Origin of the sequence: Halomonas ramblicola (assembly GCF_030409215.1) — a bacterium.
GTDB lineage: Bacteria > Pseudomonadota > Gammaproteobacteria > Pseudomonadales > Halomonadaceae > Halomonas > Halomonas ramblicola.
This window is the reverse complement of record NZ_JAUFPL010000032.1, coordinates 315,638-370,757: the sequence shown is the minus strand read 5'-3', so window position 1 is coordinate 370,757 and position 55,120 is coordinate 315,638. Positions and strand designations below refer to the sequence as shown.

Annotated in this window: 55 protein-coding genes (1 of these 55 only partly in view); 29 read left to right on the top strand and 26 right to left on the bottom strand. The window is 67.1% G+C overall.

Features of this window, described 5'->3' with window-relative positions; all coding sequences use genetic code 11:
- On the bottom strand, window positions 1-169 hold the beginning of the coding sequence (locus tag QWY80_RS15780; RefSeq protein ID WP_290233504.1) for a host attachment protein. Its footprint begins 260 nt before the window's first position; the window shows 169 of its 429 coding nt (coding positions 1-169); it begins with the start codon at window positions 167-169; its stop codon lies beyond the left edge, outside the window.
- 210 nt (window positions 170-379) lie between these two features.
- Between QWY80_RS15780 and QWY80_RS15775 the strand changes: the two genes are divergently transcribed.
- Window positions 380-874, top strand: coding sequence for a hypothetical protein (locus tag QWY80_RS15775; RefSeq protein WP_290233501.1), 495 nt, complete (start codon window positions 380-382; stop codon window positions 872-874).
- A 7-nt stretch (window positions 875-881) separates the two neighbouring features.
- On the opposite strand, the gene QWY80_RS15770 is transcribed toward QWY80_RS15775, so the two are convergent.
- Window positions 882-1,250 (bottom strand): VanZ family protein, encoded by a 369-nt coding sequence (locus QWY80_RS15770; protein WP_290233498.1) that lies wholly within the window; start codon window positions 1,248-1,250, stop codon window positions 882-884.
- Window positions 1,243-2,319 (bottom strand): uroporphyrinogen decarboxylase, encoded by a 1,077-nt coding sequence (gene hemE, locus QWY80_RS15765; RefSeq protein ID WP_290233495.1) that lies wholly within the window; start codon window positions 2,317-2,319, stop codon window positions 1,243-1,245. The genes QWY80_RS15770 and hemE overlap by 8 nt, the downstream gene beginning before the upstream one ends.
- 134 nt (window positions 2,320-2,453) lie before the next feature.
- Between hemE and ribA the strand changes: the two genes are divergently transcribed.
- Together ribA and trhA are read left to right on the top strand one after the other, a co-directional pair.
- The gene (gene ribA, locus QWY80_RS15760) at window positions 2,454-3,089 is read left to right on the top strand and encodes a GTP cyclohydrolase II (protein ID WP_290233492.1); all 636 of its coding nucleotides are present in this window, start codon (window positions 2,454-2,456) and stop codon (window positions 3,087-3,089) included.
- A gap of 46 nt (window positions 3,090-3,135) precedes the next feature.
- Window positions 3,136-3,807 carry a PAQR family membrane homeostasis protein TrhA gene (gene trhA, locus QWY80_RS15755; protein ID WP_290233489.1) on the top strand — a complete coding sequence of 224 codons (672 nt, stop codon included), beginning with the start codon at window positions 3,136-3,138 and terminating at the stop codon, window positions 3,805-3,807.
- A gap of 69 nt (window positions 3,808-3,876) precedes the next feature.
- Here the strand turns inward: trhA and djlA are convergent, their stop codons facing one another.
- The 4 genes from djlA to QWY80_RS15735 are packed head-to-tail and all read right to left on the bottom strand — an operon-like array spanning window position 3,877 to window position 7,777.
- On the bottom strand, window positions 3,877-4,638 hold the full coding sequence (gene djlA, locus QWY80_RS15750) for a co-chaperone DjlA (RefSeq protein WP_290233487.1): 762 nt from the start codon (window positions 4,636-4,638) through the stop codon (window positions 3,877-3,879).
- The gene (dxs, locus tag QWY80_RS15745) at window positions 4,632-6,608 is read right to left on the bottom strand and encodes a 1-deoxy-D-xylulose-5-phosphate synthase (RefSeq protein ID WP_290233485.1); all 1,977 of its coding nucleotides are present in this window, start codon (window positions 6,606-6,608) and stop codon (window positions 4,632-4,634) included. The genes djlA and dxs overlap by 7 nt, the downstream gene beginning before the upstream one ends.
- A gap of 16 nt (window positions 6,609-6,624) precedes the next feature.
- Window positions 6,625-7,509, bottom strand: a complete 885-nt coding sequence (locus QWY80_RS15740) for a farnesyl diphosphate synthase (RefSeq protein ID WP_290233483.1) — start codon at window positions 7,507-7,509, stop codon at window positions 6,625-6,627.
- The gene (locus QWY80_RS15735; RefSeq protein WP_290233480.1) at window positions 7,499-7,777 is read right to left on the bottom strand and encodes an exodeoxyribonuclease VII small subunit; all 279 of its coding nucleotides are present in this window, start codon (window positions 7,775-7,777) and stop codon (window positions 7,499-7,501) included. Before QWY80_RS15735 ends, QWY80_RS15740 begins: the two co-directional genes overlap by 11 nt.
- 223 nt (window positions 7,778-8,000) lie before the next feature.
- Between QWY80_RS15735 and serA the strand changes: the two genes are divergently transcribed.
- From serA to QWY80_RS15715, 4 genes are all read left to right on the top strand, one after another.
- The gene (gene serA, locus QWY80_RS15730; protein WP_290233478.1) at window positions 8,001-9,251 is read left to right on the top strand and encodes a phosphoglycerate dehydrogenase; all 1,251 of its coding nucleotides are present in this window, start codon (window positions 8,001-8,003) and stop codon (window positions 9,249-9,251) included.
- 270 nt (window positions 9,252-9,521) lie between these two features.
- Window positions 9,522-10,877, top strand: a complete 1,356-nt coding sequence (locus QWY80_RS15725; protein WP_290233475.1) for an 8-oxoguanine deaminase — start codon at window positions 9,522-9,524, stop codon at window positions 10,875-10,877.
- Between the two features lie 53 nt (window positions 10,878-10,930).
- Window positions 10,931-12,274 (top strand): uracil-xanthine permease family protein, encoded by a 1,344-nt coding sequence (locus tag QWY80_RS15720; protein WP_290233473.1) that lies wholly within the window; start codon window positions 10,931-10,933, stop codon window positions 12,272-12,274.
- A gap of 164 nt (window positions 12,275-12,438) precedes the next feature.
- On the top strand, window positions 12,439-13,266 hold the full coding sequence (locus QWY80_RS15715) for an IclR family transcriptional regulator (protein WP_290233470.1): 828 nt from the start codon (window positions 12,439-12,441) through the stop codon (window positions 13,264-13,266).
- Between the two features lie 60 nt (window positions 13,267-13,326).
- Here QWY80_RS15715 and QWY80_RS15710 read toward each other — a convergent pair whose 3' ends face one another.
- From QWY80_RS15710 to QWY80_RS15695, 4 genes are read right to left on the bottom strand one after another with little or no spacing between them, the layout of a single operon-like run.
- A complete protein-coding gene (locus QWY80_RS15710; RefSeq protein WP_290233467.1) occupies window positions 13,327-13,830 on the bottom strand; it encodes a MarR family winged helix-turn-helix transcriptional regulator in 504 nt (167 codons plus the stop codon).
- A 9-nt stretch (window positions 13,831-13,839) separates the two neighbouring features.
- On the bottom strand, window positions 13,840-15,135 hold the full coding sequence (locus QWY80_RS15705) for a TRAP transporter large permease (protein ID WP_290233464.1): 1,296 nt from the start codon (window positions 15,133-15,135) through the stop codon (window positions 13,840-13,842).
- Window positions 15,132-15,671, bottom strand: coding sequence for a TRAP transporter small permease (locus QWY80_RS15700; protein ID WP_290233461.1), 540 nt, complete (start codon window positions 15,669-15,671; stop codon window positions 15,132-15,134). Before QWY80_RS15700 ends, QWY80_RS15705 begins: the two co-directional genes overlap by 4 nt.
- 24 nt (window positions 15,672-15,695) lie before the next feature.
- Window positions 15,696-16,745: a TRAP transporter substrate-binding protein gene (locus QWY80_RS15695; RefSeq protein WP_290233459.1), complete on the bottom strand. Its 1,050-nt coding sequence runs from the start codon at window positions 16,743-16,745 to the stop codon at window positions 15,696-15,698.
- A 349-nt stretch (window positions 16,746-17,094) separates the two neighbouring features.
- Between QWY80_RS15695 and QWY80_RS15690 the strand changes: the two genes are divergently transcribed.
- From QWY80_RS15690 to QWY80_RS15660, 7 genes are all read left to right on the top strand, one after another.
- Entirely contained in the window at window positions 17,095-18,063 is a 969-nt protein-coding gene (locus QWY80_RS15690; protein ID WP_290233456.1) for an MBL fold metallo-hydrolase, read from the top strand.
- Between the two features lie 69 nt (window positions 18,064-18,132).
- Window positions 18,133-19,857, top strand: coding sequence for an FAD-dependent oxidoreductase (locus QWY80_RS15685; protein WP_290233453.1), 1,725 nt, complete (start codon window positions 18,133-18,135; stop codon window positions 19,855-19,857).
- Complete coding sequence (locus QWY80_RS15680) at window positions 19,844-20,071, top strand: DUF2783 domain-containing protein (RefSeq protein ID WP_290233450.1); 228 nt, start codon at window positions 19,844-19,846, stop codon at window positions 20,069-20,071. Before QWY80_RS15685 ends, QWY80_RS15680 begins: the two co-directional genes overlap by 14 nt.
- Window positions 20,072-20,094: 23 nt before the next feature.
- On the top strand, window positions 20,095-21,402 hold the full coding sequence (gene hmgA, locus QWY80_RS15675) for a homogentisate 1,2-dioxygenase (RefSeq protein WP_290233446.1): 1,308 nt from the start codon (window positions 20,095-20,097) through the stop codon (window positions 21,400-21,402).
- 71 nt (window positions 21,403-21,473) lie between these two features.
- The gene (locus QWY80_RS15670) at window positions 21,474-22,493 is read left to right on the top strand and encodes a fumarylacetoacetate hydrolase family protein (RefSeq protein ID WP_290233442.1); all 1,020 of its coding nucleotides are present in this window, start codon (window positions 21,474-21,476) and stop codon (window positions 22,491-22,493) included.
- Between the two features lie 31 nt (window positions 22,494-22,524).
- Entirely contained in the window at window positions 22,525-23,169 is a 645-nt protein-coding gene (gene maiA / locus QWY80_RS15665; protein ID WP_290233439.1) for a maleylacetoacetate isomerase, read from the top strand.
- A 123-nt stretch (window positions 23,170-23,292) separates the two neighbouring features.
- On the top strand, window positions 23,293-24,510 hold the full coding sequence (locus tag QWY80_RS15660) for a multidrug effflux MFS transporter (protein ID WP_290233436.1): 1,218 nt from the start codon (window positions 23,293-23,295) through the stop codon (window positions 24,508-24,510).
- Window positions 24,511-24,612: 102 nt separating this feature from the next.
- On the opposite strand, the gene QWY80_RS15655 is transcribed toward QWY80_RS15660, so the two are convergent.
- Both QWY80_RS15655 and QWY80_RS15650 read right to left on the bottom strand, forming a co-directional pair.
- Window positions 24,613-24,819 (bottom strand): DUF2783 domain-containing protein, encoded by a 207-nt coding sequence (locus QWY80_RS15655; RefSeq protein WP_290233432.1) that lies wholly within the window; start codon window positions 24,817-24,819, stop codon window positions 24,613-24,615.
- Window positions 24,816-26,513 carry an FAD-dependent monooxygenase gene (locus QWY80_RS15650; RefSeq protein ID WP_290233429.1) on the bottom strand — a complete coding sequence of 566 codons (1,698 nt, stop codon included), beginning with the start codon at window positions 26,511-26,513 and terminating at the stop codon, window positions 24,816-24,818. The genes QWY80_RS15655 and QWY80_RS15650 overlap by 4 nt, the downstream gene beginning before the upstream one ends.
- Window positions 26,514-26,634: 121 nt before the next feature.
- Between QWY80_RS15650 and QWY80_RS15645 the strand changes: the two genes are divergently transcribed.
- From QWY80_RS15645 to QWY80_RS15625, 5 genes are all read left to right on the top strand, one after another.
- Window positions 26,635-27,429 (top strand): helix-turn-helix transcriptional regulator, encoded by a 795-nt coding sequence (locus QWY80_RS15645; RefSeq protein ID WP_290233426.1) that lies wholly within the window; start codon window positions 26,635-26,637, stop codon window positions 27,427-27,429.
- Window positions 27,430-27,737: 308 nt separating this feature from the next.
- Window positions 27,738-29,168 carry a flavin monoamine oxidase family protein gene (locus tag QWY80_RS15640; protein WP_290233423.1) on the top strand — a complete coding sequence of 477 codons (1,431 nt, stop codon included), beginning with the start codon at window positions 27,738-27,740 and terminating at the stop codon, window positions 29,166-29,168.
- Window positions 29,165-29,566: a c-type cytochrome gene (locus tag QWY80_RS15635; RefSeq protein ID WP_290233421.1), complete on the top strand. Its 402-nt coding sequence runs from the start codon at window positions 29,165-29,167 to the stop codon at window positions 29,564-29,566. Before QWY80_RS15640 ends, QWY80_RS15635 begins: the two co-directional genes overlap by 4 nt.
- Before the next feature lie 15 nt (window positions 29,567-29,581).
- The gene (locus QWY80_RS15630) at window positions 29,582-30,034 is read left to right on the top strand and encodes a hypothetical protein (protein WP_290233418.1); all 453 of its coding nucleotides are present in this window, start codon (window positions 29,582-29,584) and stop codon (window positions 30,032-30,034) included.
- Window positions 30,035-30,056: 22 nt separating this feature from the next.
- Complete coding sequence (locus QWY80_RS15625) at window positions 30,057-30,422, top strand: cupin domain-containing protein (protein ID WP_290233416.1); 366 nt, start codon at window positions 30,057-30,059, stop codon at window positions 30,420-30,422.
- Window positions 30,423-30,539: 117 nt separating this feature from the next.
- Here QWY80_RS15625 and feaR (QWY80_RS15620) read toward each other — a convergent pair whose 3' ends face one another.
- A complete protein-coding gene (gene feaR / locus QWY80_RS15620) occupies window positions 30,540-31,463 on the bottom strand; it encodes a transcriptional regulator FeaR (protein WP_290233413.1) in 924 nt (307 codons plus the stop codon).
- A 533-nt stretch (window positions 31,464-31,996) separates the two neighbouring features.
- Between feaR (QWY80_RS15620) and QWY80_RS15615 the strand changes: the two genes are divergently transcribed.
- Both QWY80_RS15615 and QWY80_RS15610 read left to right on the top strand, forming a co-directional pair.
- Window positions 31,997-33,244 (top strand): hypothetical protein, encoded by a 1,248-nt coding sequence (locus tag QWY80_RS15615; RefSeq protein ID WP_290233411.1) that lies wholly within the window; start codon window positions 31,997-31,999, stop codon window positions 33,242-33,244.
- Between the two features lie 177 nt (window positions 33,245-33,421).
- Window positions 33,422-34,915: an aldehyde dehydrogenase family protein gene (locus tag QWY80_RS15610; RefSeq protein ID WP_290233408.1), complete on the top strand. Its 1,494-nt coding sequence runs from the start codon at window positions 33,422-33,424 to the stop codon at window positions 34,913-34,915.
- Between the two features lie 65 nt (window positions 34,916-34,980).
- Here QWY80_RS15610 and feaR (QWY80_RS15605) read toward each other — a convergent pair whose 3' ends face one another.
- Complete coding sequence (feaR, locus tag QWY80_RS15605) at window positions 34,981-35,922, bottom strand: transcriptional regulator FeaR (protein WP_290233405.1); 942 nt, start codon at window positions 35,920-35,922, stop codon at window positions 34,981-34,983.
- Between the two features lie 239 nt (window positions 35,923-36,161).
- Between feaR (QWY80_RS15605) and QWY80_RS15600 the strand changes: the two genes are divergently transcribed.
- The 5 genes from QWY80_RS15600 (at window position 36,162) to QWY80_RS15580 (ending at window position 42,158) form a co-directional block, all read left to right on the top strand.
- A complete protein-coding gene (locus tag QWY80_RS15600; RefSeq protein WP_290233402.1) occupies window positions 36,162-37,196 on the top strand; it encodes an MBL fold metallo-hydrolase in 1,035 nt (344 codons plus the stop codon).
- 392 nt (window positions 37,197-37,588) lie between these two features.
- Window positions 37,589-38,995 (top strand): APC family permease, encoded by a 1,407-nt coding sequence (locus QWY80_RS15595; protein ID WP_290233399.1) that lies wholly within the window; start codon window positions 37,589-37,591, stop codon window positions 38,993-38,995.
- Window positions 38,996-39,017: 22 nt separating this feature from the next.
- The gene (locus QWY80_RS15590) at window positions 39,018-39,884 is read left to right on the top strand and encodes a helix-turn-helix transcriptional regulator (protein ID WP_290233396.1); all 867 of its coding nucleotides are present in this window, start codon (window positions 39,018-39,020) and stop codon (window positions 39,882-39,884) included.
- 38 nt (window positions 39,885-39,922) lie between these two features.
- Entirely contained in the window at window positions 39,923-41,191 is a 1,269-nt protein-coding gene (tyrS, locus tag QWY80_RS15585) for a tyrosine--tRNA ligase (RefSeq protein ID WP_353960458.1), read from the top strand.
- A gap of 55 nt (window positions 41,192-41,246) precedes the next feature.
- Entirely contained in the window at window positions 41,247-42,158 is a 912-nt protein-coding gene (locus QWY80_RS15580) for a helix-turn-helix domain-containing protein (RefSeq protein WP_290233393.1), read from the top strand.
- A gap of 45 nt (window positions 42,159-42,203) precedes the next feature.
- Here QWY80_RS15580 and QWY80_RS15575 read toward each other — a convergent pair whose 3' ends face one another.
- The 5 genes from QWY80_RS15575 to QWY80_RS15555 all read right to left on the bottom strand — a co-directional run bounded on the left by QWY80_RS15575 (window position 42,204) and on the right by QWY80_RS15555 (window position 47,011).
- Window positions 42,204-43,496, bottom strand: coding sequence for an NAD(P)/FAD-dependent oxidoreductase (locus QWY80_RS15575; RefSeq protein WP_290233390.1), 1,293 nt, complete (start codon window positions 43,494-43,496; stop codon window positions 42,204-42,206).
- A 91-nt stretch (window positions 43,497-43,587) separates the two neighbouring features.
- Window positions 43,588-44,013: a Rid family hydrolase gene (locus QWY80_RS15570; RefSeq protein ID WP_290233388.1), complete on the bottom strand. Its 426-nt coding sequence runs from the start codon at window positions 44,011-44,013 to the stop codon at window positions 43,588-43,590.
- Window positions 44,014-44,089: 76 nt separating this feature from the next.
- The gene (locus tag QWY80_RS15565) at window positions 44,090-45,229 is read right to left on the bottom strand and encodes an ornithine cyclodeaminase family protein (RefSeq protein ID WP_290233386.1); all 1,140 of its coding nucleotides are present in this window, start codon (window positions 45,227-45,229) and stop codon (window positions 44,090-44,092) included.
- Window positions 45,230-45,625: 396 nt separating this feature from the next.
- Complete coding sequence (locus tag QWY80_RS15560; RefSeq protein ID WP_290233384.1) at window positions 45,626-46,078, bottom strand: hypothetical protein; 453 nt, start codon at window positions 46,076-46,078, stop codon at window positions 45,626-45,628.
- Window positions 46,079-46,174: 96 nt separating this feature from the next.
- On the bottom strand, window positions 46,175-47,011 hold the full coding sequence (locus QWY80_RS15555; RefSeq protein ID WP_290233380.1) for a LysR family transcriptional regulator: 837 nt from the start codon (window positions 47,009-47,011) through the stop codon (window positions 46,175-46,177).
- 108 nt (window positions 47,012-47,119) lie between these two features.
- Between QWY80_RS15555 and QWY80_RS15550 the strand changes: the two genes are divergently transcribed.
- From QWY80_RS15550 to QWY80_RS15540, 3 genes are all read left to right on the top strand, one after another.
- Complete coding sequence (locus QWY80_RS15550) at window positions 47,120-48,886, top strand: SulP family inorganic anion transporter (RefSeq protein ID WP_290233378.1); 1,767 nt, start codon at window positions 47,120-47,122, stop codon at window positions 48,884-48,886.
- Window positions 48,887-48,974: 88 nt separating this feature from the next.
- Window positions 48,975-50,003, top strand: coding sequence for an aspartate carbamoyltransferase (locus QWY80_RS15545; protein WP_290233376.1), 1,029 nt, complete (start codon window positions 48,975-48,977; stop codon window positions 50,001-50,003).
- A 75-nt stretch (window positions 50,004-50,078) separates the two neighbouring features.
- The gene (locus QWY80_RS15540; protein WP_290233374.1) at window positions 50,079-50,708 is read left to right on the top strand and encodes a hypothetical protein; all 630 of its coding nucleotides are present in this window, start codon (window positions 50,079-50,081) and stop codon (window positions 50,706-50,708) included.
- A gap of 12 nt (window positions 50,709-50,720) precedes the next feature.
- Here the strand turns inward: QWY80_RS15540 and ruvX are convergent, their stop codons facing one another.
- From ruvX to QWY80_RS15510, 6 genes are all read right to left on the bottom strand, one after another.
- Window positions 50,721-51,167, bottom strand: a complete 447-nt coding sequence (gene ruvX, locus QWY80_RS15535; protein WP_290233371.1) for a Holliday junction resolvase RuvX — start codon at window positions 51,165-51,167, stop codon at window positions 50,721-50,723.
- Between the two features lie 16 nt (window positions 51,168-51,183).
- The gene (locus QWY80_RS15530; RefSeq protein ID WP_290233368.1) at window positions 51,184-51,747 is read right to left on the bottom strand and encodes a YqgE/AlgH family protein; all 564 of its coding nucleotides are present in this window, start codon (window positions 51,745-51,747) and stop codon (window positions 51,184-51,186) included.
- Window positions 51,748-51,764: 17 nt separating this feature from the next.
- On the bottom strand, window positions 51,765-52,691 hold the full coding sequence (locus QWY80_RS15525) for an energy transducer TonB (protein WP_290233365.1): 927 nt from the start codon (window positions 52,689-52,691) through the stop codon (window positions 51,765-51,767).
- Window positions 52,692-52,704: 13 nt separating this feature from the next.
- A complete protein-coding gene (gene gshB / locus QWY80_RS15520; RefSeq protein ID WP_290233362.1) occupies window positions 52,705-53,673 on the bottom strand; it encodes a glutathione synthase in 969 nt (322 codons plus the stop codon).
- A gap of 137 nt (window positions 53,674-53,810) precedes the next feature.
- Window positions 53,811-54,533, bottom strand: coding sequence for a CvfB family protein (locus QWY80_RS15515; RefSeq protein WP_290233359.1), 723 nt, complete (start codon window positions 54,531-54,533; stop codon window positions 53,811-53,813).
- A 12-nt stretch (window positions 54,534-54,545) separates the two neighbouring features.
- Window positions 54,546-55,120: 16S rRNA (uracil(1498)-N(3))-methyltransferase (locus QWY80_RS15510; protein ID WP_290233357.1), on the bottom strand; the 575-nt coding region annotated here is incomplete at its 5' end.

Here is a 55,120-nt window from a genome sequence, read left to right as displayed (position 1 = left end):
CCGTCGTCGACGTCGATTCATTGACGTCGGCCCCGCGATCGGTCACCAGATCTCCCTCGTGCAGCCGGTTGGCGGCATGCACCAGACTATCCTGCTCGACCAGCTTGAGCGCGTCGCGGGTGAAGATCCTCGCCCGCGCCGCATCCGCCACCACGATATAGGTTGTCATAGCCTCTCCTCGCTGACGGTGGACTGGCGGCCGCCTGCCGCGACGACCGCCTCTGAATCAACCTTGGCAAGCGGCCTGACGCAGGTCAACCTGCACCGCGAAGGCCACGCATGACTGCATCATCCGCGGATCTGGGGTAGCATCCACCGAGACGTCGGCAAGGACGCCGACAGGCCTCATCGCCTCGATGTGCTGACCGGGAGGACCCCGATGCGCCAGTTCCTGTTTCCCCGCCACCCGCTGTCCCGCGGGACCCTGCTCACCTGCCACCTGCTCCTGCAGTTCGGCCTGCTGGCCGGCGCGGCGCTGTGGCTTGCCCCGCGGACACCCTGGCTGATTCCCACCACCTGGCAGGCGGCCTGGCCGTCCCTCGCCCTGGGCGGCGGCCTTTGGCTGCTGGCCGCCGTCGGCCTGCGGCTACTCGTCGAGCTCTGGCTGCTGCCCCATCACCTGGCCCACCAACGTGGCGGCTTCCCCGCCGAGACAATGGTCACCCGCTCCTTCGAGCGCCGCCCGGCGGTGCACGACCCGGCGGCCCGCTGGACCAGCGAGGCCCGCCCGCTGGTCGGGGAAGATGACGCCGTGGGCGACGCCCGTGTCAAGCGTCCCGCCGAGCAACCGCAGCGCCGGGCCAGCGAACCGACCCTCGACCTCGACCAGCCGAGCAGGACCGAACCGGCTCCCGGCCGGGAGCCCCACCTCTAGCGGCGAATCAGCGGGCGGGAAGCCAGCGCCGGATCACGGCCAGCATCAGGACCGCGCAGGCGGCGCCCAGGGCATTGGCCAGGATATCGGCCCCGTCGCCGCCGCTGCGTCCGGGCACGGCGAGCTGGCCGACCTCGATGGCGATGCCGTAGCCGGCGGCGATCAGGAAGGCCCGGGGCAGGCGCACGCCGGCCAGGCCGACGAGCCCGGCCAGCCCCGCATAGCCGACGAAGTGGTTGAACTTGTCCCAGGGCAGGCCGCTGGGCATTTCGCTGCCCGGCGTCAGGCTGCCCAGGGCGATGACCAGGGCGGCGGCCACGGCCAGTGCTGTCCACAGGCGTCGCCGGTCGTGCAGCCGCCGCAGCCACTCAGCCATTGGCGAGGCGCCGATGGTAGGCCGGGCTCAGGTCGTGGAGCGCCTCCATGAAGGCGGTGACGCGGTCCGGATCGGTGAACTGGCTGATGCCGTGGCCCAGGTTGAAGACGTGGCCCGGCCCCGCCCCGTAGCTGTCGAGGATTCGCGCGACCTCGGCGCGGATCGCCGACGGGCGGGCGAACAGCACATTGGGATCGAGGTTGCCCTGCAGGGCCACCCGATGGCCGACCCGCGACCGGGCGTCGGCGAGCTCCGTGGTCCAGTCCAGGCCCACGGCATCGGGGCCGGCATCGGCGATCTCCTCCAGCCACTGGCCGCCGTTCTTGGTGAACAGGATCACCGGCACGCGCCGGCCATCGTGGCTGCGGATCAGGCCGGCGACGATCCGCTCCATGTAGCGCAGCGAGAATTCCCGGTAGGCCGGGGTGGAGAGCGCCCCGCCCCAGGTGTCGAAGACCTGCACCGCCTGGGCGCCGGCACGGATCTGGGCGTTGAGGTAGTCGGTCACCGCCGTGGCCAGGGTGTCCAGCAGCCGGTGCATCACGCTCGGCGTGTCGTAGAGCATCGCCTTGACGTGGCGGAAGTCCTTGCTGGAGGCGCCCTCCACCATGTAGGTGGCGAGCGTCCAGGGGCTGCCGGAGAAGCCGATCAGCGGCACCCGGCCGTTCAGCTCGCGCCGGATGGTCGAGACCGCCCGCATCACGTAGTCCAGGTCGCGCTCGGCCTCGGGGGCGGCCAGCGCGGCGACCTCCTCGGCGCTGCGCACCGGCTTGCGGAACTTGGGCCCCTCGCCGGTCTCGAAGTAGAGCCCCAGGCCCATGGCGTCGGGGATGGTGAGGATGTCGGAGAAGAGGATCGCCGCGTCCAGCGGATAGCGCTCCAGGGGCTGCAGGGTCACCTCGCAGGCCAGGTCGTGGTTGCGACACAGGTCCATGAAGCTGCCCGCCTCGGCGCGGGTGGCACGGTACTCCGGCAGGTAGCGGCCGGCCTGGCGCATCATCCACACCGGGGTGCGGTCCACCGGCTGACGCGCCAGGGCGCGCAGAAAGCGATCGTTCTTGAGTTCCATGCGGCGGTCATCCACGGGAAATGTGCCCCGCATTGTACCCGATGCCCGGGCCACGGTCGTGAGCCCGGCACGGCTTCCTGATAGACTAGGGGCCCACCCGTCGGCATCGCCGAGGTCTGACTCCGAGGTACCCCGTGACGATTCGCTTCATCGCCGCCTCCCGGCTGCCCACCCCCTGGGCCACCTTCACCATGCACGGCTTCGAGGACGAGGCCACCGGCAAGGATCACATCGCCCTGACCCTGGGCGACGTGGCCGACGGCGAGCCGGTGCTGGGGCGGGTGCACTCCGAATGTCTGACCGGCGATGCCCTCTTCTCCATGCGCTGCGACTGCGGCTACCAACTGCAGGAGGCGCTCAAGCGCATCGCCGACGAGGGGCGCGGCGTACTGCTCTACCTGCGCCAGGAAGGCCGCGGCATCGGCCTGCTCAACAAGATCCGCGCCTACCACCTGCAGGATCAGGGCGCCGACACCGTGGAGGCCAACGAACGCCTCGGCTTCGGCGCCGACCTGCGCCGCTACGACCTCTGCGTGCCGATGCTCGAGCACCTGGGCGTCAGCGGCCTGCGGCTGATGACCAACAACCCGCGCAAGGTCGACGCCCTGACCAAGGCCGGGGTCAGCGTGGCGGAACGCGTGCCGCTGACTACGGGTCTCAACCCTCATAACGAGCACTATCTATCCACCAAGGCCGGCAAGCTGGGCCACATGATGGTCCTGGGCGACTTCACCCAGGCCGACGACGTGGATATCGAACGTAAGCCCTGAACCGATGGCCGGTGTCGGGGCCGCTCCGGATCATGGGGAGTCTCCGATGCCTCACGCCGCGCCGGAAGGCGAGCCTCACTACAGCATCGTCGAGGAGTTTCTGCATAGCATCAGCCACGGTGTGGGGGCGGTGCTCAGCCTGGCCGGGGTCACGGTACTGCTCGTGCTGGCCGGGCTGGCCACGGATGTCGATCCCTGGAAGATCGTCGGCATCAGCCTCTACGGCACCACCCTGGTGTTGCTCTATACCGTCTCGGCCCTCTACCACGGCGTCCACCACCCACGGCTGAAGCGTCTATTCCAGCTGCTCGACCACTGCGCCATCTACCTGCTGATCGCCGGCACCTATACCCCCTTCCTGCTGGTCAACATGCGCGGCCCCACCGGCTGGACCCTGTTCGCCATCGTCTGGTCGCTGGCGCTGGGCGGCATCGCCTGCAAGCTGCTCTGGCCGCATCGCTTCGCCGTGCTGCGCGTGACGATCTACCTGGTGATGGGCTGGCTGGTGGTCTTCGCCGGCGGCGAGCTGGCGGCGAGCCTCTCGTCAACCGGCATCGCCCTGCTGGTCGCCGGCGGCATCACCTACACCCTCGGCGTGATCTTCTATGCGATCCAGGCGATCCCCTTCAACCACGCCATCTGGCACCTGTTCGTCCTCGGCGGCAGCACCTGCCACTACTTCGCGGTCTTTGCTGCCGTGCTGCCCTTCTCCGGCTAACCAGACTCCCAGCAACTCGTCTTGCGCTGTCCCCGGCAACCGCCGAGCCATCGGACTGGATAGCCAGACTCAGGCGGCGGCCCTTGCCCGGCGGATGCGCTCGTAGGCGTTGCCGATCTCGCTGGTGCGCTCTTGGGCGACTTCGCGCATGCTCTCGGGCAGGCCCTTGGCGGCGAGCTTGTCGGGATGGTTCTGGCTCATCAGGCGGCGATAGGCGCGCTTGAGCTCGGCATCGCTGGCGTCCTCTTCGACCCCCAGCACCCGGTAGGCATCCTCGAGGGAGGGCCCCTGCTCGCCCGGCGCCTCGGAGGCGCCGCGCAGCATGGCCTCGATCTGGGCAATCTCCGCCTCGGAGCAGCCCAGCCCGCGCACCACGCGCATCAGCATGTCGTGCTCGGCGGGATGCAGCCGCCCATCCGCGGCGATCGCCGCCAGCTGGACCTGCAGGAACACCTGGCGCAGGGCGGGCTGGTTACCCACGATCCGGCGCACCCGGGCCAGCTCCGCCTCCAGGTCGAAGTCCGCTGCCTTGCCGCGAGTGAAGTCGGCCCGCGCCTTGGCGCGCTGGGCCTCGTTCAGCCGCAGGCGATCCCACAACTGGCGCGAGGCCTCCAGTTCCTCCTCGGTGACCTGGCCATCGGCCTTGCACATGCAGCCCATGATCGCGAAGGTCGATTCGAGGAACTGAGACTGCGACGCGGCCAGCCGCCCCAGCATGCTGCGGCGCAGGCGCGCGGCGAGCCAGTAACCGAGCCCGCCGCCGACCAGCAGCCCCAGGGGCCCACCGGCCAGGAAGCCGAGGAAGGCACCGATCAGTACGACGATCAACATGAAGTCTTCCCGTAGCGCATGGAAACGTCATCGGCCGCGAGCCGGGCACGAATGGAGGCCTCGATGCCGTCGGCGTCCAGGCCGCACTCGGTCAGCAGTTCGGCGGGCTTGCCGTGCTCCACGAAGGCGTCGGGCAGGCCCAGGTTGAGGACCCGGACCGCCACGCCCTCGGCGGCCAGCAGCTCATCGACGGCGCCGCCGGCGCCGCCGGCCACCACGTTCTCCTCCAGGGTGACCAGCAGGTCGTGGTCGGCGGCGGCCGCCAGGATCGCCTTGCGGTCCAGGGGCTTCACCGAGCGCATGTTGAGGTGGGTGGCATCCAGCCGCTCGGCCACCTCGCCCGCCGGGCCATTGAGGCTACCGAAGGCCAGCAGGGCGACGCGCCGGCCCGCCTCGGTGCCGCCCTGGCGACGCGCTTCGGCCTGGCCGATGGCGATGGGCTCCAGGTGATCGGGGATCTCGACGCCGGGCCCGGTCCCCCGCGGGTAGCGCACCGCCGCCGGGCCGGGATGGTGGTAGGCGGCGCTGAGCATGGCCCGGCACTCCGCCTCGTCGGCCGGCGCCAGCACCACCATGCCCGGCACGCAGCGCAGGTAGGCGAGGTCCAGGGCGCCGTGGTGGGTGGGCCCGTCCTCGCCCACCAGGCCGGCACGATCGATGGCGAAGGTGACGTCCAGCTCCTGCACCGCCACGTCGTGGATCAGCTGGTCGTAACCGCGCTGCAGGAAGGTGGAGTAGATGGCCACCACCGGCTTCATGGCCTCGCAGGCCAGGCCCGCGGCCAGGGTCAGGGCATGCTGTTCGGCGATGGCCACGTCGTAGTAGCGCTCCGGATACTCCTGGGAGAAACGCACCAGGTCGGAGCCCTCGCGCATGGCCGGGGTGATCCCCACCAGGCGTTCGTCGACGGCGGCCATGTCGCACAGCCAGTCGCCGAAGACGTTGCAGTACTTGCGCGGCTTCGGGCGCAATTGATCGTTCTTCTTCTTGGCGACGGGCGCCGGCGCCACCGGGGCCAGCGGCGCCTCGTCGTTCTTCTCCAGCTTGGTGATGGCGTGGTAGCCGATGGGGTCGGCCTCGGCGGGCAGGAAGCCCTTGCCCTTGCAGGTCTTGACGTGCAGGAACTGGGGCCCCTCGAGGTCGCGCATGTTGCGCAGGGTCTGCAGCAGCAGCGGCAGGTCGTGGCCGTCGATGGGCCCGATGTAGTTGAAGCCCATCTCCTCGAAGAGGGTGGCCGGGCTGACCATGCCCTTCATGTGCTCCTCGGTGCGCCGCGCCAGCTCCAGGGCGCCGGGCAGGTGGGAGAGCACCTTCTTGCCGCCCTCGCGCATGGTGGTGTAGGGCTTGCTGGTCAGGATGCGCGCCAGGTAGCTGGCGATGCCGCCGACGTTCTCGGAGATCGACATCTCGTTGTCGTTGAGCACCACCAGCAGGTTGGCGTCCACGTGGCCGGCATGGGCCAGGGCCTCGAAGGCCATGCCGGCGGTCAGGGCGCCGTCGCCGATGACCGCACAGACCCGCCGCTTCTCGCCGCGCATGCGGGCGGCCAGGGCCATGCCCAGGGCCGCCGAGAGGGAGGTACTGGAGTGGCCCACGCCGAAGGTATCGTACTCGGACTCGGCACGCCGCGGAAAGGCGGCCAGGCCGCCGTAGTGGCGGATGCCCGGCATCGCCTCGCGGCGCCCGGTGAGGATCTTGTGGGGATAGGCCTGGTGGCCAACGTCCCACACCAGGCGGTCGTGGGGCGTCTCCAGCGCCTGGTGCAGCGCCACGGTGAGCTCCACCACGCCCAGGCCGGCCCCGAAGTGGCCCCCGGAGACGCCCACGCTGTAGAGCAGGTAGGCGCGCAGCTCGTCGGCCACCTGCAGCAACTGCGAGGTGGACATGGCGCGCAGCGCGGCCGGGGTGTCCAGGGTGTCGAGCAGCGGCGTGGCCGGGCGCTCGACGGGAATGTCATCGAACAGCTTCATGTGGGCATCTGTCGTGTCAGTGGTCACGCTCGATCATGTAGCGGGCCAGGGCCCCCAGGGGCGCGCCGGGCGCGCCGAGCGGCGCCAGGGCGGCCACGGCCTCCTCGACCAGCGCGGCGGCACGGTCGCGGGCGCCCGCCAGCCCCAGCAGGCTGGGGTAGGTGGGCTTGTCCCGCGCGGCGTCGGCCCCCGAGGCCTTGCCCAGGGTGGCGGTGTCGCCGGTCACGTCGAGCACGTCGTCGTGGATCTGGAAGGCCAGGCCGATGGCCCGGGCGTATGCGTCCAGGGCGGCGAGGCGCGGGTCGTCCTCGGCCACCGCGGTGAGCCCGCCGAGACGCACGGCGGCGCGGATCAGTGCGCCGGTCTTGTGGGCGTGCATGGTGGCCAGCGCCTCGGCGTCGGGATGGCCGCCCACGGCGGCGAGATCCAGCGCCTGGCCACCCACCATGCCGTCGCGGCCGGCGGCCTCGGCGAGGCTGCCGATCATCGCCGCCAGACGCGGGTGCCCCGAGCGGGCGATCATTTCGAAGGCCAGCGCCTGGAGGGCGTCGCCGGCGAGTATCGCCGTGGCCTCGTCATAGGCCCGGTGCACCGTGGGCTGGCCGCGACGCAGGTCGTCGTCGTCCATGGCCGGCAAGTCGTCGTGGACCAGGGAGTAGGCGTGGATCAGCTCGATGGCCATGGCCGGGGTGTCCAGGGCCGCATCGGTGGCACCCAGGGCGCGACCGGCGGCATACACCAGCAGCGGGCGCAGCCGCTTGCCGCCCACCAGCACGCCGTGGCGCATGGCCGCCTCGAGGCGCGGCGAGGGCGCCCGACGCCCGGCGAACAGCGCCTCCAGGCGGGCATCGACCCGCGCGCGATCCGCGGCCAGCGCGGCCGTCAGGGCCTCAGCGTTCACCGTCGTCCTCCGTCGGTGGGGCGAAGGGCTCGAGCTCCACGCCCTCGGGGCCCTCGGTGAGGGTGCGCACCCGCAGCTCCGCCTCGTCGAGCCGGCGCTGGGCATCGCGGGTCAGGCGCACGCCCTCCTCGAAGGCGGCCAGGGCCTCCTCCAGCGACAGCTCGCCGGCCTCGAGCCGGGCCACCAGGCCCTCCAGCCGCTCGACGGTGGCGGCGAAATCCGCGGGGGGCGCCGCCTCGTCGTCCGGCTTGTCGTTGCGCTCTGCCATGGGTCTCCTCGCCGCACCATCCGGCATCCTGAAAGGCGACAGTATACACGCTCCACCCCGGGGGTCGTCTGCCCCGGGCCCGCCCCCGGCAACTTGCATGCGGTTCATGTGGCAGCGCAGCTTTTTCATCCTGGCTCATTCGCTGGCTGTGCTACCATGGCGCCCTCTCATCTACTCAACACGACACTGCATGCGGCTCGCGCCGGAAGGGGTTGATTCGACCATGGCCAAGACGTCCCTGGACAAGAGCAAGATCAAGATCCTGCTGCTCGAGGGCATCCACCAGAGCGCGGTGGACAATCTGCGCAATGCCGGGTACTCCAACATCGAGCACCTGCCCACCTCGCTGGACGAGGCATCGCTGATCGAGAAGATCCGCGATGTCCACTTCATCGGCATCCGCTCGCGCACCCAGCTCAACGAGCGGGTATTCGCCGCCGCCGAGAAGCTGGTGGCCGTGGGCTGCTTCTGCATCGGTACCAACCAGGTCGACCTGGGCGCCGCCCTGATCCGCGGCATCCCGGTATTCAACGCCCCCTATTCCAACACCCGCTCGGTGGCCGAGCTGGTGCTGGCCGAGGCGATCATGCTGCTGCGCGGCATCCCCGAGAAGAACGCCCGCGCCCATGAGGGCGGCTGGCTGAAGAGCGCCAGGAAGTCCCACGAGGCGCGCGGCAAGACGCTCGGCATCGTCGGCTACGGCAGCATCGGCTCCCAGCTCTCGGTGCTCGCCGAATCGCTGGGCTTCGATGTCATCTACTACGACGTCATCACCAAGCTGGGCATGGGCAACGCCCGCCAGGTGGCGAGCCTCGAGGAGCTGCTGGCCCGCGCCGACGTGGTCAGCCTGCACGTGCCCGAGCTGGCCTCCACCAAGTGGATGATCGGCGCCGAGCAGATCGCCCAGATGAAGCCGGGCAGCATCCTGATCAACGCCTCCCGCGGCAGCGTGGTGGTGATCGAGGCCCTGGCCGAGGCGATCCGCGAGGGCCGCCTCAGCGGCGCCGCCGTGGACGTCTTCCCGGTGGAGCCCAAGGGCAACGACGATGAGTTCGAGAGCCCCCTGCGCGGCCTGCACAACGTCATCCTCACTCCGCACATCGGCGGCTCCACCCTGGAGGCCCAGGAGAACATCGGCATCGAGGTCTCCGAGAAGCTGGTCACCTATTCCGACAACGGCACCACCGTCACCTCGGTCAACTTCCCCGAGGTGGCCCTGCCGTCCCACCCGGGCAAGCATCGCCTGCTGCATATCCACGACAACGTGCCGGGCGTGCTGTCCGAGATCAACCGGGTGCTCTCCGAGAACGGCATCAACATCGCCGGCCAGTACCTGCAGACCAACGAGAAGGTCGGCTACGTGGTGATCGACGTGGACAAAGCCTATGGTCCCCAGGCCCTGGACGCCCTGCGCCAGGTGGCGCATACCCTCAAGGTGCGGGTGCTCTATTCCGAGGCCGGCCAGGGCGCCTGATCCCGTCCCGCCTCCGTTGCCCACACCGCCGCGTCGTCTCGACGCGGCGGTTTTCGTTGGGGCGTTCGCCCTTCGTCCGCACCGATCCAGGATGGTGACGCTTGACAGTTCTGTAGCCTCCGCGCATTTTGTACACACAAAGTGCTTTCAATTGTTCAATGCAGAGTACACACCAGCGCAAAGGCACCTGAACCAAGGCAACGCCCTCGGCCAGACTTGGGTAACCCTTTGTCCATTCAGAGGCCGCTCGTCGGCCGACAGGAGGACAACATGCCCCAGCCTATCCAGACCCTGTGGATCCGCCGGCCGCTCGCCTGCAGCGACCCGGACGCCGCCGGCGGCGTCGTGGTCCAGGGAGATCGCATCCTGGAGGCGGTGCCCGACGGCGGGTCCCCCGCCATGCCGGTGGACAGCGTCTTCGACGCCTCGCGCCATGTGCTGCTGCCGGGCCTGGTCAATACCCATCACCACTTCTACCAGACCCTGACCCGGGCCTACTCCCCGGCCCTGAACAAGGAACTCTTTCCCTGGCTGACCACCCTCTACGAGGTCTGGGCCAACCTCACCGAGGAGCAGCTGGCGCTGGCCAGCGAGCTGGCCATGGTGGAGCTGTTGATGTCCGGCTGCACCACGGTGGCCGATCACCACTACGTCTTCTCCGGCGCCCTGGCCAACGCCATCGACGTCCAGGTGGACACCGCCCGCCGCCTGGGTGTGCGCGCCGCCCTGACCCGCGGCTCGATGAGCGTGGGACGCGACGACGGCGGCCTGCCGCCCCAGTCGGTGGTGCAGGACGAGACCACCATCCTCGACGAGAGCGCCCGCCTCATCGACGCCTATCACCAGCGCGGCGAGGGCGCCATGGTCTCCATCGCGCTGGCCCCCTGCTCGCCCTTCTCGGTCAGCCGCGAGCTGATGCAGGAGAGCGCCCGCCTGGCCGAGGCGCGCGACGTCCGCCTGCATACCCACCTCGCCGAGACCGAGGACGAGACGAACTACTGCCTCAAGCTGTTCGGCATGCGCCCGCTGGACTACCTGGAGGCCACCGGCTGGCTCTCCGATCGCACCTGGCTGGCCCACGGCATCCACTTCGACGACGAGGAGGTGGCCCGGCTCGGCGCGGCCGGCACCGGCATCGCCCACTGCCCCTCCTCCAACATGGTGCTCGGCTCCGGCATGTGCCGCACCCTGGAGCTGGAGGCCGCCGGCTGCCCGGTGGGGCTGGCGGTGGATGGCTCGGCCTCCAACGATCACTCCAACCTCGCCAAGGAGATGCGTCAGGCGCTGCTGCTGGGGCGGCTGCGCTACTCCCCCAGCCGGGTCACCCATGACGACGTGATCCGCTGGGCGACGGCCGGCTCGGCCCGCTGCCTGGGCCGCGATGACATCGGCCGCCTGGCGCCGGGCCGGCAGGCCGACCTGGCCCTGTTCACCCTCGACGAGGCGCGTTTCTCCGGCGCCGAGAACCCGGTGGCGGCGCTGCTGCTGTGCGGCGCGCACCGCGCCGACCGGGTCATGGTGGCCGGCGAATGGCGCGTCAGCGACGGCCAGCCGGTGGGCCTCGACCTGGCGGCCCTGCTGGCCCGCCACGACGCCGCGGCCGCCGAACTGCGCCGCGCCCTCTAAGGGCAAACCGCTGGACCAACCCCACTCCCCACAACGACAACAGGAGAGGTTCCATGTCGACTCCCGAAGCCGCCAAGGCCGACCAGCCCGGGGTGCGCAGCACCCAGGACGTCAACGCGATGCCGCCGCTCGGCCGCGCCATCCCGCTGGGCATCCAGCACGTACTGGCCATGTTCGTCAGCAACGTCACGGTGCCCATCATCATCGCCGGTGCCGCCGGCCTGTCGGAGGAGCAGACCACGCTGATGATCCAGGCGGCGATGTTCGTCGCCGGGGTCGCCACCCTGGTGCAGTCGCTGGGGATCGGGCCGATCGGCGCCCGACTGCCCATCGTCATGGGCACCAGCTTCGGCTTCGTGCCGGTGCTGATCCCCATCGCCGTGGGCATGGGCATCCCCGCCGCCCTGGGCGCGGCCCTGTGCGGTGGCGTGGCCATGGCCCTGGTGGGGCTCTTCCTGCCCTGGGTCCGCTTCCTCTTCCCGCCGGTGGTGACCGGGACCTTCGTGATCATGATCGGCACCCTGCTGATGCCGGTCGGCTTCGCCTATGCGGGGGGCGGCTTCGGTGCCGAGGACTTCGGTTCCCTGCATCACCTGCTGCTGGCCGGCCTGGTGCTGGTGGTCACCGTCGGCCTGCACCAGTTCGGCCGCGGCATCTGGTCGGAGATCTCGCCGCTCGCCGGCCTGGCCGCCGGTTTCGCCGCCGCGGTGGCCTTCGGCTACGTGGACTTCTCCTCCATCGGCTCCGCCGACTGGTTCGCCCTGCCGATCCCCTTCGCCATCGGCCTGGAGTTCCACCTGGCGGCGATCCTGCCGGTGGTGCTGCTGGCCGTGGTGACCTGCGCCGAGTCGATCGGCGACATCGTCGGCACCACCGCCGGCGGGGTGAACCGCGAACCCACCCAGAAGGAGCTCTCCGGGGGCGTCATGGCCGACGGCCTGGCCAGCGTCTTCGCCGCCATCTTCAACGCCTACCCGCAGATCAGCTTCAGCCAGAACGTCGGCATCGTGGCCCTCACCGGCGTGGTCAGCCGCTACGTGGTGGCCATCGGCGGCGCCTTCCTGGTCATCGCCGGCCTGCTACCCAAGCTCGGCGGCCTGGTCTCCAGCATCCCCAACTCGGTGCTGGGCGGCGCGGTGCTGATCATGTTCGGCATGATCGCCAGTGCCGGCATCAAGATGCTCAGCGGCATCGACTTCAACAAGCGCAACATGCTGATCATCGCCATGTCCCTGGCCGCCGCCATCGGCCTGCCCGCCCAGGAAGGGCTCTACGCCGAGTACTCCGAGAACGTCCAGGCGATCATCGAATCGGGCCTGATCCCCGGCGCCCTCTGCGCCATCGTCCTCAACCTGATCCTGCCCCGCCAGGACCGGGTGTTCCGCAGCGATGTCTGACCCCTGCCACGGCCTCCGACGGGGGGCCGTGCCCTTCCGGCCATGACGCCGACACGGCCGGAGCGCCGGGTCACCGAAGGCGTGGAATCCATTTCCGCATACGCGACAGTCAACGCACGACAGGGTATCCTGTGACGAAAAGTGCCAGGCAGAAGGAGTCACAGGTGAGTGAAGTCAAGCGCAGGACGGCGGGTCGTCCCGCGGGATCGGGCAAGGCCACCAGCGGCCATAGCCAGTCGCTGGTACGCGGCCTCAACCTGCTGGAGCGCCTGGCGGCCAGCCCGGGGGGCCTGGCGCTCTCCGAGTTGGCCGAGCAGGCCGACCTGGCCCCCTCCACTACCCACCGCCTGCTGCAGGCGCTGCAGAGCCAGGGCTTCGTCACCCAGGACACCGAACTCGGCGTGTGGAAGATCGACGTCAAGACCTTCCGCATCGGCAACAGCTTCCTCGAGGCCCGCGACTTCGTGGGTACCAGCCGCCCCTTCCTGCGCCGCCTCACCGCCCAGACCGGCGAGACCGCCAACCTGGGCATCCGTGACGGCGGCACGGCGGTATTCCTGGCCCAGAGCGAGTCGCCGCAGATGATGCGCATGATCACCCGCCTGGGCTCGCGGGCGCCGCTGCACGCCTCGGGCGTGGGCAAGGCGCTGATGGCCTGGCTGCCCGACGACGAGCTGGAGCGCATCCTCGCCGAACGGGGCCTGTCGAGGGTCACCGAGAACACCCTGCACACCTCCGAGACGCTGCGCGAGAGCCTGGCCGAGATCCGCCGCCAGGGTTTCGCCTGCGACCGCGAGGAGCACGCCATCGGCCTGCACTGCGTGGCCGCCTGCATCCACGACGAGCACGGCATCCCGCTGGCCGCCATCTCGGTCTCCGGCCCCGTGGCGCGCATCCCCGAGACCCGCCTGCTGGAACTGGGCGCGCTGGTGCGCGACACCGCCGCCGAGATCACCGCCCTGCTGGGCGGGCGCATCCCGGCGGCCTGGTAGAGTCCACTCCGCTGCCCGCCCACAGCCGGGCAGCGCCTCGCTCAGGCGAACGACACGACGTCAGCCGATCCGCTCGAGCTGGCGCTCCAGCTTGCTCATGGCATTGAGCAGGTCGCGATACTCCCCCACGCTCAGGGTGGCCACCAGCTCGGCCTCCCAGTCCTGCGCATCCGGGATCAACGCCTCGAGCAGACGCCTCCCTTCGCGAGTCAGGTGCAGGTCATGCACGCGCTGATCCTGGGGAGAGGGCGTCCGCGAGATCAGGCCGCGGTCCTCCAGGGCCTGGATCGCCCGGGACACCCGGGCCTTGTCCATGTTGGTGTAGCCGCAGATCTTCTTGGCGGTCAGGTCATCGCAGTGGCTGAGCCAGGCCAGTACCCGCCACTGCGCCACGTTGAGGCCGTAGCGCTGCGAATACATGCGTTCCAGCTCGTCGCTGATGCGATCGGCCAGCTTGTTCAGGCGGTAGGGCAGGAACTGGTTGAGATCCAGTTCCGGCTTGGGCGCATCTCCCCTCCCGGCGGCAGACTCGCCTGGCGCTTGTGCCCGTTCCAACGTATCCATGGAGTCCCCTTAGTAGAGCAGTTCTGGCAGGAAGAGTACGACACCCGGGAACACCAGGACCAGCAGGGCCCTTGCGGTGCCCGCCACCCAGAACGGCGTCACCCCGCGGAAGATGGTGCCCGTGGTCACGTCCGGCAGCACCGCCCGCAGCACGAAGACGTTCATGCCCACCGGCGGCGTGATCAGGCTGATCTCGATCACGATCACCACCAGGATGCCGAACCACACCAGGTCGTAGCCCAGCCCCGCGACGACCGGGAAGAACACCGGCACCGTCAGCAGCAGCATCGACATGCTCTCGAACACGCAGCCCAGCAGCACGTAGATCGCCAGGATCACCAGGATCACCACGAAGGGCGCCACCTCGAGGCCGCTGACAAAGGCCAGCAGGTCGTTGGGCAGCCCTGCCCGGTTGATGAAGTTGGCGAAGATCAGCGCCGTGATCACCACCGCGAACAGCATCGCCGTGGTACGTACCGTGTCCATCAACACGTTCATCAGCACCCGCGGGCTCAGCGAGCGACGCAGCAGGGCGATCACGAAGGCCCCCATGGCGCCAATGCCAGCCGCCTCGGTGGGCGTGAACACCCCAAGGTAGATGCCGCCGATCACCAGCACGAACAGCGCCAAGGTGCTGCCCACGCTCTTCAGCGCGGCGAGGCGTTCCGCCCAGGGCACCTTCTCGCCCGCCGGCCCGGCGTCCGGATCGCGCCACAATACCCACTTCACTGCCACCAGGTAGAACACGATGCCCAGCATGCCGGGAATGAAGCCCGCCGCGAACAGCTCGCGAATGCTGGTCTCGGTGAGGATGCCGTAGATCACCAGCATCACGCTCGGCGGAATCAGGATGCCCAGGGTGCCGCCGGCGGCGATCGACGCCGAGGAAAGGGTATCCTTGTAGCCGTACTTGCGCATCTGCGGCATGGCCACCCGCCCCATGGTCGCGGCGGTGGCGAGGCTGGAGCCACAGATGGCGCTGAAGCCGCCGCAGGCGACGATGGTGGCCATCGCCTGGCCGCCCTTGCGGTGGCCCAGGAAGCCGTTGGAGGCCCGAAACAAGGCGTCCGACAGGCCGGCATGGGAGACGAAGTTGCCCATCAGGATGAACAGCGGGATCACCGACAGGCCGTAGTCCATGGCGGTGTCCACCACCCGGCGCGCGGCCATGGATTCGGCGGCATTCCAGTTGCCGGTCAGGTAGTAGAACCCCACGAAGCCGACGATGCCCATGGCGAAGGCCAGCGGCACCCGCAGGAAGGCCAGCAGCAGCAGGGCGGCGAAACCGTAGATCGACTCGATCATGCTTCACCTCCCGGGCTCAGCGGCCCGCCCCGCTTGACCATGCCGACGCCCTCGAGCAGATACCCCAGGGCACGCCCCAGCGTCAGCAGCGCCGAAAGTCCCAGCATGACGGCGATCAGGTAGATCAGGTAACCAACGGGAATGCGCAGAAACTCGGTCACGTCCCCCCATTCGAAGGCGCGTACACCGAGCCCCCAGACGCGGCCGGCCATTACCCAAAGAGCCGCGGTCACGATCAGGTTGACCAATAACTGGCGCACCCAGACTAGGCGCTTGGGGAAGATCGCATCGAGCAGATCGACGCTGACATGCTCCTCGCGCCAGCACACCACCGGCAGCGACAGGAACACTACCGCCGCCAGCATCAGTTGGGTCAGCTCCACGCTGCCGAGGATCGGCGAATTGAAGAAGAAACGGCCGGTCACGTCGGCGGTGGTCAGCAGCATCAAGGCGAAGAGGGTGGCGCCCGCCACCCCCTCCAGCGTGAGCTGCAGGACCCGACCGAGACGCGACCAGGATGTCGTTGGGGTCTGCATGATTAGGCCTCGGGTTGTGGGTCCTTACGACGCATCGACGTCGGCGGCGATGCTCTCTTCCTTGGCCGCTTCGGCGAGCTGATCGCGGAAATACTGCAGGGCTTCCTTGGGCTCCAGCTCGCCCGAACCGACCTCCTCGGCCCACTGGTCGATCAGTTCGTCGGAGACCTCGCGCAGCATGGCGATGTCCTCCTCGGAGGCCTGGGTGAAGGTGTTGCCCAGCTCCTCGGCGAACTCGACGCCGCGCTCATCCGAGACGTCCATCATGTAGCCAAACAGGCGCGACAGCCGCTCGCCGGAGACCGTCTGGATGGCCTCGCGATCCTCGGGCGACACCCGGTCCCAGACCATGGGATTCATGACGATGGCGAAGCTGCCACGATAGAAGCCACCGTCCACGGTCAGGGTATGGGGGAGCACCTCGGCCACGCGGAAGCTGCGCAGCCCCTCGAGGGTCAGCATGGCGCCGTCGATGACGCCCTGGGACGCCGCCTCATAGACGCCGGTGGGCGGCAGCGCCACGCCGGAGACTTCCAGGGCGTCGGCCAGGTCCGCCATGACCCCGCCACCGACACGCACACGTCGGTCGGCGAGTTGATCCAGTGACTCGACCCGCTCTTCGGTGAAGATCTGGCCGGGACCGTGCACCCCCACCGCCATGACCTCCAGGCCGCGGTGCTCACCGGCCTGGGCCAGGTACTCCTGGTGGGTGCGCCAGTAGGCGGCAGAGGCCACCTCGGAGGAGAAAGCCTCGAAGGTGGGGAACTCCGGGAGCTGGGTCAGCTCGAAGCGGCCGGACATGTGCCCATGGAAGATCCAGCTGGCGTCGGCGACGCCGTCTGCCACCAGCGCCATCTGCGCATCGGGCGGCCCCAGATCCTCGGTGACCTGGAGGGTCACGCGCCCGTCGGTGGCCTCCTCGATCCAGGCCTTCCAGGTCGGCCAGACGATGGTGTTGATGCCATGATTGGGGCCACCCCAACTGCTCACGTTGATGGTGGTCTGCGCCAGGGCGGGGGTACCCAGCATGGCCGACGCCAGGATACCCGTCATGAGCTTGGTTGCATGCTTCATCTTGTCGTCACTCCGTCTTGGCAAACGGCGGCTGGGGATGCCGCCCGTCTTTGTTATGTAGAAACCGGTCTTGCCCGCCACTTCGTTGCACGGGAAACCAGCGTTGCCCGGCAACCATGCCCTCCAGATAGTATCCAATGCAACTATAAAAAGGAGAAAACGGGACTGAACTTAAGTATAAGCCTCATGATACCTACATATAAATCAACTATTTAATCAAAATCGCAAGGGCGGATCTCGCCATTCCACGCTGAAGGGGGTGGACATACAGTTTCAATAGAAACTAACATCGGAACACACCCCCCATGACGACCGGGGCAACCCGGACGGCCGATAAACGGAGCAACCCATGAGCAAGAAATTTGCGTCCCACGCCGATACCGAAGAGAAGCAGGTCAGTTTCACCAAGCTGGCCGAGGGCCTCTACGCCTATACCGCCGAGGGCGACCCCAACACCGGCGTGGTGATTGGCGACGACAGCGTGATGGTCATCGACACCCAGGCCACCCCGATCATGGCCCAGGACGTGATCCGTCGGATCCGCGAGATCACCGACCTGCCGATCAAGCACGTGGTGCTGACCCACTACCATGCCGTTCGCGTGCTCGGCGCCTCCGCCTACGACGCCGAGAACATCTACGCCAGCCAGCACACCTACGACCTGATCGTTGAGCGCGGCCAGCAGGACTACGACTCCGAGGTCGGCCGCTTCCCGCGCCTGTTCCAGGGTGTCGACTCGGTCCCCGGCCTGACCTGGCCGAACATCGTCTTCCAGGAGGAGCTGACGGTGTTCATGGGCAAACGCGAGGTGCGTATCATCCACCTGGGCCGCGGCCACACCAAGGGCGACACCATCGTCTGGCTGCCCGAGGAGAAGGTGATGTTCTCCGGCGACCTGGTGGAGTACGGTGCTACCCCCTACACCGGCGACGCCTACCACGAGTACTGGCCCGCCACCCTGGACCGCCTGCAGGCCATGGACCCGCAGAAGCTGGTACCGGGCCGCGGCGAGGCGCTGACCACGCCCGAGCAGTGCCAGGAGGCCATCCAGGGCACCCGCGACTTCCTCGCCGACATGTACGAGAGCGTCAAGGCGGGCAAGGCCGCCGGCAAGTCGCTCTCCGAGTGCTACGCCGAGACCTACGCCAGCCTCAAGCCGAAATACGGCCACTGGGTCATCTTCGATCACTGCCTGCCCTTCGACATCACCCGTTGCTACGACGAGGCGGGCGGCGAGTACCCGGATCCGCGCATCTGGACCGCCGAACGTGACACCGCCATGTGGCACTCGCTGCAGGACGTCGTCGAGAACCAGTAAGCCCTCTCCTCCCCGAGACTCGAGAAAGCCCGCTGGAGCCAGGCTCCAGCGGCATCACGGGAGCACTGCATGCCAACCACCTACAAGAACCCGGTCTACCCATACCGGCGCCCCCCCGAACTCGACCGTGACGAGGTGCGCCACTGCCCGGTGGTGATCGTGGGCGCCGGCCCTACCGGCCTGGCTACCGCCATCGACCTGGCCCAACAGGGCATCGACAGCGTCGTACTGGACGACAACAACACCGTCAGCGTGGGCTCGCGGGCGATCTGCTTTGCCAAGCGCACCCTGGAGATCATGGATCGCCTGGGCGCCGCCCAGCCCATGCTCGACAAGGGCGTCACCTGGCAGCACGGCCGGGTCTTCTTCCAGGAGCGCGAGGTCTACGACTTCGACCTGCTGCCGGAGGAGGGCCACCGGGTGCCGGCCTTCATCAACCTGCAGCAGTACTACTTCGAGGAATACCTGGTAAACCGCGCCAACGAGCTGGAGGCGCACATCGATCTGCGCTGGAAGCACAAGGTCACCGCGGTGGACAGCCAGCCGGAACACACCCGGATCACGGTGGCCACCGAGGACGGCGACTACCGTCTCTCCTGCGACTACCTACTGGTAGCCGATGGGGCCAACAGCCGGATCCGCGACATGCTGGGCCTGGAATGTCAGGGCCAGATCTTCCAGGACCGCTTCTTGATCGCCGACGTGATCATGAAGGCCGACTTTCCCACCGAGCGCTGGTTCTGGTTCGATCCGCCCTTCCACCCCAACCAGTCGGTGCTGCTGCACAAGCAGCCGGATAACGTCTGGCGCATCGACTTTCAGCTGGGCTGGGACGCCGACCCCGAGGAGGAGAAGAAGGAAGCGAACATCCGCCCGCGGGTCCAGGCGATGCTCGGCGAGGACGTAGAGTTCGAGCTCGAGTGGGCCAGCGTCTACACCTTCCGCTGTCGCAAGATGGACAGCTTCATTCACCAACGCGTCTTCTTCGTTGGCGACGCCGCCCACCAGGTCTCGCCCTTCGGCGCCCGCGGTGCCAACGGCGCCATCCAGAGTATGGAGAACCTGGCCTGGAAACTGGCCCGGGTGCTCACGGGCCAGGCCCCCGAGGCCCTGCTCGCCACCTACGACACCGAACGCCAGCACGGCGCCGCCGAGAACATCCGCAACTCGACACGTTCTACCGACTTCATCACGCCGAAGAGCCGTGTCAGCCGGCTGTTCCGCGACAGCGTGCTGGAACTCGCCGAGCGCTATCCCTTCGCCCGCAGCCTGGTCAACAGTGGCCGGCTATCGAAGCCTTGCTGCTACGACGGCTCGCCGCTCAATGGCCCCGATGCCGAGGGCCTGCCCATCGAACTGCGCCCCGGTAGCCCGGCCAAGGATGCGCCAGTGAAGCTGGCCGGAGGGAACGCCTGGCTACTCAACCAACTGGGCAATCGCTTCGTGCTGCTGCTCGACGGTCGCCTGGACGCCGGCAAGGCTGCCCACCTGGCCGACGAGCTGGCTCCGCTGCTCGAACGCCGCCCCGACCTGGATCCGCTGATCGTGGGTCCCGCCCCCGAGGCCCTGACCCGACTGCCACGCAGCCGGGTGATCGAAGACACCGCGGGCCTGCTCGGCGAGCGCTACGGCTTCATCGCGGGTGCCGGCTACCTGATCCGCCCCGACCAGCACGTCACCGCCCGCTGGGCCGAGGTCTCCGCCGACGCCGTCGACGACGCCCTGGCCCGCGCCCTGGGCGCCGGACTCGATTCCCTGCCCGACACCGAGGGAGGCCGCCATGCCACGGCTTGAGCTGAACCCCAACTTCACCGCCCCGGACGCCTTCTACGCCAGGCTGACCGACCTTCACCGCGACCGCAGCGAGGCCGAAAGCGAACGCATCAACGTCCGGCTGATCCTGCTGCTGGCCAACCATATCGGCGACCAGGCAGTACTCGAGGAAGCCATGGCCATCGCCGAGGAAGGGGCATCGCAGCCCCCTGTAGACGCCGCACCATCACGCTAATGGTATCGAACGAGGACACAGGCATGTCTGAGCAACTGACCTATCAGAGCGGTTTCCGTAACCACTTCTCGAGCGAGGCCCTGTCCGGCGCCCTGCCCCAGGGCCAGAACTCCCCGCAGAAGTGCGCCTACGGCCTGTATGCCGAGCAGCTGACCGGCTCGGCCTTCACCGCCCCGCGCCATCAGAACCTGAGAAGCTGGCTCTATCGCATCCGCCCCTCGGTGGTGCAGAGCGCCTATCGGCCGCTGGAGAACCGCCAGGTTCACACCTCACCATTGGCCAGGCCCGCCGCCGACCCCAACCAGATGCGCTGGGACCCGGCCCCGCTGCCCGAGGAACCCACCGACTTCATTGACGGCCTGCTGACCATCGCCGTCAACGGCGATGCCGGCACCCAGACCGGCTGCGGCGTGCACGTCTACGCCTTCAACCAGGACATGACCGAGCGCTTCTTCTACGACGCCGACGGCGAACTGCTGATCGTGCCGCAGCTGGGTACGCTGCGGCTGCGCACCGAGTTCGGCGAGCTGGAAGTCGGCAACGGCGAGATCGCCGCGATCCCCCGCGGCGTCAAGTTCCAGGTGCGGCGTGCCGACGCCGAGCCGGCCGCCCGCGGCTATATCTGCGAGAACTATGGCCAGCCCCTGGAGCTGCCCGGCCTCGGGCCCATCGGTGCCAACGGCCTGGCCAACCCGCGCGACTTCCAGAGCCCGGTGGCCACCTACGAGGATCTCGAGGGCGACTTCTCCCTGGTGGCCAAGTTCTCCGGTCGCTTCTGGGAGACCCGCCTCGACCACTCGCCGCTGGACGTGGTGGCCTGGCATGGCAACTACGCCCCCTACAAGTACGACCTGGCCAACTTCAACGCCATCAATACGGTGAGCTTCGACCACCCGGACCCGTCGATCTTCACCGTGCTGACCTCGCCCTCGGACACCCCGGGGATGGCCAACCTCGACTTCGTGGTGTTCCCGCCGCGCTGGATGGTGGCCGAGAACACCTTCCGTCCGCCCTGGTTCCATCGCAACCTGATGAGCGAGTTCATGGGCCTGATCCATGGCGAGTACGATGCCAAGGCCGAGGGCTTCCTGCCCGGCGGCGCCAGCCTGCACAACTGCATGTCGCCCCACGGCCCGGATGCCGACACCTTCGAGAAGGCCTCCAACGCCGAGCTCGAGCCGCAATACCTGGGTGACACCCTCGCGTTCATGTTCGAGAGCCGCTACGTCTACCACCCCACCGAAGCGGCGCTGGACACCGACTTCCGCCAGCGCGACTACGTGGATGTCTGGTCGACCCTGCGCTCGCACTTCGACCCGAACCAGGCCTGATCCGGGAAACCTTCAACACCTAACGAGCGAGGCGCAACGGGCCTCGCCCCTGATGAAAGGATCGAGACAAGATGAAACTCGCGACCCTCAAGCAAGGCCGTGACGGCGAACTGATCGTCGTCTCCCGCGACCTGAAGCGCGCCGTGCGCGCCACCGACATCGCCGCCACCCTGCAGCAGGCCATCGAGAACTGGGACACCCTGAACCCCAAGCTGGAGGAGCGCTATACCGCCCTCAACGCCGGCCAGGCCGAGGGTGCCTTCGACCTCGACCCGGGCAAGCTGCACTCGCCGCTGCCGCGCACCTACAACTGGGCCGACGGCTCCGCCTATCTCAACCACGTCAAGCTGGTGCGCCAGGCCCGCAACGCCGAGATGCCGGAGACCTTCTGGACCGATCCGCTGATGTACCAGGGCGGCGGCGACCGCTTCATCGCCCCCACCGACGACATCGAGGCGGTGAGCGAAGAGCACGGCATCGATTTCGAGGGCGAGATCGCGGTGATCACCGACGACGTGCCCATGGGCGTCACCCCCGAGCGGGCCGCCGGCCACATCAAGCTGCTCATGCTGGTCAACGACGTCAGCCTGCGCGGCCTGATCCCCGGCGAGCTGGCCAAGGGCTTCGGCTTCTTCCAGGCCAAGCCCGCCTCCAGCTTCTCGCCGATCTGCGTGACCCCCGACGAGCTGGGCGACGCCTGGAAGGACGGCCGGGTCCACCTGCCGCTCACCGTACACCTCAACGGCGAGAAGTTCGGCGAGCCCGAGGCCGGCCCCGACATGATCTTCGGCTTCCCCCAGCTGGTAGCGCATGCCGCCCGGACCCGCTACCTGGGCGCCGGCGCCGTGGTCGGTTCCGGCACCGTCTCCAACCCGGACGCCGATGGCGGCCCCGGCAAGCCGGTGGCCGAGGGCGGCGTGGGCTACAGCTGCCTGGCCGAAGTGCGCATGGTGGAGCAGATTCTTCATGGTCAAGTTCGCACCCCCTTTATGCGCTTCGGCGACCGGGTGCGTATCGAGATGTTCGACCGCGAGGGAAAGAGCATCTTCGGCGCCATCGACCAACAGGTGGTGAAATATCAGCCACACTGAGCCCGAGATCCCCAGCAAAGGAAACCGGCATATGACGACGCTCTACGGCTACTTCCGCTCGTCGGCCGCCTACCGGGTGCGCATCGCCCTGAACCTCAAGGACCTGGGCTACGACCAGATCCCGGTCAACCTGGTGAAGGGCGAGCAGCGTGGCGAGGCCTATCTCGCCCGCAACCCCCAGGGGCTGGTGCCGGCGCTGGTCACCGACGACGGCACGGTGCTGACCCAGTCGCTGGCGATCTGCGAGTACCTGGAGGAAGTCCACCCCAGCCCCGCGCTGCTGCCTCAGGAGCCGGCGGAACGCGCCCGGGTGCGGGCCCTGGCCCAGCAGGTGGCCTGCGAGATCCATCCGCTCAACAACCTACGGGTGCTCAAGTACCTGGTCCACGAACTCAAGCTGGACGAGGACGCCAAGCAGGCCTGGTACCGCCACTGGGTGGCCACCGGCTTCGACGCCCTGGAGGCGATGCTCTCCCGGGAGGCGGGCAGCGGCGACTACTGCCACGGCGACACCCCGACGCTCGCCGACGTCTGCCTGGTGCCCCAGGTGTTCAACGCCGAACGCTTCGAGTGCGACCTCTCGCCCTACCCGCGGATCCGGCGCATCACCGCCAACTGCCGGGCACTGCAGGCTTTCCAGAGGGCCGCCCCGAGCGAGCAGCCCGACGCCGGCTGAGGTATAATAAGCGGGCTAACAAAGTGGGCGCGGCATCCCGATCAGGATGCCGCGCCCGTCTCTCGTTCCTTCACCAGTCTGCCGGGTCCGGCGAGGCCTCCGCCGTGCCCAAGGAGAGCCGGGTTGCTGAGATTGACCTCCCCCGCCACCGTGGCGGTGCTCGCGGCGCTGACCGCCCTGGGGCCGCTGGCCACCGACATGTACCTGCCGGCCATGCCCGCCATGGCCGAGGCGCTGGGCACCGGGCCCGACCGGGTCCAGCTGACCCTGAGCTTCTACATGGCCGGCTTCGCCCTGGCCCAGCTGTTCTGCGGCCCGCTCTCCGACCGCTTCGGGCGCCGCCCGGTGATGATCGCCGGCTTCGCCCTCTTCCTGCTGGCCAGCGTGCTGTGCGCCTTCGCCCCCGATGTCGAGTGGCTGCTGGCGGGACGCTTCCTGCAGGCCCTGGGTGGCGCCGCCGGGCCGGTACTGGGGCGCGCCGCGGTGCGCGACATCCATGGCCCCCTGGAGGCCGCCCGGGTGCTCTCCTACATGGCCAGCACCATGGCCATGGCGCCGGCCCTGGCCCCGGTGGTGGGGGCCGGGCTGCTGCTGGTCTTCGGCTGGCAATCGATCTTCCTGCTGCTGGCCGGCTATGCGGTGGTGATGCTGGCGATCCTCGTCTGGCTGCTGCCCGAGCCCCTGCCCGTCGAGCGCCGCCAGTCGATCGCCCCCCGCGCCATCCTGGCCAACTACCGCCTGCTGCTCGGCCAGCGCGCCTTCGTCGGCTACACCCTCACCAACGCCGCGGCCTTCGCCGGGATGTTCGCCTTCCTCTCCGGCTCCTCCTTCGTGCTCATCGAGTTCATGGGGGTCTCGCCAGGACTCTACGGCGTGCTCTTCACGCTGATCGTCGGCGGCTTCTTCAGCGGCAGCCTGATCAGCGGCCGCTACAGCCACCGCCTGGGGCGCGACCGCCTGCTCCGGCACGCCACCCGGCTCTGCGCCCTGAGCGGCGCGAGTATGGCGGCCCTGTCGCTGCTCGGCGTCTACTCGCCCTGGGCGGTGATCGCCCCCCACGTGCTCTACATGATCGGCTTCGGCATCGTCATGCCCCAGAGCATGGCCGGCGCCCTGGCCCCCAACCCGGAGTGCGCCGGCTCGGCCTCCTCGCTGTTCGGTTTCCTGCAGATGACCCTCGCCGCCCTGGGCGGCGCCCTGGTCGGTCAGTTCCACGACGGCACCTCCCACACCATGGCGATCGCCATCGGCCTGGGTGGCGTGCTGGCCCTGCTGGCCTATCGGGGGCTGGTGAATACCGGCCGCGCGACGATCATGCCCAAGGCACGGGATACCGGCTAGCGCAAGCGATGGTGTTTGGTGGCCCCGTCTTTTCGAGGCGCCATCGACGAAGCGAGCCCTCGCTTACACGAGGGCTCAGCATGGGATAGGTAGCGGGTATCATCAGCCGGAGTCGGTGTCCGCAGCGCCGCGGCGGGCCTCCTCGATGGCGGCCATCACTTGGTCGACATCGGGCACCCGATGGGCCAGCGCCAGCGCCAGTTGGGCGAGGAAGTGGCTCTCCTGCGCCTCCGGCAGGGCGTCGATGGCCTCGGCCAGGCGCTCGTAGACCCGCTCCAGGTCGGCGAAGGGCAGTGTCGTATCGGTCATGATCTTTCTCCTTCCAGGGCCCAACCTTGTGCAAGGTTCAGGGCAGGGTCGAGGGCGGCGGGATCGAGAGAGTTCCAGCGCGCCGCCACATGACGGTCGGGGCGCACAAGGTAAGCCGTGCCCGGCTCGGCGCCGTAGCCAGCAAAGAGGCTGCCATCGGGATCGGCCAGCACGCCCTCGCCGCCCGGCTCACGGGCCACGCGCAGCAGGGTGAGGTCGATGCCTTGCATCTGGAAATCCTCGATACGCTGCTGCAGCGCCGGCTCGACCCCTCCCGTCGCGCTGAAATGCAGCAGGTTGAAGCCTGTGCCCAGGTGGTCGAGCAGGAAGTCGTTCTCACCCAGGCGACGGTTGACCAGCGGCGCCCCGGGGATCGGCCCGGCGGCGAAGCCGGGGTCGTCGTCCGGGGTCAGCGGGCTCTCGGCATAGGTATAGGGGGTGACCTGGCGCGGGTCGGCGAAGCCGCTGGCGTAGTCGTTGTGCAGCGCCAGGGCCAGGGCCGCATCGCGCATCAGTCGGTAGCCGCGGCTCGGCGGGGTCATGAAGCGGGTGCTCTTGCCGGCGTTGGCGAAGACGTCCAGGGTGGCGCCGCGCCGCTCGGGGCTGTAGCTGTCGAGCAGCCGCTCGGGGGCCAGGCCCTTCAGCACCCAGGCCAGCTTCCAGCCGGCATTGGCGGCATCGGCCAGGCCGTTGTTGAGGCCGCGCACGCCGAAGATCGGCACCAGGTGGGCGCTGTCGCCGATAAACAGCACCCGGCCATGCCGATAGTCGTCCAGCGCCAGGGTGTAGGCCTTGTAGAGGCTCCACCACTCCAGCTCCCAGTCGCCTTCTTCCGCAAGCACCTCGCGCACGATCCGGCCGACCCGCTCGCGGATTCGCGCTTCGGCCACCTCGGCCTCCGGGTCCTCGTCGGGACCGAGCTGGTAGTCGATGCGCCAGATGTCGTCGGGCTGCTTGTGCACCAGCAGGGTGGAGTCGGGCACGGCCCGGGAGTGGAAGAAGGCGCGCCGCTCGGTGGGGAAGTCGGACTCGAGGCGCACGTCGGCGATGACGTAACGCCCCTCGTAGGCCTCACCGTGCAGCGCCAGGCCGAAGGCCTTGCGCACCACGCTGCGTGCCCCGTCGGCGGCCAGCAGGTAGTCACACTCGAGCCGATAATCCCCTTCGGGCGTGGTCACCTGAAGAGTCACGCCGTCGTCGTCCTGGCTCACACCGGTCACGGCACTCTGCCAGCGCAGCTCGATCAGCTCGCTCGCCGCGGCCTTGTCGATCAGGAACCGCTCGATGTACTGCTGCTGGAGGTTGTACATCGGATGGTAGCGCTCTTGCTCGGAGTGCGGCATCCGGAAGCGCAGGATCTCGTGGTCGCGGAAGTAGGTACGCCCCTGGGTCCAGCCCAGCCCCTTGGCGGTGAAGGGCGCATCGACGCCGAGCTGCTGGAGGATCTCGAGGCTGTGGCGGGAGATGCAGATCGCCCGGGAGCCGTCATTGACGGTGGCCTTGTCGTCGAGCACCACCGAGGCGATGCCGTGGCGGGCCAGCTCGAGGGCGGCGGTAACGCCCACCGGCCCGGCGCCGACGATGGCCACCCGGTGGCGCACCGCCTCGCCCGCGAGCTCGGGAGGACGCACGAAGGGGAAATGGGGATAATCGAAGTAGAGCGAGTCGTGCTCGCCCTTGCCGGCGGGTCGCATGGGGCACTCTCCTGTCGGGGTTGTTGTCGAGTCCGCCTCCAGCCTACCCCGCCGGCGAACGCCTGACTGTCCCGTAGAAACCGGGACAAGGCCACGCCCCCCACCACGAGGAGTCCGCGCCATGAGCGACCCCAGCGCCGATGCCACCCTCGACTGGCCCGAGCTGATGCCGGCCCTGGCCGCCTGCGTGGCGACCCTGGGCGAGGCGGGCTTCGACGAGCAGCTGCTCGCCCTGTTGCGCCGGGCGGTGGGCATCGAGCAGTGCATGATCTTCGCCTACGCCGGCGACGACGCGGTGGACTGCCTGCTCGCCGCCAACGAGCGCGCGCCGCGGGTCGCCGACCGCCTGGCCGAACTCTACGCTGGCGGCCTGTTCCGCCAGGATCCCAACTACCAGCGGCTGCGCCGGCTGGTGGACGCCGGGGGTGACATCGGCGAGGCCGAGCTGACGCCCATGCAGGCCGAGGCCATGCCGTCGGCCTACCGCAGCCATCTCTTCGCCTTTCCCGACCTGGTCGACAAGGTCTCGCTGGCCATTCCCGGTGAGGCCGGCGCCTACTACCTCAATCTCTATCGGGGCAGCCAGGCCGGTCCCTTCACCCGCGCCGACCTGGCCGGCCTCAACGCCCTGGCCCCGCTGCTGGCCAACCTGATCCGGCGCCACTATCGTCACCACGGTGGCGACGCGCGGTCTGCTGACCATCAGCCCAGCTCAGAGGAAGCCGCCGTGCTCGCCCCGCTCTCCGAGCGCGAGCGCCAGCTCTGCCTCTTCCTGCTGCGCGGCCACACCCTGAAGAGCGCCGCGGCCGAGCTCGATATCGCCCTCTCCACTGCCGAGACCTACCGCAAGCGCGCCTACGCCAAGCTGGGGGTGCCCTCGAAAGCCAGGCTGGTGGCGCTGTGTCGGCGGCACTGACCGAGCGTTCCCCCCCCTCACTTACCGGTCCTTCGAAAACTCCCTCACTTCTCCGAGTCGTGCCGGCTTATCGGGGTTGTCCCGAACGGCCCCGCCCGCTGATCACGGCATCACCGAGAGAATGATGCCACCCTCCCCACCAACTGCCGACCCGTTCACAATACATTGAAACATAAGTGATATTCCATCTTGGCAAGGAGTGGCAACTCTTTGGCAAGCCAGCACAAACGACACCACTCCACAGGTGATACCGTCATGAAGAGTGGCTGATCGTGACCACCATAACTATAACCCCGCAACGGAGAACAATGATGACCAACACATTGAATCGTCGGGCCTTCTTGAAGTCTTCTAGCGCCATGGTGGCAGGAGGCGTAGCCGCGGGAACGCTTGGCTTTTCCTCGAGCGCCCAAAGCGCCGAAGACGATGGCACTTATGACGTGATCGTCGTGGGCAGCGGCTTTGCCGGTGTCACGGCCGCCCGCAACGCCAGTCAGGCCGGCCTGAAGGTGTTGCACCTGGAGGCCAGCAGCCGGCTGGGAGGACGGTGCTTCACCAGCCACTTCGCCGGCCACGACATCGATCTGGGGGGCACCTGGATCGGCTGGGGACAGCCCCATGTCTGGGCCGAGAAGATGCGCTATCAGATCCCGATCACGGAGAGCGCTGCCTTCAGCGCCAGCCAGTACGTCTGGTACCCCGAGCCAGGCCATCGAAGGGGGGGGTCACCGGACGACTACTGGAAAGTAATGTACGAGGCCAATGAGGCCTACTTTGCTCCCGCCCGGGAGGCACTGCCCCGCCCCTATAGCCCACTGTTCGTTCCCGATGACAAGGGGCTCGACAGGCTGACCGCCAAAGAAGCGATCGAACAACTGGATGTCTCGGCCGAACAGAAGGTACTGCTTAACGGTTTTGCCGCCATCAATGGTCACAGTCCGACGGACACCAGCAGCTATCTGGATCAGCTCCGCTGGATTGCGCTGGCTGGTTTCAACCAGTTTTTCATGTGGGACAACCTGGGACGCTTCCGTTTCGAGGGAGGCACCAAGTCCCTGTTGACCAAAATGCACGAGGACAGCAAAGCGGAGTTCAAGACCGGCCAGCCCGTCAAGAGCGTCGAGCAAACGGATGATCACGTGCAAGTAACCACCGTCAGAAACGAGACTTATGTCGGCAGGAAGCTGATCCTGGCGGTGCCACTGAATGTGATCTCGACGATCGAGTATACGCCCGCCATTTCCAACACCAAGATGGAGATCAGCCGGCAGCGCCATACCGGTTCAGGGGTCAAGCTCTATGCTCGCATCAAGGGCAAGCATCCGCTGATGTTCGGTCACGGCACCCAGGACATGCCGCTGACCTTCGTCTGGACCGAGTACGACGACGAGGACAGCCAGATCCTGGTGGGCTTCGGCGCTTCACCAGAATTGCTCGATACCACCGATGCCGTTGCCGTTCAGGAAGCCGTCAACCAGTACCTGCCCGACGCCGAGGTCATCGATTTCGTCAGCTATGACTGGAATGTCGATCCCTACTCCCTCGGCACCTGGTGCATGTATCGTCCAGGCTGGTTGACCGAGTCCTTCGAGGAACTGCAGCAAGCCGAAGGCAATATTCATTTTGCGACCGCGGATATCGCCAGCGGTTGGCGTGGGTTCATCGACGGAGCCATCGAATCCGGGGCCTTGGCCGCCGAACAGGTGGCAGAGCTACTGAAAGAGGGAGCAAGCGCATGAAGACCTTGAAGGCTGCCTGCTGGCTGCTGGGCTTGTCTTGCTCATTGGGGATTGTTTCGACTGTATTCGCCTCCAGTGACTGCGACCTCGATCTAGGCAAGCAGGCCTTCTCTACCTGTAGCACCTGTCACACCAATGGTGCCAGTGAAACCCATGCCGTCGGGCCCAACCTCTACGGAGTCGTCGGTAGCGATGCAGGCACCGCACGGGGCTTCACCTACTCGGTGGCCTTGGAAGAACTCGACACCAAATGGACCCCTGAAGAGTTGAGCAAGTTCTTGGCCAGCCCGATGGAATATGCACCCGGCACCATGATGGCCTACGGCGGCATGAAGAACGAAGCACAGCGCAATGCGGTGATCTGTTACCTGGAACAATCTGCCGAACAACTTCGCTAAAAAGGAGCCAATTTCATGAAGAAAGTGCTGCCACTGCTGTTTTCCCTCTTCATCGCATCGACGAATGCCAACGAAGTGGGCGTATCGGAGGACGACAGGAAAGCGATCGAGAACAAGCTCGATGCCGTCGAGTCGATGTGGAGCGAGGGAGACTACGAGGGCATCGCCCAGTCTCTCTATGTCGAGGAGACATGGATCACCGGTGAGGACACGCCTGACGTCTATACCGGGATGGAGTCACTGACCGATCTCGTCAAGTATCTCGTGGATACCAGCAACGCCGCCGAACTGACCATGGTCCAGGCTAGCCCTGTCGGCGAGAACGGTGTCATCAGCTGGGTGAACTGGTATGTCACCCCAACCGAAGGCGAGGACTTCGTCATGAAGAGCCTGATGGTCTGGGAACAGCATGACGGAGACTGGAAGGTGATGGCCGACATGTATGCCACCGGCGAGATCGGTGAGTAATAGGGAACACAGGAGCAACGATATGATCCCTCTCAAACTGAAGCAGGGCTATAGTGATCTGGAAAGCATCGGCAGCGTCGCCAACATGGGCGCCGAGGTACTGGAGGGCGACCCACAGGCATCGAGCAAGATGCTGGAAGGCAATATCGGCGACCCACTCAGCTGCGGAGTCTTTGGTTGTACCGGGGGCAAGTATCGAGTCGTCTATCCCTTCAGTGAACATGCCACGGTTGTCGAGGGAACGGTAGTGCTGACCAATGAGCTCACAGGAGAATCCCTCGAATACCATGTGGGTGACTCCTGGTTCGTCAAGCAAGGCACGCCTATCACCTGGGACGTAAAAAGCGACACCTTTATCAAGCACTTCGCTGCTGTTACGCAGTCTTGACACGAGAGGGACTGACGACAATCGAAGGGCCGATGCCACCATCGGCCCTGTGATTGTCTTACAGGTCACCTTAGGCCGCTCAGTCTCATTTCAATGATGAGAATGACAAAGCTCAACTCAGTGGTATTCATGGAACTGGCGCAAATATTCACGAGGCGGCATACCAAACTTGGCCTTGAAGGCCGTCGAGAGATGGCTCGGGTCGGAGAAACCCAGCTCACTGCCGATGATAGCGAGTCGCACTTTCCCGGACGATTGCCGAATCCTCGAAGCGAACAGTTCCAACCGCCTATCGCGAATATATTGCGCGACCGTATGGCCATGCCCGGCAAATGCCCGATACAACGTCCGGGGTGAGGTGCCGACCTCCTTGGCAATCTGCTCGGAACTCAAGGATGAGTCACCGATATGGCGGTCAATGTAGATCATGGCCCTGTCGAGGACACGATCATGTTGATCGTTCTCGGAATACCGCCCGGTCAGCATCGGCCGCATCAAGGTGACGATCGACTCGAGTATCGCCTCACCTTCACCGTGGCTGAGGTCCTGATGCTTGATGGCTTCTTGCAGGAGTCTGTTGGCCATGCTGGCAACAATCGAGCCGGCTGGCACCTTGGTGCCACAGGCCGTGCGAGGAACCCTCAGATGTGGATCCACCAACTCTCGGGGCACAATAACGGACATTTGGCTCGATAAACCATCGTAATAGAAGTTGCATGGTCGAGTAGAATCGATCAGGACGATATCGCCAGGCGACATGGCGGCCCTGTTCTCACCTTGCTCCATGTCGGCACATCCCTGAGCCTGGAAGACATAAAAGTAGGGCTTGCCGTCACAACCGCTCAGCTCCCTGTCGGTGCGATACGCATGCACATGAGACGCACTGACCGTGGCAAGCTCCAGCGAACTCTCGATACGCTGAATACTGCCATCGAACTGCCGGCCCAAGGCCCGGGCGGCGAAGGGTCCACAGATATCGTTGACCCCACCGAGCCAGCTTTCGAAGCATTCTTCTTGTGGTCCCCGATCAAGTACTTGCATGGTCAACCTCGATACTCGATATCGCAACTGCCTTGAGATCATGGCGGAAGGGCGCCGGATGATGGCAACGGCCCGACATGGGAAGTCCCTGACACCTGGCCATACGGATCACTGGTAGGCAGGAGCATGACACACGTTGCCATCTTATTACATGGGAGCGGCATAACCACAAGGAAGACACCATGCGACTTACGTCGAAGACGATCCGCCTTCCCCTATCGACTCCAGTCCCACGCCCAAGGCAGCGCCCTCCCTATATCAAGAGACGGGATGACGCGGCCCAATGCATTGAAATACCGATAAAAAAATATCTTGGCAACGAGAGACAACATTTTGGCAGATCGATACAAGCGGCTTCAATTCGGAGCTTGATAGTCTCGTGACAAGGGCTGAATGCCCATATCACAACGACAACCTCCTGAGCAGAGCTCCCTATGTCCAGAAAATTGAAGCGTCGCGTTTTCCTGAGATTCTCGAGTGTCATGGTGTCGGGAGGCATGGCGGCTGCCACCTTCGGCCTGCCGATCAGTGCCATGGCGCTCGAGGTGGAGCAGGTCGGCGACTCCACCATCAATCTGAATGTCGCAGCGGTAGCCGCGTCCCTCTATAGCGAAAGCGGCTACGATCTCTTCGGCAACAGGCGAGACGAAGGCCACCGCTGGCAGGAAGGCTTCGCCGAGCTGGGGCTCGAACTCGCCCCGCGGACCTTCGACGATGGCGGCCTCTACGGTCAGCTCAGTGTCATGGGAACCTTTACGCGTGGCGATGGCGATGCCGGCGGCTTTGCCACCGGAGGCGAAGAAGACGTCGACATCGAGGACGCCTACCTGGGCTATCGTCACGATCGGGTTCGGTTGGGCAATGCGTCCTGGAGCCTAGACGCCTCGGCGGGTCGCCAGGTGATTACCTTCGGCAATGGTTTCCTCGTCGCCAGCGACGGACTCAGCTTCGGCGACACCCTCGGCGATGACTTCGACCGTGGCGGGGCCTATTATCTCGCCGGTCGCGAGGCCTTCGACAAGACCGCCTCGATCAAGGCCTCCAACGACACCTGGACGCACCAGCTGGCATGGATCGCCTCCGACAACGCCGCCCAGGCCGAGACAGAGTTCGGCGCTCTGGCCGTACAGCGGCGCCATACCGGTGGCCTCGTGGAACTCCTCTACCTCAGGGGGCTGGACGTGGAGGAGCGATTCGCCACGTCTACGCAACTTGAGCGTGACGGGATGGATACCTTTAGCCTGCGCGTCGAGCAGTCACTCGGCGACGCCCTGTCACTGCGTGGCGAATACGCCCACCAGGACAAGACAACCCAGGAGAACGCCTGGTACCTGGAACCCTCCTATGCTTTCAAAGAGGTGCCTTGGCAGCCGGAGGTGGCGCTGCGCTTCACCCGCTTCTCGGAGGAGTGGGACCCCCTCTTCTATGGCAACACCGCAGGCTATGGCACTTGGTTCCAGGGGGAAGTCGCTGGCAGTTATGCCGGCCCCTTCAACACCAATGCCGACGTCTGGCATCTCGCCCTGCGCGCCCAGCCCAGCGAGCAGCTGAGCCTGGGGGCCCTGTACTTCGATTTCGATAGCCGCGATACCACCCATCGGCCCGACATGGGCGGCCGCGAGCTGAACCTGTATGCCGAGTGGATGCCCACCGAATGGCTCTATGTCTCACCCCTGGTGGGCTGGTATGACCCGGATCGCTCGGCCGCCGAGGGTGGCACCCAGTTGGGCGGGGACGGCACAAGCCTGCATGCCCAGTTTATCCTCGGAGTCTTCTTCTAATCGTCGAATTCATCAAGTGAACCAGGGCACTGCAGCCTCCTGGAGTCCCTGGCAGGTGGAGTCATCTCCACGGCACCCAGGGACAAGCCATGGCCCTGAAGGGCTGCTAGCTTCATAACCAGGCATAACCGGCTACCGGCCGTCGAGGCCGCTGTACCCTGACAAGAGGCGCACACAATGACCGATTCCATGATCTCACGGCTTCCCGAAGTGGAGGCCTTCCTCTCGCGGGCCTCAGGCTCCTTCATCGACGGCGAACACATTCCCGGTAGCGGCCGCCACGCCGAGGTCTTCGACCCCGCCAGCGCCACACCGCTGACCCGCCTAGGCCTGGCCGACGAAGCCACCGTCGACCGTGCCGTGACCGTGGCCAAGCAGCGCTTCGATGACGGCGACTGGCGTGGCCTGTCGCCGGCCCAGCGCGAGCGCATTCTGCTGCGTTTCGCCGATCTGGTGGAGCAGAGCGGCGAGGAACTCGCCCAGCTCGAGAGCCTCAACCAGGGCAAGTCGATCAATATTGCGCAGATGATCGACGTGGGTTTCTCCGTGGACTTCATGCGCTACACCGCGGGCTGGACCACCAAGCTCGAAGGCCATACCACCGAGGTCTCCATCGGCGTGCCGGAGAACGCCGACTTTCATGCTTATACCCTGCGCCAGCCAATCGGGGTGGTCGCCGGCATCGTGCCTTGGAACTTCCCCATGATGATCGCGCTGTGGAAGGTGATCCCGGCGTTGGCGGCGGGCTGTTCCATCGTCATCAAGCCCTCCACCGAGACCCCGCTGACCGCGCTGCGCCTAGCGGAGATGGCGATTGAGGCAGGCGTGCCGGCCGGCACCTTCAACGTGGTGGTGGGCGCCGGCTCCATCGCCGGCCAGCGCCTGGCCGAGCATCCCGATATCCGCAAGGTGACATTTACCGGCAGCACCGCGGTGGGCAAGCAGATCGGCCATGCCGCCGTCGACCACATGGCCCGCTTCTCCCTGGAGCTGGGCGGCAAGAACCCCATGCTGGTGCTGGCCGACGCCGACCTGGACAAGGCAGTGAACGGGGCATTGATGGCGGGGCTGCTCAATCAAGGCCAGGTGTGTGCCGCCGCTTCACGCTTCTACGTGCATCGCTCTCTTCACGACGCTTTTTGCGAGCGCCTGCATCAAGCCATCCAGGGTATGAAGGCCGGCCCCGGGCTGGATGCCGGGGCCACCGTCAATCCGCTGGTCTCGCAGCGCCATCAGCGCAGCGTACTGGCCCATATCGAGCAAGCCGAGAAGGAAGGTGCCAGGGTGCTACGCGGTGCCGCCGTTCCTGAGCAAGGCTTCTACGTCTCGCCGGTGGTACTCAGCGGGGTCACCCAGCAGATGACCGTGGCCCGGGAAGAGGTCTTCGGGCCGGTGCTGTCGGTGATTCCCTTCGACGACGTCGTGGAGGGGCTGGCCATGGTCAACGACAGCGACCTGGGCCTGGCCGCCAGCCTGTGGACCAACGACCTGAGCCAGGCCATGCGCCTGATCCCGCGCATCGAGGCGGGCACGGTGTGGGTCAACACCCACGTGACCCTGGACGCCAGTCTACCCTTCGGTGGCGTCAAGCAGTCCGGCATCGGCCGCGAGTTCGGTCGCGAGGCGGTAGAAGCCTGCACCGAGCTCAAGTCGGTGTGTATCGCCTACTGACGTTCTCTCCGTCCTTGCGCCTGGTCCATGATCAGGCGCCTTTTTCGGCGTCCTGGAAGTGGGCCTCAGTGCAGGCAGTGACGACGACGATAGTCCCGCGGCGCTTCGCCATAGGCCTTCTTGAAGACACGACTGAAATGCGCCGAATCGGTGAAGCCCCAGCGATAGGCGATCTCGGTGATGGAGCAATGCGCCTGGCCGGGGCTGGCGAGGATCTCGGCGCAGCTCTGTAACCGACGGCGCTGGATATGGCGACACACGGTATCGTCGTGGGCCTCGAACAGGCGGTAGAGCTGGCGCAGCGAGACGTTCAGCCGCTCGGCCAGCGAGGCCGGGGTCAGGTCGGGATCCTGGAGCTGCTGGTCGATCAACTGGCAGGCGCCCTGATAGAGCAGGTCGAGGGCCGCTTCCGGGCTCCGTTCCTGGCCCAGCCCCTGGGTCAAGGGCACGAGCAGGGCGATCAGCGCCTCGCTGATCCCTTCCCCCTCGGTGTGGGCGGTATCCCCGACCAGTTGCCGGGAGACGATGCGGTTGACCATTAGCTGCAGCAGTTGCCCGCCGGGGCCTGCGGTCGAGAGCTTGCCGAAGGGCACCTCCCGCCGGGGGAGACGGGCCGCCAGCTCCGCCCGCGGCATATGGAAGGAGGCATGCTCGATCAACCCGCGGGGCAGGATCTCGCAGGCTCGCGCCGAATCCACCAGCGCCATCTCGCCGGGGTGCAACTCGAGGTCGAGCCCCTGCTGGCGAATACCGGCCCGCCCACGACGCTGCACGATCAGGAAGCAATAGCGATCGTCATCGTGCTCGACATCCCGCCGGCGCCGAGCGATCCAGCTCGCATTGGTGCGGATTTCTGCCACTTCGAGGCCACAGGTCGTCAGGGAGCCAACCTCGCCGTGGAAGGGGACGTTGCGCTCCGGGGGCTGGGAGTCAAAACTGCCACAGACACGGCGCAGGGACGACAGCCAGGAATCGAACGCCGGCTGGGAAGCGTGTGAAGGGAGCATGGGCTTCTCCGCTCGAGTGATTATGGTTGTTGATGCAACCATTATGACTACCCCCTCTCGCGTCTGGCCATCCCCCTTTGGCATGGGTCGAGGACTATTCTGCCCCGGATGGATCGTCGAGCCTGCGACCTCGGCTGGCATGCTGGGTCAATCCCGTTGGCAAGCTGAAACAAGACAACGGCCCGCTGCAGGGCATTCACTGACAAGATCCATAAACCAACAACCAGAAAGGTTCCCCCATGCGGCTCCGTGCATTGCTTTCCTCACGCCTCCTGCCCCTCGCCACCACCTCGCTCGTCACCCTGGCGCTGTCGACAGGCCATGTCGCCGCGGCGGGCGATCAGTCCTCTACGACGGCACCCGCTGACCGGGTCTCGGCCGACGACCTCAGCGCCCCGACTCGCGTGGTCACCCTGGGTACCGGCACCCCCGATATCGTCGAGGGTCGCAGCGGCACCTCGACGGCCGTCATCGTCGACCGCGAGCAGGTCTATCTGTTCGACGCCGGCGCCGGCTTCATGGAAGTCCTGGGAAAGTTCGGTGATGATGGGGGTGGGATATTTCCTGACACTTCGAAATACCCTGGCACCGTTCTACCCACCTACTTGGATAAACTCTTTCTTACGCACCTGGACAGCGATCATATATTGGGAATTCCGGAACTATTGCTGCGTGGCTGGGTGCTCGAGCGTAATCACCCAGTGCGAATCTGGGGGCCTCCCGGTACCCGAACAGTCGCAGAGGGGGCGATTGAAGCATATCAACCCGATATACGGCACCGCCTGGGCAGCCTGCCGATCGGCAAGGAGGCACCCTATACGGGCATCGTCGAGGAGCTCGCCTCGGAGCCGGGCGTCGTCTACCGGGACCGCTATGTGACGATTACCGCCTTCGACGTGGATCACGGCACCTGGGAGGCGGGCGAAGCCTTCGGCTACCGCATCGAGGCCCCGGACATGACCATCGTCATCTCCGGCGATACCCGCCCGACCCCCAACCTGATCGAGCATGCCCAGGGTGCCGACATCCTGCTCCACGAGGTTATGTCGACGACCGGCCTGGCAACCCTGCCCCAGGAGTGGCAGGGCTACATGCTGGATGCCCATACCACGACCCGGCAGCTCGCCGACATCGCCGAGGAGATCGATCCCGAGTTGCTGGTGATGATCCATCCCCTCTTCCTGGGCGCCCCGGAGGATACACTGATCCAGGAGATGACGGATGCCTATGAGGGCAACTTCGCACTGGCCAACGACGGTGACGTTTTCGAGTGATGATGAGGAGGGTGACGAGCATGAAACGAATCATGCCGAGATTTCCGGAGGCTCCATACCTTTAGAGGATGGAGCTATGAACACTTCGACATGATATCCCCCTGAGATACGTCAGCGGGCGGTGCGGATAGCCTTCGACCACAAGGTTGACACCCCCTCACAGAGGGCGTCTATCGGCGCCTTTATCCCCCAAGATCGGCTATATCCCTTAGACCCTAGATAGCTGGGTACGCCAGGCCGATCGTCATGCTAGTCGGCGTTGAGCGACAACTGACTGTCAAGCACAGTCAAGACATCGGGCGGCGTTGAGCTCAGTCTTGCGTAAGTCCTCACCGTGCCAGTGCGGTGAGTCGGGCATGACAACCGCAACAACAGGCCTTAGGAGATACGCAATGATCGACTCGACGCCCGCTCGAGGCGCCAGCGCCCAAGCGAGTCACCACCGCTCGAGTGCGCCGGGCATCGGCTTCAAGACCATGATCGCCATCTGCGTCGGCTGCGTCGTGGTGCAGGGAGCGATGGCCTCGGCGCTGACGGGATTCGGCCTCGGGGGGCTGAGTTTCCTGGCGGCGATGGGGCTGGCCCTGGTCTTCGCCTTCTGCAATGCCATCAGCTTTTCCGAGCTCTCGCTGATGTATCCCGCGTCGTCGGGGACCCTGGCGACCTATACCCAGAAGGCCATCGGCCATTTCCCGGCGATCGTGTCGGTGTTCGCGGGCTACGTGGTGGTGGCGATGTTCGGCCTGTCGGCGGAGCTGATCCTGGTCGATGCCCTCCTGCAGACGCTGTTCCCCGGCGTGCTTCCCCCCCACCTGGTTCCGCTGCTGCTGCTGTTCGGGTTGGCGGTACTGAACATCCTGGGCACCGATGTCTTCGCGAAGCTGCAGAACCTGTTCACCTTCGCCATGATCGCCGCCATCCTGCTGGTCGGTGCCACGGCACTGCTGGACACGCCCTCGACATCGGTCGCGCAGGCGGCGGCCGGCATCGACTGGGGGCTCGAGGGTATCTCCGACGGCAGTTTCATCGCCCTGACGGCGCTGGCGATGTGGATGTTCGTCGGCTGCGAGTTCATCTGCCCGCTGATCCAGGACATCCGCCAGCCGGAACGTCGCGTGCCGCGGGCGATGTTCGTGTCGCTGATCGTCATCTTCGTGTTGTTCGCGCTGTTCTGCCTGGGCGCCGGGCGCTATCTCTCTCAGGAGACGCTGACGACGTCGCCGCTGCCCTACCTGGACCTGGTCGACGGCGTCTTCGGCCAGGCAGGGCTGATCATCGCCACCGTCATGGGACTGACCGCCACCTGCAGCACCGTCAATACCGTGCTCGCCTCGGTGCCCCGGATGCTCGCCGGGATGGCCGACAACGGCCAGGCGTTCGGTATCATGGGCCGGCGGCATGCGCGCTTCGACACGCCCTGGATCGGCATCCTGTTCCTGGCGGCGATCGTCGCGACGCCGTTTCTGCTGGTCAGCCCGGACCACATCATCATGCTGCTGATCGGCGCCTCGACCAGTTGGCTGCTGGCCTATATCGTGGCCCATATTAATGTCATCGTGCTGCGCGTCAGGAAGCCGCAGCACGTGCGCCCCTACCGGACGCCGCTCTACCCGGTGCCGCAGATCGTCGGCATCATCGGCATGGGCTATGTGGCCGCCAATGCCTCGCCGTCGCCCGAAATGACGGCCACCGTCTACACCCTGCTCGGGGTGGTGCTCGGCATCGTCGCCGTGATCGCGCTATTCTGGGTCAAGTTCCGGATGAAGACGGGGCTCTTCGAGCCGGACATGACCGACTGACCGTCGGGGTAGACCATCGAACGTGAGCGATCGCCTGACCATCATGCTGACCCACGCCGTCGAGACGCTGCGCTCGACGCGCTTCACCGCGAGCCTGGTCGCCCTGTTGCGCGAGCTCGTCGAGTTCGACTGCGCAGTGATCCTCGGCCATCGCCCGGGCCGACACCCGATCTACCTGTTCGACTCCCTCTCCCAACAGCGCGAACTGCTGTTCCAGCGCTATCTGATGCAGGCATGGCAGGGCGATCCCTTCCTGGTTGCCCTCGACCGCCGGCGCGCGGAAGGCGTCTTCCGTTTCGCCGATGTGCTGGCGTCTCCGGAACTCGACCTCGACCGCGTCAACAAGGAGTACGTGGAGAACTTCTATCGCCAGACCGGCTGGCGAGACGAGCTGTGCCTCGCCGTGCGCATCGACGACGCCCGCTGGATCGTCATCTACCTGGGGCTCATCGACGAGCGGCGGTCGTTTTCCGACGACGACTGCCGGCGGCTACATGAACGCTTCGAGCTGCTCGCCGCGCTCTGCCGCCAGCACTGGGCGAGCGATCCATTCACTCTGGCCCGAGCAGCGAGCGGTGAGGATGATCCCGAAGAGATCCTGACCCGTGCGCTCGCGACCTTCGGCGAGGCGCTGCTGACGACGCGCGAGCGACAGGTGGCCGCGCTGATGGTGCAGGGGCTGGCACCGGACGAGATCGCCGAGCGGCTCGAGATCACCCCGGGCACCGTCAAGAATCACCGCAAGCGTCTCTACGCCCGCATCGGCATCGGCTCGCGAGGGGAGCTGTTTCGGCTGTTCCTGAATCATGCCGTCACGCTGGTGGCACGAGAGGGCGATATCGGAAATTGTCCTTTTGAGGATATCGCCCCCACCGAGACCGACCGCTAGCCTCCTGTCCGAGAGAAGAATCTTTCGGAGCCGAAGACATGACGATGGATGCCAGCGACCTGCTGAACGATCTTGAACGGCGTGGACTGATCGCCCAGTCGAGCCACCCCGAGGAGTTGAAATCGACCTTCGGCGAGCCCCAGGTCGTCTACTGCGGTTTCGATCCCACGGCGGGCAGCCTGCATATCGGCCACCTGGTGCCGCTGCTGATGCTGAAGCGCTTCCAGGACGCCGGCCACCGGGGAGTGGCGCTGATCGGCGGTGCCACCGGCATGATCGGCGACCCCAGCTTCAAGGCCACCGAGCGCCGGCTGAACTCGCTCGAGACGGTGCAGTGCTGGGTCGACGACCTGGGCCAGCAGATCCAGCGGCTCATGACGCCCCATCTCGACGGCGCGCTCAGGGTGGTCAATAACGCCGACTGGCTCCGCGAGATCAACGTCGTCGACTTCTTCCGCAACGTGGGCAAGTACTTCTCGGTCAACGCCATGATCAACCGCGAGTCCGTGCGCCAGCGGCTGGAGCGCGCCGAGCAGGGCATGTCGTTCACCGAGTTCAGCTATGGGCTGCTGCAGGCCCGGGATTTCACCCATCTCAACCAAAAGCTGGGCTGCCGACTGCAGATCGGCGGCAACGACCAGTGGGGCAACATCGTCGGCGGCATCGACCTGGTGCGCCGTCTCAATGGCGAGCAGGTGTTCGGCCTCACCCTGCCGCTGATCACCAAGGCCGACGGCACCAAGTTCGGCAAGACTGAGAGCGGCACGATATGGCTCGATCCGCGCCAGACCTCGCCCTACCACTTCTACCAGTTCTGGCTCAACGTCGACGATGCCGACGTCTATCGCTTCCTGCGCTACTACACCTTCCTCTCCTGTGACGAGATCGAGGAGATCGAGGCGCAGGACCGCCGGGCACAGGGCCGGCCCGCGGCCCAGCGCATCCTGGCCGAGGAGCTCACCCGCTTCGTGCACGGCGAGGCGGGCCTGGGAGCAGCACAGCGCATCTCGGCGGCGCTGTTCAGCGGCGAGGTGACCACCCTTTCGCGGGAGGAACTCGAGCAACTCGAGCTCGATGGCCTGCGCTGCGTGACGATTGCCACCGAATGCTCTCTGGAGGAGGCCCTGGTGTCGGCGGCGCTGGCGCCCTCCCGGCGCCAGGCGCGCGAGCTGCTGGGGCAGGGCGCGGTGCGCGTCAACGGCGAGCGGGTCCGGCAGGGCAGCCTCGGCGACGCCTTCTCGCTCTTCGATCGCTACTGGATCGTGCAGCGGGGCAAGAAGCAGTTCTGTCTGCTCAAGCGCTGTTGACCCCCTACCGGTAGTGTCACCCTAACGAAAACAACAAGCACAGGAGGCGTGTCGTATGACCATCGCGCTCCATCACTGCGAAGATGTCACCGAGCATGCCCAGCGGCTGGATGGCTGGCAGCAGGAATTCAATCAGATCGAGGAGGGACACTTCTCCGGCGATATCGTCGATGTCACCGGTCGAGGGGTACGGTTGTTCCGCGAGAGCGCCAACCTGGGCCTATCGCAATCGATGCACTTCCCGGAAACCCAGTGGCACCTGGTCCTACCGATCCACCGGCGGAATGATGCGCTGTTTGACGCCGACGCCATCACGGTGCTGCCGCGTTGCGAGCAGTTCTGGAGCGTGGCGCCGGGACGCTATGACCTGCTGGTCGTGTCGATCGATCGCCACCACTATGGCTGGCTGGAGCGAGACGAGCGGCGACTTCGCACCCTGGAGGTACCGGCGGCGTTGCTTGCCGGCGTCAGAGAGCAATGGCGGGCCATGACGGACTATCTACTGGCGACGCAAGCGCTAGGCGGCCCATCGCCAGAGCTTCAGCAGGTGTCCACTCACCAGCTCGAGGAGGGGGTCGAGCTGCTGCTGAGCGACTGCTCGAGATCGCCGAAACTCGACGATGCCAGCTATCGTACCCGGCGCTATATTGTGGATCGCTGCCAGGCGCTGACCAAAGTGCAGCCGGACGGCCCCCCCTCGATGATGTCGCTGTGTCGCCAGTTGAAGATCTCACGCCGCACCCTGCAGTACAGCTTTCAGGTGGAGACCGGGCAGTCGCCGGTACACTACCTGCGCGCGCTGCGACTCAACGCAGTGCGGCGAAGCCTGCTGCAGGAGCCTGGCCAGCGCATCGCCGATGCCGCTGCCAACCAGGGGTTCTTCCATCAGAGCTATTTCGGCCGCGAGTACCGCCGCCTGTTTTGGGAACCGCCCTCCGCCACCCTGCGGCGCGCCCTGGGGCAATAGTCGCAGGGCGCGCCGCAGGGTGGCGATGGCTGAGCTCGCGTCCTCTCAGAAGCGCTCGAAGCGGTAGGGTGTCGGGTCGATGATCGGCTCCGCACCGGACAGCAGGTCGGCCGCCAGCTGCCCCGCCGCCGGCGAGGTACCGAAACCGTGCCCGGAGAAGCCGGAAGCGATGCTTAGCCCCGGCACGCCAGGGACCGCTCCGATGACCGGATTGGAGTCCGGCGTGATGTCAATCATGCCCGCCCAGGACGCTTCCATGGTGGCCCGCTCGAAGGCCGGCCAGGCGGCGGCGAGATTGCGCCGGGCCTCGTCGTTGATCCTGTTATTGGCCTCCGGGTCCATGGTACGCACGCGCTCGAAGGGCGACCGCTTGCCGGCTCGCCAGCGCCTGGGCAGCGCCAGGTCGCGCAGGAAGTGCTTGCCCAGCGAGATCCGCAACAGGTGGCGCTGGGAGCGTAGCGCGCCCAGGTAGCGTGATCCGATCAGCAGGTGATCCAGCATCAAGGGGGCGTCGAGTGCACCGCGCTGGGTGACGATGAAGCCGCCGCCCTTGTGCTTGCGGAAGGAGAAGTCGGGCCCCCCCACCGCGATCTCCGTCGGTCCCTCCATCGGCGCGGTCCTGAACACCGAGGAGATCAACGGCAGCGTCGGCAGCGAGACACCGAGATTGCCCAGGAAACGCCGCGACCACAGGCCACCGGCCAGCAGCGCCTGGTCGCAGCGGATCTCGCCCTTCTCGGTCACCACGCCACTGACCTCGCCGCCCGACATCGACAGGGTACGCACCGCGCAGTTTTCGACGATCACCGCCCCCTTGGCCATGGCGGCCTTGGCGATGGCGCTGGACGCCAGGGTGGGCTCGGCCCGGCCGTCGGAGGCGGTATAGATGCCGCCGGCCCATTTTCCCCTGCCGCCCGGGACCAGGCTGTCGATTTCCCGGGCGCCGAGCAGCTGCGAGTCCAGGGACAGGGAGTCCACGGACTTCAGCCAGGCTTCGTGCACGGCCAACTGCTCGGCGGTGCGGGCCAGGAACATGATCCCCGACCGGCGATAGCCGACATCGTTGCCCACTCGCTCGGCCATGCCGGCCCAGAGCCGATCCGCCGCCAGCGCCAGGGGAACGTCCTCCCGATGGCGGCTGGTCTTGCGTATCCAGCCCAGGTTACGGGAGGACTGCTCGCCCGCGATGTGCCCCTTTTCCAGCACGACCACGGGAATGTCCCGTTCCGACAGCGCCAGGGCCGCAGTGAGACCGATGATGCCGCCCCCGATGATCACCACGGTCGTCGATGCAGGAAAGTCGCTGGACGTTTGAACAGGCGCTATTGTCGGTGCCATGGCAGGAAGTCCTTGAGGAATCGGGGTGTCGACAAAACGGATGCGACCAGCCATGCAGGCCAGTCGCACCGGAAAGGGCGAGCGGGCCGCCTTACTGGGCGGAGGTGTCGATCCTCTCCATGTCGGCGCTGCCGGCGCCGCGATAGGCGGTCACTTCCAGCTCGATCTTGTAGGCCTCGGAGCCCAGCGGAGGGCAGGTCACGGTGATGGACGGATCGACGCCGCGCATCTTCTGGCCGAAGAGGGTCATGACGGTTTCGGTATCGGCCGGGTTCTGGATGAAGATCTTCGCGGAAACGATGTCGGACAGGCCGCTGCCCACCGTGCCGAGCGCGCCTTCGATGTTGGCAAAGACCTGCAGCAGTTGCTCGCCCACGTCTTCGGGGATTTCCTTGGTGTCGGGGTTGCGGCCGGCGGTGTTGGACACAAGGATCCAGTTGTCGACGGCCACTAGGCGCGAGTAGCTGGCGTGTTCCTCGAACTTGGAGCCTGTCTTGACTTTGACGATCTTGGTCATGGTGTTGTCCTGTTGGGAATGAGAGGGGGAACCGGCGTCGCCTTGTGGGGCGAGCCGGCAGGTCGTGCGGTGGCCCTCAGCGCAGCAGCGGTTCGTCCCACAGGTTGAGCTTGACGCCGATACCCTGCTCGATCGCCTTGCGATAGACCACGGTGGCCCAGGCCACGTCCTCGACCGGCATGCCGCCGACCGACATCATGATGATCTCGTCGTCGTTCTGGCGGCCCGGCGCATCGCCGGCCACGATCGCGCCCAGATCCTCGAGGGCATCGCCGGAGAAGCTGCCGTCCTCGATCATATCCATGAACTTCATGCCGACCAGCGGAATGTAGTTGTGGGCAGGATTGGGCACTTCCTCGTACCAGGCCTCGTACAGGCCGGTGTTGTCGAGCACCTTGCGCACGTCCGGCGCTTCCATGCCGGCGTCAAAGTTGCACGGGGCCGGCATGGCCAGGTAGGCACCCGGGCTGACCCACTCACGCTTGACCATCGGGTAGTCGTCGGGGTTGCCCACTTCACCCGAGGCACAGTAGGTCACGATGTCGGAATCGCGCACGACCGATTCGATGTCGTCGACCACTTGGATGGTGGTGACCTGCGGGTAGTTCTCGCGGACCCAGTCGGTGAAGGCGTCGAGGCTCTTCTGCCCGCGGCCCTTGACCTTGACGGTGTCGATCTGCGGACAGGCGGCAATGAAGGCGGCTAGCGAGGTCCGCGCCATCACGCCGGGCCCGAAGATGCCCACGACCTTCGAATCCTTGCGCGCCAGATGGCGGGCGCCGACGCCCGGCACCGCGCCGGTGCGGTAGGCCGAGAGCAGGTTGGCCGACATGTACGCCAATGGCGCGGCGGTGTCGGCATCGCTGAGCGTGAACATCAGGATGGAGCGAGGCAACCCCTTTTCCTTGTTCGCGATGTTGGAGCCGTACCACTTGACGCCTGCCGTGCAGAAGTTGCCGCCGAGATAGGCCGGCATGGCCATCATGCGACGGTCGGCGGTGGGCTTGGGCATGTTGGGAAAGGGCGATTCCTCGGGAAACATGATCATGGCCCCGTGCGAATCATTATTGGGGCCCGCCATGCGGTAGTCGCCATGATGCAGGAGACCAAACATCTCCTCCATGGTGTCCACACAGGCCGCCATATCGGTGACGCCGGCACGAACCATGTCCTGCTCGGAGAGATAGATGAAGTCGATCCGGGTGTTGTTGTCCATGTCTGAGTTCCGCCTTGTTGTTGGATAAGAGATCTGCGGGTTTCATCGGCCGGTGTGCCGGCTTCTCTTGGCAGACCCCGTTGTCTGCGGCCCCTGATGAGTCGATACGTGACAACATCGACTGTTCCGAGGTGGTATCGATGAAAACCGACATTCTTCGGCTGGGGCTCCGATTGATATCCAATGGTGCGTATCAATGGGCGTCGGCGTTAGCACAAATCGGCAATTCGGCTATCTGCGGGAACCTTGGCGGGAAACATGCGAGTCCGCATGTTGTGACGATGACGCTTGGTGCACGTAGAAGGTGATCTGCAGGGGGAGACGTGGCGCGTCCACAGGACCGCAAAAGGACGCGCCTGGGCCGGCGCGCCGAGAAGCTGCAGGGCGGATAGCCGCTCAAGCCCGATCGACGGCCGCCGCCTGGCGTTCGAAGGCGCTCGCATTGGGGCAGAGGGCGCGATACGCCTCGCCCCCGGTACCGTGGCGGGCGGCGCGCCAGCACTGGCCGGCCACTGGGCAACGGTTGCAGCGACGCGCCAGCACGGCCAACTCGCGCGCATCGTCATAGCTCTCGGGGCTCAGGCCGAAGCGGGCCATCACCTCGGGCATCAGGGTCCGGGCCGGGGTCAGGCCGCCCCGGTCGCCGGCGTCCAGGCGGCGCGCCACCTCGCGCTCGAAGGCCGGCGCCAGGGGCGCCTTCAGGTCCTCCAGCAGCGCCTGGTAGGACTCCGAAGCTTCCAGCGACAGTTCCCGCACCACGCGGGACATCGACACCGCGTAGCAGCGTTCGCAGAATCGCTCCCAGCGGGAGACGGGGGCGGGGGACTGGCGATCATGGGTGGGGGTCATGGCGATTCTCCTCGTCGGATGGGGCTCACCGACAGTGTCGGCGCCGTCACCGTCCGCCGCCTTGATCCGGATCAAAAGGTTTCATGTGAAACCATGTCACCGCAGCCGCCCGAGCAGCTCGCGGATCAGCTCGCGGTGCTCGCCGTGCAGGCGATAGGCCACATAGGCCTTGAGCTCGATCAGCGGCGCGTCCTCGACGACGAACAGCCGCTCCTGCCGGCACCAGGGCGCCACGATGTCCCGCGGCAGGTAGGCGGCGCCGCCGCACTCCAGCAGCAGGTTCAGGGCGATGCGCCCACTGTTCACGCGGCCCCGCGCCAACAGGCGCTGGGGGAAGTGACCCTCGTGGACGCTGGCGAAGGCGGTGCCCCATTCCACCCGAATGTAGCCGTCGCCGACCGCCCGCTCGGCGTCGATGCCGGGGTGGCTCGCCACCATCACCAGGGGAATCGTCGCCACCTCCTCGACGCCCACCTCGCGGATGCGCGGGGTGTCGTAGAGGAAACCGACGTCGATCATGTTCTGCTCCAGCTTCTCGACGACCCGCAGCGGCGTGCTCTCCTCGGCGCGCACGCCCAGGGTCGGGTAGGCCCGATAGATAGTGGTGAGCCAGTCCTGCAGGAAGATGTCCCAGAGGCTGGCCACCCCGGCCACCACCAGGCGCCGCTGATGCCGCTCGCTGAGCGCCGTGTCCTCGTAGGCCCGTTCCCAGGCGCCGAGGATGAAGCGCGCATGGCGCTCCATGCGCTCGCCGGCGGGGGTCAGGCCGATCCGGTGATGGCCGCGGGTGAAGAGCGAAAGCCCGAGGTGCTCCTCCAGTTGGCGGACGCGGGCGCTGACAGTGGACGACGATACGCAGAGGCTCTCCGCGGCCTTGCCGAAGTTACGCAGCCGACTCACCTCGAGGAAGGTTTCCAGCAGTTGGGTATCCATGGCATGCATCTTCGGTTTTTCTGTTCATGAAGGCCAGAAAATTTCGTTTTTCAGCATGCCAGATTTTTCCTAGGCTGGCGGCCCACGCTCACTTCGAGATCGTCACCCATGGCGTCCAGACTCTCGCGTTGCCTGCCCTTCCTCGATTGGGGCCGAACCCTCGACCGCCGGATGCTCGGCGCCGACCTGATGGCCGGCCTCACCGGCGCCATCCTGGTGCTGCCCCAGGGGGTCGCCTACGCCTTCATCGCCGGCCTGCCGCCGGAAGTCGGCCTCTATACCGCCATCGTTCCCGCCGTCGTCGCCGCACTGTTCGGCAGCTCCTGGCACCTGGTTTCCGGCCCCACCGCCGCGCTGTCCATCGTGCTCGCCAGCGTGGTCGGCGGCCTCGGCCCCCTGGAGCCGTCGCAGTACCTCGCCGCCGCCCTGACCGTCACCCTGCTGGTCGGCGTCATCCAGCTGGCGATGGGGCTGCTGCGCCTGGGCAGCCTGGTCAGTTTCATCTCCCATACGGTGGTCATCGGCTTCACGGCGGGGGCGGCGATCCTGATCGCGACCAGCCAGCTGAAGCACCTGCTCGGCGTCTCCGTCGCCGGCGGCCAGGGCTTCCTGCTCGACCTGGCAGCGCTCATCCAGAAGCTGCCCGAGACCAATCCCTATGCCCTGGCCATCGGCCTGATCTCGCTGGTGACGTCCGTCCTGGTCCGGCGGCTCAACCGGCGCTGGCCCCACCTGTTGCTGGGCCTGGCCGCCGGCAGCCTGGCCTGCTGGCTGCTGGACGGCGAGGCCCATGGGGTCACCCTGGTCGGCGCCCTGCCCGGCACCCTGCCACCGCTGACGCTGCCCGAGCTGTCGCCGGACAGCCTGCGCACCCTGACCTCGGGGGCCTTCGCCATCGCCCTGCTGGGGCTGATCGAGGCGGTGTCGATTGCCCGCGCCATCGCCCTGCGCTCGCACCAGGTGCTCGACGGCAACCAGGAGTTCATCGGCCAGGGACTGTCGAACATCGTTGGCGGCTGCTTCTCCTGCTACGCCAGCTCCGGCTCCTTCACCCGCTCCGGCGCCAACTATGACGCCGGCGCCCGCACCCCGCTGGCCGCGGTGTTCGCCGCGGCACTGCTGGCACTGATCCTGGTGCTGGCTCCGGGCATCACCGCCTACCTGCCGCTGCCCGCCATGGCCGGGGGCATCCTGTTGATCGCCTGGAACCTGATCGATTTCCGGCATATCGGGCAGTTGGTGCGCGCCAGCCGCCACGAGGCGATGATCCTCGTGGCGACCATCGCGGCCACCCTGCTGGTCGCGCTGGAGTTCGCCATCTATATCGGCGTGCTGCTGTCGCTGCTGCTCTATCTGAAGCGCACCTCGCGCCCGACCGTCGTGGAAGTGGCGCCCCGCCAGGACCATCCCCGCCGCCACATTCGCAACGTTCGGCGCTACGGGCTCGCCCAGTGTCCCCAGCTGAAGATCCTGCGCATCGACGGCTCGCTGTTCTTCGGCGCCAGCGATCACGTGCAGCGAGGTCTCCGGGCGCTCAGCCCCGAGCCGGGCACACGCGTGCTGATCATCGGCAAGGGCATCAACTTCATCGATACCGCCGGCATCGAGATGCTGCTCCAGGAAATCCGTCGCCTCCGCCAGCAGGGCGGCGACCTGCTGATCAGCTCGCTCAAGGGCACCGTCCTGGACGAGCTGCGCCGGCGCGGCGACCTGGCCCGGCTCGGTGAGGAACGCTGCTTCGAGACGCCCGAGGCGGCGATCGCCGCCATTGCCCCGGCGCTGGACCCGGCGGTCTGCCGGAGCTGCCACAAGCGGATCTTCAACGAATGCGGCCCGGTGCCCTCGGAGGAAGATATCCTGGCGCGGCAGGGGTAAGCCAGGGCCTGCCCGCTCGGGGAGGCTGAACCCACCGGCCACGGGGAGTACACTAGCGACCGTTCCCCACCGCCAGCCGAGGCCCGCGATGAGTTCCCACCTGCTCTCTGTCGATTCCCTGTCCCGAGACCGTGTCGATCACCTGCTGCGGGTCGCCGCGCGCATGGAGCCGATCGCCCAACGCCGCAAGGTCACCCGGGTGCTGGAGGGCGCGGTGCTCGGCAACCTCTTCTTCGAGGCCAGCACCCGCACCCGGGTCAGCTTCCACGCGGCCTTCTGCCGGCTGGGCGGCAGCGTCTGCGACACCACCGGCTTCACCTTCTCCTCCATGGCCAAGGGCGAGTCGCTCTACGACACCAGTCGGGTGATGAGCGGCTACTGCGACGCCATCGTCATGCGCCATCCGGAGCAGGGGTCGGTGGCGGAGTTCGCCGCCGCCACCAACGTGCCGGTGATCAACGGCGGCGACGGCCCCGGCGAGCACCCCAGCCAGGCGCTGCTCGACCTCTACACCATCGACAAGGAGTTCACCCGCCTGGGCAAGTCGCTGGCCGGCGCCCACGTGCTGATGACCGGCGACCTCAAGTACGGGCGCACCGTGCACTCGCTGATCAAGCTGCTGTCGCTCTACGCGCCCATGCGCATCACCCTGGTGGCCCCCCCGGGGCTCGAGATGCCCAGCCAGCTGATCGACCTGGTGGTGTCCCGCGGCCACCGCGTCGAGCAGCGCGAGAGCCTGGCCGACGACTACGCCGACGTCGACGTGGTCTACACCACCCGCATCCAGAAGGAGCGCTTCACCGCCGAGATGAGCGAGGGCTTCAGCCTGTCGCGGGACTTCACCGTGGATCGCGCCTTCCTGGACCGGCGCTGTGGCCGCGACACCCTGGTCATGCACCCCTTGCCCCGCGACAGCCGCCCCGAGGCCAACGACCTGGACGTGGACCTCAACGGCGACCCGCGCCTGGCGATCTTCCGCCAGACCGACAACGGCATCCCGGTGCGCATGGCGATCTTCGCCACCCTGCTCCAGGTGGAGGAGCTGATCGAGCAGGACCTGCGCCCGGTGCGCTGGTTCGTGCCCAGGCGGCTGGGCGTTGACGACGCCACCTCCTGAGCAACGCACGGGCGTGGCGCTCTTGCCTATGCTGTGTCCATGACACGACGAACGGCTTTGGGAGGCACGACCACCATGAACCTCGACCGCGCCTATCGGCTCCTGGCCCTCTTCTACAGCGTCCTGCTGCTGATCGGGGTGATCGCCCTGCTCGCCGGTGGGGGCACGCCCCTGGCCCTGGCTCATCTCGGCATCGGCGCCCTGGGCGTGCTGGGGCTGTGGGGCTACACCCTGGGGCGCGGCTTCATGAACCCACGCATGTGGCGGCCGCTGGCCGGGGTGCTGGCGGTGGGGTCCCTGGTGCAGCTGTGGGCGGTGCTGTCGATGCCACTCTCCGGCGAGCTGCTCACCTGGATGCTGGCCAGCGCCATCTTCTCGGCGCTGCTGGCGGTGATCCTCTACCGCTACGGCGATCGCGACCAGGCGCTGTGGGCCTCACCCGAGGAACTGGCGGGGGCGGAACGGCTGGAGGCGCTGCTGGAGGGGCAGGCGCCGCTGGTGGCGGAGCGGCACGAGGACGGCCGCGAGGCCAGCGTCAGGGTGGTGAAGGCGGGCAGCGAGTACCGCGCCAGCGTAACGCGTCGCCACGAGGGCCGGCAGGAGGCCTTCGAGGAACATTTCCGGCACCCGGCCACCCTGGTGTTCTTCCTGGAGAAGTTCGCCGGCGTCTCGGTGGGGGATTTCCGGGGCCCCGACGCCGCGTAACGGCGGTCCCGGTCAAGATCGCCCGCGCAGCCCCTCCCCGGCGACGAACCAGCGCTCGAGGATCAGCACCGCGCTGATGCCGTCGACGCCCTCGTCGCGGAAGTTGCCACGATGCCCGCGCTCCCGGGCGATGCGCTTGGCCTCGCCGGTGGAACCGCGCTCGTCGACCATCTCGCAGGGCACCCCGTAGCGGCCGAACAGGCGCTTGCCGAACTTGCGTGCCCGCACGCTCATCGCCTGCTCCTCGCCCTCGGCGGTGAGCGGCAGCCCCACCACGAAGAGGTCGGGCTGCCACTCCTCCACCAGCCGCGCCACCCGGGCCCAGTCGGGGATGCCGTCGCGGGCGGGTAGCGGCTCGAGTTCCCGGGCGCTGCCCAGCAGCTCGTTGCCCACCGCCACGCCGATGCGTCGGGTGCCGAAGTCGAAGGCCAGCACCAGCCGCTGCCCCACCCCGGCCATCAGCCGTGTCCCCGGCTCATGAATGGCCGGCCTCGCGGGTCATCAGGTTGAGGTCCACGCCGAGGATGCCGGCGGCGGCACCCAGGCGCTGCTCCGGCGGCACCTCGAAGAGGATGTCGCTGCGCCCCTCCACGGTGAGCCAGGCGTTGTCGAGCAGCTCCTGTTCCAGCTGGCCCGACTCCCAGCCGGCACAGCCCAGGCAGACCAGGAAGCGCTCGGGGCCACGCCCCGCGGCCAACGCCTGGAGCATGTCCATGGAGGTGGTCAGGGCGATGCCCTCGGTGACCTGGATGCTGGAATCCCAGTCATCGCTGGACCCGTGGTGCAGGATGAAGCCGCGGTCCTTGTGCACCGGGCCGCCGAAGTAGACCGGAGCATTGCGATGGGGACTCTCCTCGCCGCCCAGGTCGAGCTGCTCGAACAGCGCCTCGAGGGTCAGGTCGAGGGGGTGGTTGATGATCACCCCCATGGTCCCCTTCTCGTCGTGGTCGCAGAGGTAGCTGAGGCTGCCCGCGAAGTTGGGGTCTTCCAGGTGCGGCATCGCCAGCAGGAAGTGGTCTTTCAAACCGAACTGTTGCATGGGACTCCCCGGCGCTCCTAACGCACGCCGTAATGATTGCCTTCGCCGAACCGCCAGACGCGGGTGATGGAGAGCGTGTCCAGGTCGCCCATGCCCGCATCGAAGGGGCGATAGGGGGCGGCGCCGTGGACGGTATCCAGCGCGGCCTGGTCGAGCTCGGCATGTCCCGACGATTGTACCACCTCTGCCTGGCGCAACTCGCCATCGCGGCCGATCACCACGCGGATGCGCAGCTGGCCGTGCAGGTGGCGGGGGGCCGGATGCACCCGGTTACCGTAGTCCTCCACCCGGCGCGTCCAGTCGTCGATATAGCGCGCCTCCGCCGCGCGCTGGGCGGCCTGGCGGGGGCTGTCGCCCTCGGGGCCCGGCGACTCCGGGGCGACGCCCTGCTCGCGGATGCTGCGGGTGGCCTGGGCCAGCAGGTCGCGCCCCGAGGCGGAGGGCGCCGCAGCGCTGGGCGGCGCGGCGGCATCCGCCGCCTGGGGGGCGCTGTCGCGAGGTTCGGGCGGCGTCTCGGCGTCGCTCTCCTCCCGGGCCACCGGCGGGGCGGTTTCGTCGGGGCGCGCCTCGGGCTCGGCCCGCGTCGCCGACTGCGGCTCGGCCGGCGTGGCCGGGTCCACGTCGGGCCGGCCCTCCTGCACCGCCGGCAACTCCTCCATGGGTGCCGCCCGGGATTCCGCCGGCGCCTCCTCCTGTTCGGCGCCGGCGGCCCGCTGATCGGCCTCGGCGATGGCCTCGGCTTCCTCCACCGGCGCCTCGCTGGAGCGGGTCACCAGCACCACGTCGAGGCTGGTGCGTTCGGGCGGCGGCGCGGCGAACTGCCAGCTGGCCACCACCCCGATCACCGCCAGGTGCAGCAGCAGCGCCAGCGACCAGGCCAGCCAGCGCCGGTAGGAGCGGGTGACCGGGGCATAGTGGACGGGGTCGCTGACATAGTAGGACATGGTGGCCTCGGGCTCAGTGCCGGTGCGTCTCGAGTCGGCGGACGATGGCATCCATCAACAGGCCGGCGATGTCGGTGCCGCGCTGGTCGTCGATCTCGCGCACGCAGGTGGGACTCGTCACGTTGATCTCGGTGATGTAGTCGCCGATCACGTCGAGGCCCACGAACATCAGCCCCTTCTCGCGGATCATCGGCTGCACCTGACTGATCAGCCAGTGGTCGCGCTCGGTGAGCTCGCGGCTGACCCCGGTGCCGCCGGCGGCCAGGTTGCCGCGGGTCTCGCCGGCCATGGGCATCCGGGCCAGCCCGAAGGGCACCGGTTCGCCCTCCACCAGCAGGATGCGGGTGTCGCCGTCGCGGATCTCGGACAGGTAGCGCTGGGCCATGATCTGGCGCCGGCCGTGCTCGGTGAGGAGCTCGATGATGGCCCCCAGGTTGCGCCCCTCGGGCTGCACGTGGAAGATCCCGCTGCCGCCCATGCCGTCCAGCGGCTTGAGGATGACGTCGCCGTGCTCGGCGTGGAAGGCGCGCAACTCCGGCGCGCTGCAGGAGACCAGGGTCGGCGCGCAGCACTGTGGGAACTGCTGGGCGAAGAGCTTCTCGTTGCACTCGAGTAGCGCCCGGGTAGGGTTGACCACCAGCACGCCCTCGCGCTCGGCGAAGCCCAGCAGGTGCACGGCGTTGAGGAAGTGGCCGTCCACCGGCGGATCCTGGCGCATCAGGATGGCGTCCAGCTCGGCCAGGGGGCGCGGTTCGGGCTCCCCCAGCTCATACCAGTGCCCGGGGTCGCGGTAGGCGTGCAGGTCGCGCATGCGGCCGAAGGCGCGACCGTCGCGCAGGAAGAGGTCCTCCGGCTCCAGGTAGTGCAGCGACCAGCCGCGTTCCCGGGCGGCCCACAGCAGGGCCAGGGTGGTGTCCTTCTTGTAGGTGACGTCCTGGATGGGATCCATCACCACGCCGATCTTCAGGGCGCGTTCGCTCATGGGGTCGGGGTCCGCTCGAGGGGTGGATGCCGTCAGTATGCCGCAGGGGTATCGCCTCCACCAAGGCGGTTCGCCTGTTCAGCAAGGACCCTTGCCCATGGCAGTAACGCTTGAGGCTGTTCCGGCGGCAGGCCCTTTTATTCCCCGCCCGGCACCAGCCGGATGCCCGAGGCCTCCAGGGTGATCAGCCGGCGCTTGTAGAGCCGGCCGATGGCCTGCTTGAAGGCGCTCTTGCTGACCCCCAGCCGCGCCTTGATCTCCGCCGGCGGGCTGCGGTCGCCCAGCGGCAGGTAGCCGCCGCTCTCGCGCAGCGCCTGAAGCACCTTCTCGCCCACCATGTCGAGGCGCGCCTCGCCCGGCGGCAGCAGCGAGAGGTCCAGGCGGCCATCATCGCGCACGCGCTTCACGTAGCCGGTCAACCGCTGGCCGCGGCGCAACGGCCGGCTCAGGTCGTCGCGGTAGAGCAGCCCCCAGCAGCGGTGATCGACCACCGCCTTGACGCCCAGGTCGGTGGTGTCGGCGACAACCAGGCTCACCTCATCGCCGACCGCCAGGCCCGCGGCCTCGTCGGCGATGAAGCGCTCGAGTTTCTGCGAGGCCACCGGCCGCCCTTGCTGGTCCTCATAGATCCGCACCAGCACCCGCTTGCCGGGGGTGGGCCGGAAACGCTGCTCGCCGTAGGGCAGCAGCAGGTCGCTGGGCTGGCCCCAGTCGAGGAAGGCGCCGGTGTCGTTGACCGCCACCACCTCCAGGTAGGCCACCTCGCCCACCGCGGTCCTGGGGGCGCGATAGCGGCGGCTCGGGCGCTGGCCCTGGGCCGCGGGTGGACGGGTGGCGCGGCGATCTCGGAAGTCGGACATGGGAGTCTCCTCTTACAGATCCCCGAAGCGATGCTGCAGCAGCGCCAGCGCCACCACCGGGGCGGTCTCGGTGCGCAGGATCCGCGGCCCCAGGGAGAGGGCGGCGAAGCGCGCCGTGCGTGCGGCCTCGACCTCGCCCTCGGCCAGGCCGCCCTCGGGGCCGATCAGCAGGGCGGCGCTGGCCGGGGCTTCACCGCTTTCGAGGGCCCCTTCGCCCCCGGGGTGCAGCACCAGGCGCAGCGCCTCGTCGCGGCCGGCCAGCCAGTCGGCCAGGGCCAGGGGCGGATGCACCGGCGGCAGCGTGGCACGGCCGCACTGCTCGCAGGCGCTGGCGGCCACCGCCCGCCAGTGGGCCAGCTTCTTCGCCTCGCGCTCGCCCTTGAGGCGCACGTCGCCATGCTCGGTGTAGAGCGGGGTGATAGCCGCCACCCCCAGCTCCACGGCCTTCTGGATGGCGTAGTCCATGCGATCGCCCTTGCCGATCGCCTGGCCCAGGTGCACGGCCAGCGGCGACTCGCCGCCGCCGGCCGCCACGGCCTCGATGCGCGCCACCACTCGCTTGCGGGAGGCCTCGACGAGCACCGCCC

What these genes read in the sequence shown, in the direction of transcription:
- QWY80_RS15775 (WP_290233501.1), top strand. Translation starts at nt 380, where the DNA reads ATGCGCCAGTTCCTGTTTCCCCGCCACCCGCTGTCCCGCGGGACCCTG.
- QWY80_RS15770 (WP_290233498.1), bottom strand. Translation starts at nt 1,250, where the DNA reads ATGGCTGAGTGGCTGCGGCGGCTGCACGACCGGCGACGCCTGTGGACA.
- hemE (WP_290233495.1), bottom strand. Translation starts at nt 2,319, where the DNA reads ATGGAACTCAAGAACGATCGCTTTCTGCGCGCCCTGGCGCGTCAGCCG.
- trhA (WP_290233489.1), top strand. Translation starts at nt 3,136, where the DNA reads ATGCCTCACGCCGCGCCGGAAGGCGAGCCTCACTACAGCATCGTCGAG.
- djlA (WP_290233487.1), bottom strand. Translation starts at nt 4,638, where the DNA reads ATGTTGATCGTCGTACTGATCGGTGCCTTCCTCGGCTTCCTGGCCGGT.
- dxs (WP_290233485.1), bottom strand. Translation starts at nt 6,608, where the DNA reads ATGAAGCTGTTCGATGACATTCCCGTCGAGCGCCCGGCCACGCCGCTG.
- QWY80_RS15735 (WP_290233480.1), bottom strand. Translation starts at nt 7,777, where the DNA reads ATGGCAGAGCGCAACGACAAGCCGGACGACGAGGCGGCGCCCCCCGCG.
- serA (WP_290233478.1), top strand. Translation starts at nt 8,001, where the DNA reads ATGGCCAAGACGTCCCTGGACAAGAGCAAGATCAAGATCCTGCTGCTC.
- QWY80_RS15725 (WP_290233475.1), top strand. Translation starts at nt 9,522, where the DNA reads ATGCCCCAGCCTATCCAGACCCTGTGGATCCGCCGGCCGCTCGCCTGC.
- QWY80_RS15720 (WP_290233473.1), top strand. Translation starts at nt 10,931, where the DNA reads ATGTCGACTCCCGAAGCCGCCAAGGCCGACCAGCCCGGGGTGCGCAGC.
- QWY80_RS15710 (WP_290233467.1), bottom strand. Translation starts at nt 13,830, where the DNA reads ATGGATACGTTGGAACGGGCACAAGCGCCAGGCGAGTCTGCCGCCGGG.
- QWY80_RS15705 (WP_290233464.1), bottom strand. Translation starts at nt 15,135, where the DNA reads ATGATCGAGTCGATCTACGGTTTCGCCGCCCTGCTGCTGCTGGCCTTC.
- QWY80_RS15700 (WP_290233461.1), bottom strand. Translation starts at nt 15,671, where the DNA reads ATGCAGACCCCAACGACATCCTGGTCGCGTCTCGGTCGGGTCCTGCAG.
- QWY80_RS15695 (WP_290233459.1), bottom strand. Translation starts at nt 16,745, where the DNA reads ATGAAGCATGCAACCAAGCTCATGACGGGTATCCTGGCGTCGGCCATG.
- QWY80_RS15690 (WP_290233456.1), top strand. Translation starts at nt 17,095, where the DNA reads ATGAGCAAGAAATTTGCGTCCCACGCCGATACCGAAGAGAAGCAGGTC.
- QWY80_RS15685 (WP_290233453.1), top strand. Translation starts at nt 18,133, where the DNA reads ATGCCAACCACCTACAAGAACCCGGTCTACCCATACCGGCGCCCCCCC.
- QWY80_RS15680 (WP_290233450.1), top strand. Translation starts at nt 19,844, where the DNA reads ATGCCACGGCTTGAGCTGAACCCCAACTTCACCGCCCCGGACGCCTTC.
- hmgA (WP_290233446.1), top strand. Translation starts at nt 20,095, where the DNA reads ATGTCTGAGCAACTGACCTATCAGAGCGGTTTCCGTAACCACTTCTCG.
- QWY80_RS15670 (WP_290233442.1), top strand. Translation starts at nt 21,474, where the DNA reads ATGAAACTCGCGACCCTCAAGCAAGGCCGTGACGGCGAACTGATCGTC.
- maiA (WP_290233439.1), top strand. Translation starts at nt 22,525, where the DNA reads ATGACGACGCTCTACGGCTACTTCCGCTCGTCGGCCGCCTACCGGGTG.
- QWY80_RS15655 (WP_290233432.1), bottom strand. Translation starts at nt 24,819, where the DNA reads ATGACCGATACGACACTGCCCTTCGCCGACCTGGAGCGGGTCTACGAG.
- QWY80_RS15650 (WP_290233429.1), bottom strand. Translation starts at nt 26,513, where the DNA reads ATGCGACCCGCCGGCAAGGGCGAGCACGACTCGCTCTACTTCGATTAT.
- QWY80_RS15645 (WP_290233426.1), top strand. Translation starts at nt 26,635, where the DNA reads ATGAGCGACCCCAGCGCCGATGCCACCCTCGACTGGCCCGAGCTGATG.
- QWY80_RS15640 (WP_290233423.1), top strand. Translation starts at nt 27,738, where the DNA reads ATGATGACCAACACATTGAATCGTCGGGCCTTCTTGAAGTCTTCTAGC.
- QWY80_RS15635 (WP_290233421.1), top strand. Translation starts at nt 29,165, where the DNA reads ATGAAGACCTTGAAGGCTGCCTGCTGGCTGCTGGGCTTGTCTTGCTCA.
- QWY80_RS15630 (WP_290233418.1), top strand. Translation starts at nt 29,582, where the DNA reads ATGAAGAAAGTGCTGCCACTGCTGTTTTCCCTCTTCATCGCATCGACG.
- QWY80_RS15625 (WP_290233416.1), top strand. Translation starts at nt 30,057, where the DNA reads ATGATCCCTCTCAAACTGAAGCAGGGCTATAGTGATCTGGAAAGCATC.
- feaR (WP_290233413.1), bottom strand. Translation starts at nt 31,463, where the DNA reads ATGCAAGTACTTGATCGGGGACCACAAGAAGAATGCTTCGAAAGCTGG.
- QWY80_RS15615 (WP_290233411.1), top strand. Translation starts at nt 31,997, where the DNA reads ATGGCGCTCGAGGTGGAGCAGGTCGGCGACTCCACCATCAATCTGAAT.
- QWY80_RS15610 (WP_290233408.1), top strand. Translation starts at nt 33,422, where the DNA reads ATGACCGATTCCATGATCTCACGGCTTCCCGAAGTGGAGGCCTTCCTC.
- feaR (WP_290233405.1), bottom strand. Translation starts at nt 35,922, where the DNA reads ATGCTCCCTTCACACGCTTCCCAGCCGGCGTTCGATTCCTGGCTGTCG.
- QWY80_RS15600 (WP_290233402.1), top strand. Translation starts at nt 36,162, where the DNA reads ATGCGGCTCCGTGCATTGCTTTCCTCACGCCTCCTGCCCCTCGCCACC.
- QWY80_RS15595 (WP_290233399.1), top strand. Translation starts at nt 37,589, where the DNA reads ATGATCGACTCGACGCCCGCTCGAGGCGCCAGCGCCCAAGCGAGTCAC.
- tyrS (WP_353960458.1), top strand. Translation starts at nt 39,923, where the DNA reads ATGACGATGGATGCCAGCGACCTGCTGAACGATCTTGAACGGCGTGGA.
- QWY80_RS15580 (WP_290233393.1), top strand. Translation starts at nt 41,247, where the DNA reads ATGACCATCGCGCTCCATCACTGCGAAGATGTCACCGAGCATGCCCAG.
- QWY80_RS15575 (WP_290233390.1), bottom strand. Translation starts at nt 43,496, where the DNA reads ATGGCACCGACAATAGCGCCTGTTCAAACGTCCAGCGACTTTCCTGCA.
- QWY80_RS15570 (WP_290233388.1), bottom strand. Translation starts at nt 44,013, where the DNA reads ATGACCAAGATCGTCAAAGTCAAGACAGGCTCCAAGTTCGAGGAACAC.
- QWY80_RS15565 (WP_290233386.1), bottom strand. Translation starts at nt 45,229, where the DNA reads ATGGACAACAACACCCGGATCGACTTCATCTATCTCTCCGAGCAGGAC.
- QWY80_RS15560 (WP_290233384.1), bottom strand. Translation starts at nt 46,078, where the DNA reads ATGACCCCCACCCATGATCGCCAGTCCCCCGCCCCCGTCTCCCGCTGG.
- QWY80_RS15555 (WP_290233380.1), bottom strand. Translation starts at nt 47,011, where the DNA reads ATGGATACCCAACTGCTGGAAACCTTCCTCGAGGTGAGTCGGCTGCGT.
- QWY80_RS15550 (WP_290233378.1), top strand. Translation starts at nt 47,120, where the DNA reads ATGGCGTCCAGACTCTCGCGTTGCCTGCCCTTCCTCGATTGGGGCCGA.
- QWY80_RS15545 (WP_290233376.1), top strand. Translation starts at nt 48,975, where the DNA reads ATGAGTTCCCACCTGCTCTCTGTCGATTCCCTGTCCCGAGACCGTGTC.
- QWY80_RS15540 (WP_290233374.1), top strand. Translation starts at nt 50,079, where the DNA reads ATGAACCTCGACCGCGCCTATCGGCTCCTGGCCCTCTTCTACAGCGTC.
- ruvX (WP_290233371.1), bottom strand. Translation starts at nt 51,167, where the DNA reads ATGGCCGGGGTGGGGCAGCGGCTGGTGCTGGCCTTCGACTTCGGCACC.
- QWY80_RS15530 (WP_290233368.1), bottom strand. Translation starts at nt 51,747, where the DNA reads ATGCAACAGTTCGGTTTGAAAGACCACTTCCTGCTGGCGATGCCGCAC.
- QWY80_RS15525 (WP_290233365.1), bottom strand. Translation starts at nt 52,691, where the DNA reads ATGTCCTACTATGTCAGCGACCCCGTCCACTATGCCCCGGTCACCCGC.
- gshB (WP_290233362.1), bottom strand. Translation starts at nt 53,673, where the DNA reads ATGAGCGAACGCGCCCTGAAGATCGGCGTGGTGATGGATCCCATCCAG.
- QWY80_RS15515 (WP_290233359.1), bottom strand. Translation starts at nt 54,533, where the DNA reads ATGTCCGACTTCCGAGATCGCCGCGCCACCCGTCCACCCGCGGCCCAG.